The 56816-nt window shown below is 70.6% G+C and carries 49 protein-coding genes, 1 pseudogene and 2 CRISPR repeat arrays; of the genes and pseudogenes, 22 read left to right on the top strand and 28 right to left on the bottom strand.

The window, feature by feature from the left end; all coding sequences use genetic code 11:
• Positions 1–369 precede the first annotated feature (369 nt).
• The 13 genes from ACFYV1_RS02240 to ACFYV1_RS02180 all read left to right on the top strand — a co-directional run bounded on the left by ACFYV1_RS02240 (position 370) and on the right by ACFYV1_RS02180 (position 12139).
• A complete protein-coding gene (locus tag ACFYV1_RS02240; protein WP_389394546.1) occupies positions 370–1650 on the top strand; it encodes a GAF domain-containing protein in 1281 nt (426 codons plus the stop codon).
• A 13-nt stretch (positions 1651–1663) separates the two neighbouring features.
• Positions 1664–2233 (top strand): GNAT family N-acetyltransferase, encoded by a 570-nt coding sequence (locus tag ACFYV1_RS02235; protein WP_389393435.1) that lies wholly within the window; start codon positions 1664–1666, stop codon positions 2231–2233.
• A 411-nt stretch (positions 2234–2644) separates the two neighbouring features.
• The gene (locus tag ACFYV1_RS02230; protein ID WP_310650533.1) at positions 2645–2728 is read left to right on the top strand and encodes a putative leader peptide; all 84 of its coding nucleotides are present in this window, start codon (positions 2645–2647) and stop codon (positions 2726–2728) included.
• Positions 2729–2841: 113 nt separating this feature from the next.
• Positions 2842–4539 (top strand): nitrite/sulfite reductase, encoded by a 1698-nt coding sequence (locus ACFYV1_RS02225; RefSeq protein ID WP_389393434.1) that lies wholly within the window; start codon positions 2842–2844, stop codon positions 4537–4539.
• Positions 4536–4715 (top strand): hypothetical protein, encoded by a 180-nt coding sequence (locus tag ACFYV1_RS02220; protein ID WP_389393433.1) that lies wholly within the window; start codon positions 4536–4538, stop codon positions 4713–4715. The genes ACFYV1_RS02225 and ACFYV1_RS02220 overlap by 4 nt, the downstream gene beginning before the upstream one ends.
• Positions 4712–5413 (top strand): phosphoadenylyl-sulfate reductase, encoded by a 702-nt coding sequence (locus ACFYV1_RS02215; protein ID WP_389393432.1) that lies wholly within the window; start codon positions 4712–4714, stop codon positions 5411–5413. Before ACFYV1_RS02220 ends, ACFYV1_RS02215 begins: the two co-directional genes overlap by 4 nt.
• Entirely contained in the window at positions 5413–5979 is a 567-nt protein-coding gene (gene cysC / locus ACFYV1_RS02210) for an adenylyl-sulfate kinase (protein ID WP_389393431.1), read from the top strand. Before ACFYV1_RS02215 ends, cysC begins: the two co-directional genes overlap by 1 nt.
• Positions 5976–6911: a sulfate adenylyltransferase subunit CysD gene (cysD, locus tag ACFYV1_RS02205; RefSeq protein ID WP_389393430.1), complete on the top strand. Its 936-nt coding sequence runs from the start codon at positions 5976–5978 to the stop codon at positions 6909–6911. Before cysC ends, cysD begins: the two co-directional genes overlap by 4 nt.
• A gap of 2 nt (positions 6912–6913) precedes the next feature.
• Entirely contained in the window at positions 6914–8260 is a 1347-nt protein-coding gene (locus ACFYV1_RS02200; RefSeq protein ID WP_389393429.1) for a sulfate adenylyltransferase subunit 1, read from the top strand.
• Positions 8261–8501: 241 nt separating this feature from the next.
• A complete protein-coding gene (locus ACFYV1_RS02195) occupies positions 8502–9611 on the top strand; it encodes an aliphatic sulfonate ABC transporter substrate-binding protein (protein WP_389393428.1) in 1110 nt (369 codons plus the stop codon).
• A 34-nt stretch (positions 9612–9645) separates the two neighbouring features.
• Positions 9646–10440, top strand: coding sequence for an ABC transporter ATP-binding protein (locus ACFYV1_RS02190; protein WP_389393427.1), 795 nt, complete (start codon positions 9646–9648; stop codon positions 10438–10440).
• Positions 10427–11395, top strand: a complete 969-nt coding sequence (locus tag ACFYV1_RS02185; protein ID WP_389393426.1) for an ABC transporter permease — start codon at positions 10427–10429, stop codon at positions 11393–11395. The genes ACFYV1_RS02190 and ACFYV1_RS02185 overlap by 14 nt, the downstream gene beginning before the upstream one ends.
• A 6-nt stretch (positions 11396–11401) precedes the next feature.
• A complete protein-coding gene (locus tag ACFYV1_RS02180; protein ID WP_389393425.1) occupies positions 11402–12139 on the top strand; it encodes a sirohydrochlorin chelatase in 738 nt (245 codons plus the stop codon).
• Between the two features lie 7 nt (positions 12140–12146).
• On the opposite strand, the gene ACFYV1_RS02175 is transcribed toward ACFYV1_RS02180, so the two are convergent.
• The 8 genes from ACFYV1_RS02175 to ACFYV1_RS02140 form a co-directional block, all read right to left on the bottom strand.
• On the bottom strand, positions 12147–12743 hold the full coding sequence (locus ACFYV1_RS02175; RefSeq protein ID WP_389393424.1) for a TIGR03086 family metal-binding protein: 597 nt from the start codon (positions 12741–12743) through the stop codon (positions 12147–12149).
• Positions 12744–12872: 129 nt separating this feature from the next.
• Entirely contained in the window at positions 12873–13505 is a 633-nt protein-coding gene (locus tag ACFYV1_RS02170; RefSeq protein WP_389393423.1) for a DsbA family protein, read from the bottom strand.
• A 130-nt stretch (positions 13506–13635) separates the two neighbouring features.
• The gene (locus tag ACFYV1_RS02165; RefSeq protein ID WP_389393422.1) at positions 13636–14184 is read right to left on the bottom strand and encodes a DUF1697 domain-containing protein; all 549 of its coding nucleotides are present in this window, start codon (positions 14182–14184) and stop codon (positions 13636–13638) included.
• A gap of 77 nt (positions 14185–14261) precedes the next feature.
• Positions 14262–15461, bottom strand: a complete 1200-nt coding sequence (locus ACFYV1_RS02160) for a S8 family peptidase (RefSeq protein WP_389393421.1) — start codon at positions 15459–15461, stop codon at positions 14262–14264.
• A gap of 601 nt (positions 15462–16062) precedes the next feature.
• Positions 16063–17271 (bottom strand): macrolide-inactivating glycosyltransferase, encoded by a 1209-nt coding sequence (mgt, locus tag ACFYV1_RS02155; RefSeq protein WP_389393420.1) that lies wholly within the window; start codon positions 17269–17271, stop codon positions 16063–16065.
• 394 nt (positions 17272–17665) lie between these two features.
• A complete protein-coding gene (locus ACFYV1_RS02150; RefSeq protein WP_389393419.1) occupies positions 17666–18976 on the bottom strand; it encodes an ABC transporter substrate-binding protein in 1311 nt (436 codons plus the stop codon).
• Positions 18976–19818, bottom strand: a complete 843-nt coding sequence (locus ACFYV1_RS02145; protein WP_389393418.1) for a carbohydrate ABC transporter permease — start codon at positions 19816–19818, stop codon at positions 18976–18978. The genes ACFYV1_RS02150 and ACFYV1_RS02145 overlap by 1 nt, the downstream gene beginning before the upstream one ends.
• Entirely contained in the window at positions 19815–20747 is a 933-nt protein-coding gene (locus tag ACFYV1_RS02140; protein ID WP_389393417.1) for a carbohydrate ABC transporter permease, read from the bottom strand. Before ACFYV1_RS02140 ends, ACFYV1_RS02145 begins: the two co-directional genes overlap by 4 nt.
• A 150-nt stretch (positions 20748–20897) precedes the next feature.
• Between ACFYV1_RS02140 and ACFYV1_RS02135 the strand changes: the two genes are divergently transcribed.
• Entirely contained in the window at positions 20898–21749 is an 852-nt protein-coding gene (locus tag ACFYV1_RS02135) for a phosphotransferase enzyme family protein (protein WP_389393416.1), read from the top strand.
• Between the two features lie 194 nt (positions 21750–21943).
• On the opposite strand, the gene ACFYV1_RS02130 is transcribed toward ACFYV1_RS02135, so the two are convergent.
• Positions 21944–22567 carry a DUF6000 family protein gene (locus tag ACFYV1_RS02130; protein ID WP_389393415.1) on the bottom strand — a complete coding sequence of 208 codons (624 nt, stop codon included), beginning with the start codon at positions 22565–22567 and terminating at the stop codon, positions 21944–21946.
• A gap of 97 nt (positions 22568–22664) precedes the next feature.
• On the opposite strand from ACFYV1_RS02130, the gene ACFYV1_RS02125 reads away from it, so the two are divergent.
• Positions 22665–23648: a tetratricopeptide repeat protein gene (locus ACFYV1_RS02125; RefSeq protein WP_389393414.1), complete on the top strand. Its 984-nt coding sequence runs from the start codon at positions 22665–22667 to the stop codon at positions 23646–23648.
• A gap of 309 nt (positions 23649–23957) precedes the next feature.
• On the opposite strand, the gene ACFYV1_RS02120 is transcribed toward ACFYV1_RS02125, so the two are convergent.
• Positions 23958–24335, bottom strand: a complete 378-nt coding sequence (locus ACFYV1_RS02120) for a MerR family transcriptional regulator (protein WP_389393413.1) — start codon at positions 24333–24335, stop codon at positions 23958–23960.
• Positions 24336–24361: 26 nt separating this feature from the next.
• On the opposite strand from ACFYV1_RS02120, the gene ACFYV1_RS02115 reads away from it, so the two are divergent.
• From ACFYV1_RS02115 to ACFYV1_RS02105, 3 genes are all read left to right on the top strand, one after another.
• Positions 24362–25165, top strand: coding sequence for an aminotransferase class IV family protein (locus tag ACFYV1_RS02115; protein ID WP_389393412.1), 804 nt, complete (start codon positions 24362–24364; stop codon positions 25163–25165).
• A gap of 237 nt (positions 25166–25402) precedes the next feature.
• Entirely contained in the window at positions 25403–25990 is a 588-nt protein-coding gene (locus ACFYV1_RS02110) for a hypothetical protein (protein ID WP_389393411.1), read from the top strand.
• A 114-nt stretch (positions 25991–26104) separates the two neighbouring features.
• Positions 26105–26578, top strand: a complete 474-nt coding sequence (locus ACFYV1_RS02105) for a nuclear transport factor 2 family protein (RefSeq protein ID WP_389393410.1) — start codon at positions 26105–26107, stop codon at positions 26576–26578.
• A gap of 493 nt (positions 26579–27071) precedes the next feature.
• Here ACFYV1_RS02105 and ACFYV1_RS02100 read toward each other — a convergent pair whose 3' ends face one another.
• From ACFYV1_RS02100 to ACFYV1_RS02035, 14 genes and pseudogenes are all read right to left on the bottom strand, one after another.
• Complete coding sequence (locus ACFYV1_RS02100) at positions 27072–27623, bottom strand: YceI family protein (RefSeq protein WP_389393409.1); 552 nt, start codon at positions 27621–27623, stop codon at positions 27072–27074.
• A gap of 518 nt (positions 27624–28141) precedes the next feature.
• A CRISPR array of direct repeats spans positions 28142–29324; the repeat unit is 29 nt; unit sequence GGGACCATCCCCGCGGGTGCGGGGAGCAC.
• 90 nt (positions 29325–29414) lie between these two features.
• Entirely contained in the window at positions 29415–29768 is a 354-nt protein-coding gene (gene cas2e / locus ACFYV1_RS02095; protein WP_389393408.1) for a type I-E CRISPR-associated endoribonuclease Cas2e, read from the bottom strand.
• A complete protein-coding gene (cas1e, locus tag ACFYV1_RS02090) occupies positions 29765–30742 on the bottom strand; it encodes a type I-E CRISPR-associated endonuclease Cas1e (protein WP_389393407.1) in 978 nt (325 codons plus the stop codon). The genes cas2e and cas1e overlap by 4 nt, the downstream gene beginning before the upstream one ends.
• A gap of 6 nt (positions 30743–30748) precedes the next feature.
• Positions 30749–31531 (bottom strand): type I-E CRISPR-associated protein Cas6/Cse3/CasE, encoded by a 783-nt coding sequence (cas6e, locus tag ACFYV1_RS02085; protein WP_389393406.1) that lies wholly within the window; start codon positions 31529–31531, stop codon positions 30749–30751.
• Positions 31531–32253 carry a type I-E CRISPR-associated protein Cas5/CasD gene (cas5e, locus tag ACFYV1_RS02080; RefSeq protein ID WP_389393405.1) on the bottom strand — a complete coding sequence of 241 codons (723 nt, stop codon included), beginning with the start codon at positions 32251–32253 and terminating at the stop codon, positions 31531–31533. The genes cas6e and cas5e overlap by 1 nt, the downstream gene beginning before the upstream one ends.
• Positions 32250–33443 (bottom strand): type I-E CRISPR-associated protein Cas7/Cse4/CasC, encoded by a 1194-nt coding sequence (gene cas7e, locus ACFYV1_RS02075; protein WP_389393404.1) that lies wholly within the window; start codon positions 33441–33443, stop codon positions 32250–32252. The genes cas5e and cas7e overlap by 4 nt, the downstream gene beginning before the upstream one ends.
• Positions 33440–34141 carry a type I-E CRISPR-associated protein Cse2/CasB gene (casB, locus tag ACFYV1_RS02070; RefSeq protein WP_389393403.1) on the bottom strand — a complete coding sequence of 234 codons (702 nt, stop codon included), beginning with the start codon at positions 34139–34141 and terminating at the stop codon, positions 33440–33442. The genes cas7e and casB overlap by 4 nt, the downstream gene beginning before the upstream one ends.
• Entirely contained in the window at positions 34138–35832 is a 1695-nt protein-coding gene (casA, locus tag ACFYV1_RS02065; RefSeq protein WP_389393402.1) for a type I-E CRISPR-associated protein Cse1/CasA, read from the bottom strand. Before casA ends, casB begins: the two co-directional genes overlap by 4 nt.
• Entirely contained in the window at positions 35825–38758 is a 2934-nt protein-coding gene (cas3, locus tag ACFYV1_RS02060; protein WP_389393401.1) for a CRISPR-associated helicase Cas3', read from the bottom strand. The genes casA and cas3 overlap by 8 nt, the downstream gene beginning before the upstream one ends.
• A 240-nt stretch (positions 38759–38998) precedes the next feature.
• Positions 38999–41656: a CRISPR direct-repeat array (repeat unit 29 nt; unit sequence CTGCTCCCCGCACCCGCGGGGATGGTCCC).
• Positions 41657–41671: 15 nt separating this feature from the next.
• Positions 41672–42673, bottom strand: a complete 1002-nt coding sequence (locus tag ACFYV1_RS02055) for a CU044_5270 family protein (RefSeq protein ID WP_389393400.1) — start codon at positions 42671–42673, stop codon at positions 41672–41674.
• Entirely contained in the window at positions 42670–43314 is a 645-nt protein-coding gene (locus ACFYV1_RS02050; RefSeq protein ID WP_389394545.1) for an RNA polymerase sigma factor, read from the bottom strand. Before ACFYV1_RS02050 ends, ACFYV1_RS02055 begins: the two co-directional genes overlap by 4 nt.
• A gap of 284 nt (positions 43315–43598) precedes the next feature.
• Positions 43599–44311, bottom strand: a pseudogene (locus ACFYV1_RS02045) (3'-5' exonuclease).
• A gap of 228 nt (positions 44312–44539) precedes the next feature.
• On the bottom strand, positions 44540–45775 hold the full coding sequence (locus ACFYV1_RS02040) for an SAV2148 family HEPN domain-containing protein (RefSeq protein ID WP_389393399.1): 1236 nt from the start codon (positions 45773–45775) through the stop codon (positions 44540–44542).
• Between the two features lie 161 nt (positions 45776–45936).
• Positions 45937–46776: a transporter substrate-binding domain-containing protein gene (locus tag ACFYV1_RS02035; protein ID WP_389393398.1), complete on the bottom strand. Its 840-nt coding sequence runs from the start codon at positions 46774–46776 to the stop codon at positions 45937–45939.
• 163 nt (positions 46777–46939) lie between these two features.
• Between ACFYV1_RS02035 and glgX the strand changes: the two genes are divergently transcribed.
• Both glgX and treY read left to right on the top strand, forming a co-directional pair.
• A complete protein-coding gene (gene glgX, locus ACFYV1_RS02030; RefSeq protein WP_389393397.1) occupies positions 46940–49060 on the top strand; it encodes a glycogen debranching protein GlgX in 2121 nt (706 codons plus the stop codon).
• Between the two features lie 381 nt (positions 49061–49441).
• Positions 49442–51793, top strand: coding sequence for a malto-oligosyltrehalose synthase (treY, locus tag ACFYV1_RS02025; RefSeq protein ID WP_389393396.1), 2352 nt, complete (start codon positions 49442–49444; stop codon positions 51791–51793).
• On the opposite strand, the gene ACFYV1_RS02020 is transcribed toward treY, so the two are convergent.
• From ACFYV1_RS02020 to ACFYV1_RS02010, 3 genes are all read right to left on the bottom strand, one after another.
• A complete protein-coding gene (locus tag ACFYV1_RS02020; RefSeq protein ID WP_389393395.1) occupies positions 51784–52113 on the bottom strand; it encodes an alkylmercury lyase in 330 nt (109 codons plus the stop codon). The genes treY and ACFYV1_RS02020 overlap by 10 nt on opposite strands.
• Before the next feature lie 228 nt (positions 52114–52341).
• Positions 52342–52791, bottom strand: coding sequence for an SRPBCC family protein (locus ACFYV1_RS02015; protein WP_389393394.1), 450 nt, complete (start codon positions 52789–52791; stop codon positions 52342–52344).
• Between the two features lie 100 nt (positions 52792–52891).
• Entirely contained in the window at positions 52892–53812 is a 921-nt protein-coding gene (locus ACFYV1_RS02010; RefSeq protein WP_389393393.1) for a LysR family transcriptional regulator, read from the bottom strand.
• Positions 53813–53899: 87 nt separating this feature from the next.
• Between ACFYV1_RS02010 and lpdA the strand changes: the two genes are divergently transcribed.
• Both lpdA and ACFYV1_RS02000 read left to right on the top strand, forming a co-directional pair.
• Entirely contained in the window at positions 53900–55330 is a 1431-nt protein-coding gene (gene lpdA / locus ACFYV1_RS02005) for a dihydrolipoyl dehydrogenase (RefSeq protein WP_389393392.1), read from the top strand.
• A gap of 190 nt (positions 55331–55520) precedes the next feature.
• Positions 55521–56024: a MarR family winged helix-turn-helix transcriptional regulator gene (locus ACFYV1_RS02000; RefSeq protein ID WP_389393391.1), complete on the top strand. Its 504-nt coding sequence runs from the start codon at positions 55521–55523 to the stop codon at positions 56022–56024.
• A 144-nt stretch (positions 56025–56168) separates the two neighbouring features.
• Here ACFYV1_RS02000 and ACFYV1_RS01995 read toward each other — a convergent pair whose 3' ends face one another.
• A complete protein-coding gene (locus ACFYV1_RS01995; RefSeq protein WP_389393390.1) occupies positions 56169–56717 on the bottom strand; it encodes an FHA domain-containing protein in 549 nt (182 codons plus the stop codon).
• Positions 56718–56816: the final 99 nt, after the last annotated feature.

The following is a 56816-nucleotide window of genomic DNA, read 5'->3' as shown; positions in this document are numbered from 1 at the left end:
GGGTCCGCAGGGTCCGGCTCGAAGTCCGCAGCGGGGCTTCGGCGCGGGCCCACAGCGCGCGGGCGGCGTCAGCCGCCCCCGTGGGCAACGCAGAACGGGCGTGAGCCGCAGTGCAACGCGGCTCACGCCCGTGACGTTTGCGGGTGGTGCTGCGCCGACACGGCACCACCCCCACCGGCGAACCGGTGATACGTCACCTTCGTACACGCGCACGCCCCTTCGCGACGGTTGCAAAGGGTTGCATCCTTGTGTGGCACAACACGGCGCGCGACGGCCACGCGGGAGGGAGTATGGGGTCGGCCACCCCCGCACTCCGGACGCCGGCGTCGCCGAGGAGGACCCGTGAAGCCCACCAAGCCCGAGAAGCCCATGAAGAACACATCGCTCGATCTGGCCAGGCTCGCCGCCATGGACACCGCAGAGGCCCTGCGGCTTCTGCAGGGTGTGCGGGACGCCGCCCTCTCCGGCCGCCGGCCGGAGGTCGGGCCGCGCGCGGACATCGACGAGTCGTGGCAGCGGATGCTGGACCGGGGTGTGGATCCGGACCGGGACCGCAGGGCCGGGTTGCTCCCGCCGGCGGAGCTCGAACGCCGCAGGCGCGCCTCGCCGCTGCTGGAGGTGCTGCCGGTGCTGCGTGAGGGCCTGGTCTCGATGGCGGAGGCCGGCCGGCACATCATGGTCGTCGCGGACGCGGAGGGCCGGCTGCTGTGGCGGGAGGGCAGCGCGGCGGTCCTGCGCAAGGGCGACTCGCACGGCTTTGTGCCGGGCGCCGACTGGAACGAGGAACTGGTCGGCACGAACGGCGTCGGCACTCCCCTGGTGTCCAGGCGTCCCGTACAGGTGCACTCGGCCGAGCACTTCGTCTCCACACATCACACGTGGACGTGCGCGGGAGCGCCGATAACCGACCCGCGGGACGGCCGTCTGGTCGGTGTGGTCGACATCAGCGGTCCGCTGTCGACCATGCATCCGGCGACGCTGGCGCTGGTCACCTCGGTCACCCGGCTCGCGGAGGCCGAGCTGCGCAACCGCCATCACCAGACGCTCGACCGGCTGCGCAGCGTCGCGTCGCCGCTGCTGGCGCGGCTGGGCGGCCGGGCACTGGCGGTCGACGCGAACGGCTGGCCGGCCGCCGTGGTGGGGATGGCGCCGACGGGCCGCCTGGCACTGCCGAAAGCGGTCAGGGCGGGCCGACTGTGGCTGCCGTCGCTCGGCATGAGCACGATCGAGCCGCTGCCGGGCGGCTGGCTGGTGCGGCCGGACGACGCCGGTCCCGGCGCGTCGGCTCCCGGCCGCGTGGTGCTGGACCTCAGCACGCCGCGGCGGCCCTCCGTCACCGTCTCGGGCGGTTCGGGGAGCTGGTCGCACGAGCTCAGTCCGCGCCACGCGGAGCTGCTGTACGTGCTGGCGAGGCACCGTGACGGAAGGACGGCGGCGCAGCTCGCGCAGGACATATTCGCGGATCCGACGCGGACGGTGACCGTGCGGGCGGAGATGTCCCGGCTGCGGCGGCACCTGGCGCAGGTCCTGGCCCACCGGCCGTACCGGTTCGCCGAGGAGGTCGAGGTGGAACTCGTCGTACCGGACCTCCCCGCGGACCTGCTGCCGCACTCGACCGCCCCGGCCGTGCGGCAGGGACGTCGGTCGTGATTCCCTGGCGCGCATGAGCACCATCACCGTGACCACCTGGTCCCTGGAACAGACCTCGCCCGCGGACCTGCGGCCGGCGGCCGACCCCGGCGACGGCATACGCATCGCGCGGGCCGAGGTGCCCTCGCCTGAGTTCAGCCGGTTCCTCTACGCGTCGGTCGGGGGCGACATCCGCTGGACCGACCGGCTCGGCATGACGTACGCCGAGTGGCAGAAGTGGCTTGACCGGCCGGGGGTCGAGACCTGGGTCGCGTACGACAGGGGGACACCGGCCGGGTACGTCGAGTTCGAGGCGCAGGCCGGCGGGACGGTGGAGATCCACTACTTCGGGCTGATCCCGGCGTTCCGTGGCCGCCGGATCGGCGGTCATCTGCTGTCGGTCGGCGTGGCCCGCGCCTGGGACCTTGCCGACCGGTGGCCAGGGCTGCCGCCGACGGAGCGGGTGTGGCTGCACACCTGTTCCAAGGACGGACCGCACGCGATGGACAACTACCTGCGCCGCGGGTTCCGCCTGTTCGACACCAAGGTCAAGGAGGAGGCCGAGACGGAGACCCCCGGCCCCTGGCCCGGCGCCGCGCTCTGAACGGCCCTCGTACCGAACCATCAGTGACCCACACCACCCACGGCCCGAGCACCCGAGCAGCCTGAGCACCCGAGCGGCCGGCCGGCAAGCCGTCAAGCCGGCCGTTGAGCCGGCTGCCGGGGCAGCCTCAGGCTCGGTTGCCGCCCCACGGGCGGCGTACCGCGCGCGCTTCGCCCGGCGGGGCGCTTCCCCTACGGCCTGGCGGCCGTGGGTGGGAGCACCTCCCCCACCGCCGGACACGGGGAAGCGCCCCCGTCGGGCCGGATCCCGCTCCGCGGTGAACCGTCCCGTCGGCGCGACGGCGTACGTTCTCCGGTGACCCATGACACACTGTCTCGTGATGCGAGACAGTCTTGTCCACATCCTGGATGAAGGTGGACTGGGTCCAAAGTCCCATGACACGCTTCCGTCATGTCCAGCACTGGAATTGCCTTGGTGAGTCGGCGGCACGTCGACCTCGGCCGCATGTCCAGCGCCATCTGTCCGGCCTGCTGACAGCCCAGCACCGCCGCACTCAAGACTCTCTTCACCCCGCCCTGCGCACCGTCGCGCTTCTCGCGAGTGTGCAGCTCAGAGCCGCCCTCCTGCAGTCTCGAAGGACTATCACCATGGCCGCCAGCCCTGAAAAGCCCTCTTCAGTCACGCCTCGCCGCAAGGCCGGACGCCACCGTGGCGAGGGCCAGTGGGCCATGGGGCACCACACGCCCCTCAACGGCAACGAGCAGACCAAGAAGGACGACGACGGTCTCAACGTGCGGACACGTATTGAGACGGTCTACGCGCACCGGGGTTTCGACTCGATCGACGGCGCCGACCTTCGTGGCCGGATGCGCTGGTGGGGCCTGTACACCCAGCGCAAGCCCGGAATCGACGGCGGCAAGACCGCGATCCTGGAGCCGGAGGAGCTGGACGACGAGTACTTCATGCTCCGGGTGCGCATCGACGGTGGCCGGCTGACCACCGAGCAGCTCCGGATCATCGGTGAGATCTCGCAGGAGTTCGCCCGCGGCACCGCGGACCTCACCGACCGGCAGAACGTCCAGTTCCACTGGATCCGCATCGAGGACGTCCCCGAGATCTGGCGGCGCCTGGAGGCGGTGGGCCTGTCGACGACCGAGGCCTGCGGGGACACTCCCCGCACCATCCTCGGCTCTCCGGTCGCCGGCATCGCCGCCGACGAGATCGTCGACGGCAGCCCCGCCATCGACGAGATCCACCGCCGCTACATCGGCGACAAGGAGTTCTCCAACCTGCCGCGGAAGTTCAAGACCGCGGTCTCCGGCTCGCCGCTGCTCGACGTCGCGCACGAGATCAACGACGTGGCCTTCGTCGGCGTGAACCACCCCGAGCACGGGCCCGGTTTCGACCTCTGGGTCGGCGGCGGCCTGTCCACCAACCCCAAGCTCGGCGTCCGGCTCGGCGCCTGGGTACCGGTGGAGGAGGTGCCGGACGCGTGGGTCGGCGTGATCTCGATCTTCCGCGACTACGGCTACCGCCGGCTGCGCAACCGCGCCCGCCTGAAGTTCCTGGTCGCCGACTGGGGCCCCGAGAAGTTCCGCCAGGTCCTCGAGGACGAGTACCTGAAGCGCAAGCTCGTCGACGGCCCCGCGCCCGAGCAGCCCGCGCAGCAGTGGCGCGACCACGTCGGCGTCCACGCCCAGAACGACGGGCGTTTCTACGTCGGCTTCGCGCCGCGCGTCGGCCGGGTCGACGGAGCGACCCTCAGCAAGATCGCCGAGCTGGCGGAGACCCACGGCTCCGGCCGGGTGCGCACCACCGCCGAGCAGAAGATGATCGTTCTCGACGTGACGCAGGACCAGGTCGACTCGCTGGTCTCCGGCCTGGAGGCGCTGGACCTGCGGGTCACGCCGTCGCCGTTCCGGCGGGGCACGATGGCCTGCACCGGCATCGAGTTCTGCAAGCTGGCCATCGTCGAGACCAAGGGGCGCGGCTCCGCCCTGATCGACGAACTCGAGCGCCGGCTGCCGGAGTTCGACGAGCCGCTCACGATCAACATCAACGGCTGCCCCAACGCCTGCGCCCGTATCCAGACCGCGGACATCGGTCTCAAGGGCCAGCTCATGCTGGACGACGAGGGCAACCAGGTCGAGGGCTACCAGGTGCACCTCGGCGGTGCGCTGGGTCTCGACCCGGCGTTCGGCCGCAAGGTGCGCGGTCTGAAGGTCACCTCGGCCGAGCTGCCCGACTACGTCGAGCGGGTCCTCGGGCGCTTCGCGGCGGAGCGCGAGGACGGCGAGCGCTTCGCGACGTGGGCGGCGCGCGCCTCGGAAGAGGCCCTCTCATGAGCGAGCGGGCCGCGCCGTTCTACTGCCCGTACTGCGGCGACGAGGATCTGCGTCCCAGCGAAGAGGGCCACGGCGCCTGGGAATGCACGGCGTGCAATCGGGCCTTCCAGTTGAAGTTCCTCGGTCTGCTGACCCGGGGTCTTCAGCGCAATGACGGTGGAGGGGAAGAGACATGACGACGGTTCAGGCCGAGCGGGATCTCAAGTCGCTGGCCGAGCAGGCGGGACGGGACCTCGAGGAGGCGTCCGCCCTGGAGATCCTCGAGTGGGCCACCGAGACCTTCGGTCCGCGTTTCTGCGTCACCTCCTCGATGGAGGACGCGGTGGTCGCCCACCTGGCCTCCCGCGCCATGCCCGGTGTGGACGTCGTCTTCCTCGACACCGGCTACCACTTCGAGGAGACCATCGGCACCCGCGACGCGGTGGACGCGGTGATGGACGTCAACGTCATCACGCTCACCCCCCGGCAGACGGTCGCCGAGCAGGACGCGGAGTACGGCCCGAGGCTGCACGACCGCGACCCCGACCTGTGCTGCGCCCTGCGCAAGGTCAAGCCGCTCGAGGAGGGCCTGACCGGATACGACGCGTGGGCGACCGGCCTGCGCCGCGACGAGTCCCCGACCCGGGCGAACACCCCGGTCGTCGGCTGGGACGAGAAGCGGCGGAAGGTCAAGGTCTCCCCGATCGCCCGCTGGACGCAGGACGACGTGGACGCCTACGCAGCCGAGCACGGCGTGCTCACCAACCCGCTGCTGATGGACGGCTACGCCTCCGTCGGCTGTGCGCCCTGCACCCGCCGGGTGCTGGAGGGCGAGGACGCCCGCGCCGGCCGCTGGGCCGGGCGCGGCAAGACCGAGTGCGGGCTGCACGGCTGATGACGACCGATCAGATTTCTTTGGAGAACGACGTGACCGGAGCCACGATCTGGCTCACGGGTCTGCCGAGCGCCGGCAAGACCACCATCGCGTACGAGCTGGCCGGCCGGCTGCGCGCCGAGGGCCACCGCATCGAGCTGCTCGACGGCGACGAGATCCGCGAGTTCCTCTCGGCAGGTTTGGGCTTCAGCCGCGAGGACCGGCACACCAATGTGCAGCGGATCGGCTTTGTCGCCGAACTGCTCGCGTCCAACGGCGTGAAGGTGCTGGTGCCGGTCATCGCCCCGTACGCGGACAGCCGTGAGGCGGTGCGGGGGCGCCACCAGCGGGAGGGCACGCCGTACGTGGAGGTGCACGTCGCCACTCCGGTCGAGGTGTGCTCCGAGCGCGACGTGAAGGGCCTCTACGCGAAGCAGGCCGCCGGCGAGATCAGCGGGCTGACCGGCGTCGACGACCCGTACGAGGAGCCCGAGACGCCCGATCTGCGGATCGAGTCCCAGAACCAGACCGTGCAGGAGTCAGCGGCAGCCGTCCATGCGCTGCTCACCGAGAGGGGCCTGGCATGACGACCGTCGCCACTGTCCAAGAGGGCACGGACAGCCCGTACGCGCTGTCCCACCTGGACGCGCTCGAGTCCGAAGCGGTGCACATCTTCCGCGAGGTGGCGGGGGAGTTCGAGCGGCCGGTGATCCTCTTCTCCGGCGGCAAGGACTCGATCGTCATGCTGCATCTGGCGCTGAAGGCGTTCGCCCCGGCGGCTGTGCCGTTCACCCTGCTGCACGTGGACACCGGGCACAACTTCCCCGAGGTCCTCGAGTACCGCGACCGCACGGTGGCGCGGCACGGGCTGCGGCTCCATGTCGCCTCCGTGCAGGAGTACATCGACGCCGGGAAGCTGCGCGAGCGCCCCGACGGGACGCGCAACCCGCTGCAGACGGTGCCGCTGACCGAGGCGATCCAGCAGCACCGTTTCGACGCGGTGTTCGGCGGCGGCCGGCGCGACGAGGAGAAGGCCCGCGCCAAGGAGCGGGTGTTCAGCCTCCGCGACGAGTTCTCCCAGTGGGACCCGCGCCGTCAGCGCCCCGAGCTGTGGCAGCTCTACAACGGCCGCCACGCCCCCGGTGAGCACGTGCGGGTCTTCCCGCTGTCGAACTGGACCGAGCTCGACGTCTGGCAGTACATCCAGCGCGAGAAGATCGAGCTGCCCCAGATCTACTTCGCGCACGAGCGTGACGTGTTCAAGCGCTCCGGCATGTGGCTGACCGCCGGCGAGTGGGGCGGCGCGAAGGACGACGAGACGGTCGAGAAGCGGCTGGTCCGCTACCGCACGGTCGGCGACATGTCCTGCACCGGCGCCGTCGACTCCGACGCCACCACACTCGACGCCGTGATCGCCGAGATCGCCGCCTCCCGCCTCACCGAGCGGGGCGCCACCCGCGCCGACGACAAGCTGTCAGAGGCCGCGATGGAAGACCGCAAGCGCGAAGGGTACTTCTAAAGATGAGCACCTCGACCGAGCAACTCGGCGACCTGTCGGCCACCACCCTGCTGCGTTTCGCGACCGCGGGATCCGTCGACGACGGCAAGTCCACCCTGGTGGGACGGCTGCTGCACGACTCCAAGTCGGTCCTCGCCGACCAGCTGGAGGCCGTGGAGCACGCCTCCCGCAGCCGCGGCCAGGAAGCCCCGGACCTGGCGCTGCTCACCGACGGCCTGCGGGCCGAGCGCGAGCAGGGCATCACCATCGACGTGGCCTACCGCTACTTCGCGACGCCTCGGCGGCGGTTCATCCTCGCCGACACCCCCGGGCATGTGCAGTACACCCGGAACATGGTGACCGGCGCCTCGACCGCCGAGCTCGCCGTCGTCCTGGTCGACGCCCGCAACGGTGTCGTCGAGCAGACCCGCCGGCACGCCGCGGTCGCCGCGCTGCTGCGCGTCCCGCACGTGGTCCTGGCCGTGAACAAGATGGACCTCGTCGACTACGCGGAGCCCGTCTTCGCGAAGATTGCCGAGGAGTTCACCGCGTACGCCTCCGAGCTGGGCGTCCCGGAGATCACGGCGATCCCGATCTCGGCGCTCGCCGGTGACAACGTGGTGGACCCGTCCGCCAACATGGACTGGTACGGCGGTCCCACGGTCCTCGAGCACCTCGAGACCGTGCCCGTCAGCCACGACCTGGCCACCTGCCACGCCCGGCTTCCCGTGCAGTACGTGATCCGTCCGCAGACTGCGGAGCACCCCGACTACCGCGGTTACGCCGGCCAGATCGCCGCCGGCGCCTTCCGTGTCGGCGAGTCGGTCACCGTGCTGCCCTCGGGCCGCACCTCCAAGGTCTCGGGCATCGACCTGCTGGGCGAGTCCGTGGACGTCGCATGGACGCCGCAGTCGGTCACCCTGCTGCTCGAGGACGACATCGACGTCTCCCGCGGCGACATCATCGTGCCGACCGGTGACGCCCCGCCGACCACGCAGGACGTCGAGGCGACCGTCTGCCACGTCGCGGACCGGCCGCTCGCCGTCGGCCAGCGGGTGCTGCTCAAGCACACCACCCGCACGGTGAAGGCGATCGTCAAGGAGATCCCGTCCAGGCTGACCCTCGACGACCTCTCCCAGCACCCGTCCCCGGGGCAGCTCGTCGCCAACGACATCGGCCGTGTGAAGGTGCGCACCGCCGAGCCGCTCGCGCTCGACTCGTACGCGCACTCCCGCCGCACCGGTTCGTTCCTGCTGATCGACCCTGCCGACGGCACGACCCTCGCGGCCGGCATGGCGGGCGACGCCTTCGCCGCCGAGACCGCGGCGCCCGTGGCGGACGTGGCGGACGAGGACGGCTGGGACTTCTGATGACCGACGTCCACTCGACCTTCGCCAAGGAGGGCGGCCGCGTGGGTTGGGGGTCCCCCCGGACGAAGTCCGGGGGAGGCGTCCTCGGCGCGGGCACGGGCGGGGTGGCGCGATGTGCGTGACGACGTACGCGCACCGCACGCGCGCCCTCCGCTTCCCGCACCGAAGACCCGTTTGTCCACCGACGCCCCGGCCACGTCCGACATGACGTAGGACCGGGCCTACGAGAGGAAACCCTCCCGTGCAAGCCACTCGCACCTTCCTGGGACGCGGCCTCGCCGCCGCGGCCGTGCTGCCGCTCCTGGCCGTGGTCCTGACGGCCTGCGGCTACGGCTCCCAGGCCAGGGACGACTCGGTGGTGCACGCCGCCGAGGGCGAGAAGACCGACGGTCTCGACACCGTCAGGATCGGCTACTTCCCCAATCTCACCCATGCGACCGCGCTGGTGGGTGACCGGGAGGGCTTCCTCCAGAAGGAACTGGGCGGGACCCGGGTCGCGACGGCGAGCTTCAACGCCGGCCCCTCCGAGATCGAGGCGCTGAACGCCGGTTCGATCGACATCGGCTTCATCGGCCCCTCCCCCGCGATCAACGGCTACGTCAGGTCGGGCGGCAGCAACCTGCGGATCATCGGCGGTGCCGCCTCCGGCGGTGTGAAGCTCGTCGTGAACCCGAAGAAGATCAAGTCCCTGGCAGACGTCAAGGGCAAGAGGATCGCCACCCCTCAGCTCGGCAACACGCAGGACGTGGCGTTCCTCAACTGGATCGCCGAGCAGGGCTGGAAGGTCGACTCCCAGACCGGCAAGGGCGACGTCTCCGTGGTCCGCACGGAGAACAAGGTCACTCCGAACGCCTATCTGTCCGGCTCCGTCGACGGTGCCTGGGTGCCGGAGCCGACCGCGTCGAAGCTGGTGAGCGACGGCGCGAAGGTACTGCTCGACGAGTCGGACCTGTGGCCCGGCGGAAAGTTCGTGATCACGAACATCGTCGTGTCGCAGAAGTTCCTCGACAAGCACCCGGCGGTCGTCGAGGCGGTGCTGCGCGGCACGGTGAAGACCAACCGGTGGATCAACGCCGATCCCCGGAGGGCGAAGGCGTCGGCCAACGCCAAGCTCGGTGAACTGACCGGCAAGCAGCTGCCGCCCGAGGTGATCGACCCGGCGTGGAAGTCGCTGCGGTTCACCGACGACCCGCTGGCCGCGACGCTCGAGGCACAGGCGGACCACGCGGTGCGGGCCGGGCTGCTGGAGCGGCCCGACCTCGCCGGGATCTACGACCTGAAGCCGCTGAACAAGGTCCTCGCAGCCCAGGGCGGGCCCGCGTTCGCCGACGCCGGGCTCGGCGTCAAGTAACCCGTAACAGCCGAGTTCCCAGGAGGTGACGACCATGGCCACAGCGATCGCCGAGGCCGAGGACCGCGTGAGCACCGAGCAGTCGTACGCGGCTCGTATCGGGCATGTCTCCAAGTCCTTCAACGGGCCCGCCGGGCCGCAGCTGGTGCTGGACGACATCACGCTCGATGTCGCGCCGGGCGAGTTCGTCACCCTCCTGGGGGCGTCCGGCTGCGGCAAGTCGACGCTGCTGAACCTGGTCGCGGGGCTCGACCGGCCGACCGCGGGGTCCATCGAGACCCCCAATGGACGGCCCGCGCTGATGTTCCAGGAGCACGCGCTGTTCCCGTGGCTGACCGCGGGCAAGAACATCGAGCTCGCGCTCAGGCTGCGCGGCGTGCCCAAGTCGCAGCGCCGGGGCGAGGCCGAGCGGCTGCTGGAGCTGGTGCGGCTCGGCGGCGCGTACCGCAAGCGGGTGCACGAGCTGTCCGGCGGTATGCGGCAGCGGGTCGCCATGGCCCGCGCGCTGGCGCAGGACAGCCAACTGCTGCTGATGGACGAACCGTTCGCGGCGCTCGACGCCATCACCCGCGATGTGCTGCACGACGAGCTGACCCGGATCTGGCGGGAGACGAACGTCTCCGTCCTGTTCGTCACGCACAACGTCCGTGAGGCGGTGCGGCTCGCGCAGCGGGTGGTGCTGCTGTCGTCGCGGCCGGGACGGGTGGCGCGCGAGTGGACCGTGGACATCGAGCAGCCGCGACGTATCGAGGACACCGCGGTGGCGGAGCTGTCCGTCGAGATCACCGAAGAACTGCGTGGGGAGATCCGCCGACATGGCCAGCACTGACACGACCTCGACCTCTGCCTCTGGCTCTGGCTCTGGCTCTGCCTCTGGCTCTGGCTCTGGCTCTGGCGCGGCCGCCGCCGGGAAGGGCGCGGGCAAGGCCGACGACCTGGCAGGTCTGGAGGCCGGGCTCGACGCGCTGGACGCGGTGCAGGTGAACCGCACGCCGGTGCGCGAGGTGCTGCTGAAGAAGGTGCTGCCGCCGCTCACGGCCGTGGCACTGGTCGTCGTCGCCTGGCAACTGCTGGTGCTGACGGAGGTCACCGAGGACTACAAGCTGCCGTCGCCGTCCGCGGTGTGGGACAGCGTGTCCGACATGTGGTTGCAGGGCACACTGTTCGAGGTCATCTGGACCAGCGTCTCCCGCGGTCTGCTGGGCTTCCTGCTGGCTCTCGCGATCGGCACCCCGCTCGGACTGCTGGTCGCCCGGGTCAGGTTCGTCCGTGCCGCCATCGGGCCGATCCTCTCGGGTCTGCAGTCGCTGCCGTCCGTGGCCTGGGTGCCGCCTGCGGTGATCTGGCTCGGCCTCAACGACAAGATGATGTTCGCCGTGATCCTGCTGGGCGCCGTCCCCTCGATCGCGAACGGACTGGTGTCCGGCGTCGACCAGGTGCCGCCGCTGTTCCTGCGGGCCGGCCGCACGCTCGGCGCGACCGGGCTGAGGGGCGCCTGGCACATCGTGATGCCGGCGGCGCTGCCCGGCTACGTGGCGGGTCTGAAGCAGGGCTGGGCGTTCTCCTGGCGTTCGCTGATGGCCGCGGAGATCATCGCCTCCTCGCCCGACCTCGGCCTCGGGCTCGGCCAGTTGCTGGAGAACGGCCGCAACAACGCCGACATGCCGGGCGTGTTCCTCGCCATCATCCTCATCCTGATCGTCGGCATCGCGATCGACCTGCTGATCTTCAGTCCGCTGGAGCGGTGGGTGCTGCGCAGCCGCGGTCTTCTCGTCAGGAGCTGAGCGGCGATGCACCCTCCTGTCCTCCTCGTCGTCGCGCACGGCAGCCGCGAACCGCGGCACGCCGCGACCGTCCACGCCCTGACCCGGCTGGTGCGGGAGCTGCGGCCGGGGCTGCGCGTCGAGACGGCGTTCCTCGAGTTCAACGCCCCCTCGGTGCCACAGGTCCTCGGGCTGCTGGCGGCCGATGGAGTACGGGACGTGGTGGCGCAGCCACTGCTGCTGACACGCGCCTTCCACGCCAAGTCGGACATCCCCGCCGTGCTGCGGCAGGCGCCTTCGACGCTGCGGATCCGGCAGGCCGAGGTCCTCGGCCCGTCGCCGCTGCTGCTCGCCGCGGTCGAGCGGCGGCTGTACGAGGCGGGCCTCACGCCCGCCGACAAGAGCTCGACGGGCCTGGTACTGGCCGCGGCGGGCTCCACCGACCCGGAGGCGATCGCAGTGATCGCCGAAACAGCGCGGGAGCTGCGGCACACCGGTTGGTGCGCCGTGCGGCCTGCGTTCGCCTCCGCATCCCTTCCTCGCACGGAGGACGCCGTCCGCGCCCTCCGCGCGGACGGTTTCGCGCGCGTCGCCGTGGCCCCGTACGTGATCGCCCCGGGCCGGCTCCCCGACCGCATCGCGGCCGGCGCCGGTGAGGCGGACCTCGTGGCGGACGTGCTGGGGCCTTCGCCGGAGCTGGCGCGGCTGCTGCTGGACCGCTACGAAGAGGCGCGGGCCGGGCACCTGCTGGCGGTCACCGCGTAGCGGCGGATCACCGGGTGACGGGGGCGCTCCAGCGCGGGTCGCGTCCGGAGTCGGCGAGCGCCCGTTCGAAGGACGTCGCCGCGTCGGACACCGCGACAGGCTCGGCGAATCCGTCGTACTGGCGGTACACCTCGGCGTGCGCGGCGACCACGGACAGGACCAGCTCTCCGGTCGTCCCGGTGGTGCGGAACTCCTGTCCGGTGGCGCGGGCGAGGTCCCAGCCGTGGACGGCGAGCTCCTTGGTGATCAGCGAGGCGATCTCGGGCGCCGGCATGGCGGTGAACCCGAGGTCGATCTCCCCGTCCCAGACGGCCGGGTCCTGCCATGCCTCGAGTGCCCGGTCGATCTGGTCCGCGTAGCCCTGCGCCCAGCCGGCGTCGGCGGTGAAGTCCCGCGTGGTCAGCTCCTCTGGCAGCGGCTTGCGCAGAGCCCGGTGTTCGAGGCCGTGGGAGGTGTAGAGGACGAGGTGGTTGACGAGGGCCCTGACGTCCCAGTCGCCGCAGGGTGTCGGGCGGTCGAGCTCTGCGGCACCGACGCCGCGGACGACGCGCACCGCTTCCGCGGCGCATTCGGTCAGGGCGGGCAGCACGGTCTGCTTGTTCATGGCCGCGACGGTACGGCGGGCACCGGGGCCGGGTATTGAACAAACGCGACAGCCCCGGCCGGGACGGCGAGCGGCCCGGTCGGGTCCCTGCGGTGCCGGCTGCGTCGTCCACCCCGCCCGCTGATCGGACTACCGGTCGAGGACCAGGCTGCCGGTGCGGGCGCGCTTCAGCTCGAAGAGGCCGGAGTGGTTGGCCATGACCCGGAAGCTGTCGAAGAGCCGCACCGCCTCCTCGCCCCGCGGGATCGAGTTGAGCACCGGCCCGAACCAGACGGTGCCGTCGACGTGGATCGTCGGCGTGCCGACGTAGCCCTCGGCGCCCGGGTCCTTCCCGGCGTCGTGGCTTCGGCGGACGGCGTCGTCGTACGCGGGGTCGTGGGCCGCGTCGGCCAGTTCGGCGGGAAGGCCGAGCGCGGCGAGGGACTCCACGACGACCTCGTCGAAGTCCTCGTTCCGCTCCTGGTGGATGCGGGTGCCGAAGGCGGAGTACAGGTCGCGCAGCACGTCTTCGCCGTGTTGTTCGGCCGCGGCGGCGGCCACCCGCACCGGGCCGATCGACTTGTCGACCAGGTCCCGGTACCAGGCGGGGAGTTCGTTGCCGATGTTGTGGAGGTACAGGCTCATCACCCGGAAGCGGAGGTCGAGCGCACGCTCTCGTTCGACCTCCAGCATCCAGCGTGAGGTGATCCAGGCGAAGGGGCAGGCGGGATCGAAGTAGAAGTCGACGGCGGTGCTGCCGGCGGAGGTCCGCATGGTGGTCATGTCGCCGACCCTAGCCAGCAGGTGGCTCGCTCTCCTGGGCCACTCCGGCGCTGTTCGGCCGGGCCACTTGATCCCCGGACGAATGATCCGGTGGACCGGGAACAGCCGGGCGCCGGGCGGCCGCTGGGCGTCATTCGCGGGTCATCTCGACCAGCTCGACGACGGTGTTCCAGTTGCGGCTGGTGGCCGTCAGCCCCTTGAGCAGGCGGGGCCGGGAGAGCGCGGCGGCGAGCTTCGAGCGGCCGAGGCCGTCCGGTGCGTACAGATACAGGGCCCGGTCGCCGAGCCGGAACTCCTCCGGGACATAGGCCGCGGCGTCCACGGACGAGAAGCGCTCCGGGGCGACCGGCTCGGAGAAGTACGTGACGTGCAGTTGTCTGCCCTCGAGCGAGGCCGCGGGGAAGGGGCAGGCGTCGGCGACCGCGCGCAGGTATTCGGCGCTGCGGACCAAGGTGTCGACGCGGAAGCCGAAGGCCTTCTCGAGGGCCTGCTCCAGACCGGCGGCGAGCGCCTCCTCGTCGGTCTCCTCACTGCTGAAGACGGCGTTGCCGCTCTGCAGATAGGTGGCGACGCCTTCGTGCCCGAGACCGGTCAGCACAGCACGGAGTTCGGGCATGGGGACCCTTCTGCCGCCGCCCACGTTGATCCCGCGAAGAAGTGCCGCATACCTCGTCGTCATGCCTGAACGATAAAGCGGCCGCCGTGCCCCGTGGGGGAGGGCACGGCGACCGCCGGTTCAGCGGCGTGGGCCGTCGGTCACTCCACGACCTTCAGCAGCTTGTTGGGCGTACCCGCGCTCGGGTTGGTGATCTTGTCGGCCGACGCGCCCTCGGTGAGGGCCGTGGCGACCTGCTCCGGGGTGGCGTCCTGGTGGCCGGCGAGGTAGACCGCTGCGGCACCGATGACGTGGGGGGTCGCCATCGACGTGCCGGAGATGGTCTTGGTGCCCTCGTCGCTGTCGTTCCACGCCGAGGTGATGTCGGAGCCGGGGGCGTAGATGTCCACCACTTCACCGAAGTTGGAGAAGTCCGACTGGGCGTCGTCCTTGGTGGAGGAGGCGACCGTGATGGCCTCCTTCACGCGGGACGGGGAGCCCTGACCCGCGTCGGAGGACTCGTTGCCCGCCGCGACGCCGAAGGTGACACCGGCGGCGATGGCCTTGCGGACGGCCTCGTCGAGGGCCTCGTCGGCACTGCCGCCGAGGCTCATGTTGGCGACCGACGGGCCCTGGTGGTTCTGGGTGACCCAGTCGATGCCGGCGACGACCTGCTCGGTGGTGCCGGAGCCGTTGTCGTCGAGCACACGGACGGCGACGATCTTCGCCTTCTTCGCGACACCGTGCGCGGCACCGGCGATGGTGCCCGCGACGTGGGTGCCGTGGCCGTTGCCGTCGTCGGCGGAGTCGTCGTTGTCCACGGCGTCGAAGCCGTGGGTGGCGCGGCCCTCGAAGTCCTTGTGGGAGATGCGGACCCCGGTGTCGATGACGTACGCGGTCACGCCTTCACCGGCGGTGTCCGGGTAGTTGTACTTGCTGTCACCGGCCGTGTCGGCCTGGTCGATCCGGTCGAGACCCCAGGACGGGGGGTTGTCCTGCGTCGCGTTGATCGTGAACTTCTTGTTCTGGACGACCTTGGCGACGGCCGGGTCGGCGGCGAGGCGCTTGGCCTCCGTCTCGGTCAGACCGCTGGCGGAGAAGCCGTTGATCGCGGAGCTGTAGTTGCGCTGCAGCTTGCCGCCGTACTCCTTGGCCAGGCCCTTCTTGTCGGCCTTCTCGTCCAGCATGACGATGTAGCTGCCGGCGACGGCGCCCTCGGCGTTCGCACCGTAGATCTTGCCCTCGGCGGGAGCGGCCGCTCCGGCGAAGGACGTGTTGAGAAGCGTGACGCCTGCTGCGGCGGCCACGGCGGTTATGGCGGCGGTGAGCTTCATCCTGCTCGCGCGCTTGTGAGTTGCCATGAAGAGGGGTCTCCTCGTCATCATTTTTGTGGGGGGATCGCCCCGCGGACGGAAGATCTCCGGGGGCTGGTTCGAAACCCTGACCGATTGACGCGCCCAGATCAAGACCTTCAAGAAGCTGTGACTTACACAACAAGGTTTCGTAATAAGGAATCGGCCACCGCGCCCCAAGTCGGACCTGACCCTCAATGCCCTTTAGTCGCAAGGGGCTTCGATCCCTCTTGTCGGGTATGCGCACCGTCCGCCAGGACGAGACACCGTCGTTCTCAAGTCACCGTGCGGCGGGACGAGACGTCCGGAAGACGCCCATGGCCCCGAAGCGGGCGGAAGGGCCGTGTGCAGAGGCCGCGCACACGCACCCCACGTACGAACCACGTATATGCGCATTCGTGCACGCAACGCACACACGCCCGCACAGTTTTCGGGACCGGGACCACACAACAGCGCGCACCGGCGCACAGCACGAGGGGACTCGCCTGTCATGCGGAGAGCAGGAAGGGGCCCGCGCGGTATCGCCACGCGGCCCGTGCGGCTGGAGCGTGGCGGACCCGCCCGCTTTCACTCCGCCCGACCCCTCCCTGCCCGGCTCCACCCCGCTCGACTACACCTCGCCCAGCTCCGCCTCGATCAGGTCCGCCGCCGCCTTGGTGCCCCCCTCGCCGGCCATGTCCGCCCGGATGGACGCGAGCCGTGCCGCGACCTCCGGGTCGGACGCGACGGAGAGCACCGCATCCCGCAGCACCTCCGCCGGCGCGTCCGTGTCGACGCGCCGCGCCACCCCGAGACCCACCAGCATGTCCGCGTTGCCGAACTGGTCGACCGCCTGTGGAACCGCGACCATCGGGGTGCCGGTCGCCAGTCCCTCCTGGCTGCCGCCCGCGCCCGCATGGGTGATGAACACGTCGGCCTGCTCGAGGATCGCCAACTGCGGCACCCAAGACCTCACTTCGATGTTGGAGGGCACCGGGCCGAGTTCGGACTCGTCCACGTACCGACCGATCTGCAGGACCACGTGCCACCCCGGCAGATCCCCGAACGCCTTGACGCACTCACGGTAGAAATCGGGCTGCTTGGTGAAGGTGGAGCCCAGTGACACGAGCAGCACCTTCTCGGCGTCCGCCGGTCGCCGCCACTCCCCCTGGCCCGCCCGGTCGCCCTGGCAGGCGCCGACGAACGAGTACACGGACTCGTTCACCCGGTCGGCGTTGGGCTGGAGAGCCCGGGGGATGAGGACGATGCTGCGGCGCGGCCGTCCGACGAACGGGTCGGGGTGCGTGGTGATCCCGTTCTCCGCGAGCCAGTCGACGAAGCGCGCGTAGTACGCCTTTCCGCGCTCGGACGCCCGCAGTTGCGCCGTCATGGGCTCCGCGACCTCCTCCTCGTACCCCTCCCAGGCGACGAGGTTCGGGGAGAGGGACACGGCGGGAACGCCCCATCGATGGGCGAGGACGATCGCGGGGTAGGACGTGATGTCGTGGATGACGAGGTCCGGCTCGTCCCCCTCGAACGCGTCGGCGAGCTGCGGCAGCGCCTGGATCGCGTCGTTCAGGAAGGGTTCGATGTTGTCGATCAGTTCCGTGCCCCAGGCCTCCGGCTCGTCCTCGGTGGGCAGGGTCGACTTGTAGATGACAGGCTTCGCGCCGGTTTCGGCGATCCGGTCGGCGAACGACGCCGGGATCGCGTAGCTGACACGGTGTCCGCGCGCGACGAGCTCGCGGATCACTTCCAGGCTCGGGTTCACGTGCCCGGGGGCGGCGATGGAGAACATGGCGATGTGGACGCGCTGCGGCTCGGTCATGTCGGCGAGCATAACGAGACGAGACGTATCGTTCAAGCTCCTTTCTCACCACCAGCCTTCCGAAACTTTCGAACCATGGACAGCCGAGCGAAGCCCGGCCGGTCAATTCAGCCCCGAGGCCAACGGCATCGTCGCAGCGGGGAGTTCCACCAGCTTCGGCTTCACCGTCATGGCGAACGGCGACTGGAGCGCGCCGCGCATCGGCTCCTGCACCGCCTCCTGACCGGCCTGACCGCTTCCGGCCTCGGTCCGATCCTCGTCGAGCCTCCGTCCGGCCTCCGCTTGACCTCGGCCCGAGCCTCGACCTTGACCTACGCCTGAGCCCCGGTCCGGCCTCCGCCTGACCTCCTGACGGCGGTGTCCCCCCGTCCCGTGCGGCGCGACGGCCTCTCCGGTCGTCGCGCCGTCAGCGCTGGTAGCGGGCCAGCACCAGATTGCCGTCCTCGACGAGCCGCTTCTCCAGTTCCTCCGCGTCGATCGCACCGCTGTAGTACTCCTGGTACGCGGGCGTCGCCACCTTGTCCTTCCACTCCGGATAGCCGCGCACCGACTGCGCCGGCGCCGAGCGCAGATGCCGGGCGAGCGCGGCACCGGTCGCCCAGCCGTCCTTGTCGGTGTGCAGCGCGGGGTCCTTCAGGGCTTCGGTGCCCGTCGGCAGCATCCAGTCGCCCTTCGCGAGCCGCACCATGTTCGGGGGCTGCAGCATGAAGTCGATGAACCGGGCCGCTTCCCGCTTGTGCTCGCTGTCCTCGGAGACCGAGAGGGTCTGCGGGCTCACCCCTTGGACCGGTCCGCCGGGTCCCGCGGGTGCGGGAAGAACCGTCCACTCGAAGCCTTCCGGTGCCTGCTGGGCGATCTGCTGGCGGTACGAGAAGCCCAGCGGCACCATCGCGTATTTGCCGCCGAAGAAGCCGGGCAGAGCATCCGATCCGCCCGCGCCGAGCGTGCTGCGCGACGCGCTCCCGTCCACGTTGACCTGGTCGTGGATGGTGCGGGGCACCACGGCGTCGCCGTCGGTGAAGTCGACGGTGACCTTGCCGTCGGCGCCCCGGTGGAACAGCCGGCCGCCCGCGGAGAGGCCGAGGTTGAGGGAGACGGACACCGGCTCCTTGAGCGGCCAGGCGACGCCGTACCTGCCGTCCCCCATCTTCTCCGTCAGATCCTTGGTGACCTGACGGAACTCCTCCCAGCTCCACGGATTCCCGGCCGTCGGCACCCGGACCCCCGACGACTCGAGGATCTCGGTGTTGGCGATCAGCACCCGCGGTTCCTGGAGGAACGGGACACCGTAGACGCCGTCGCCGAAGGTCGTCGTCTCCCAACTCTGCTCCGGGATGTCGGACTTCAGGCGCTCGGGCAGCAGTTCGCTCAGGTCCGCGAGGTAGCCGCCGTACGCGAAGTCCGCGAGGTCGTCGGAGGCGTCATGGATGATGTCCGGCGCCTCGCCGCCCTCGAACGAGGTCAGCAACTGGTCGTGCACGCTGTCCCAGCTGCCCTGGACGTACTCGACACGGATGTCGGGGTGGGCGGCGTTCCACTCCTTCACCAGCTCCTTGTTGGCGTCGACGGACTCCTTCTGCCACGCCAGGGACTGGAAGCGGAGCCGGATCGTGCCGTCGTCCGGCGCCGAGTCCCCCGAGCAGCCCGTCAGAAGCAGCGCCAGCGCGGCGGCGGCCGCCGTGAGCAGTCGCCCGGTTCGTCGTTCCAGTGCGCGCATCAGCTCTTCACCGCCCCGGCCAGCATGCCGCCCGTGATCCGTTTCTGGATGATCGCGAAGATGACGAGCGAGGGAATCGTCGCGAGGAACGCGGCCGCGGCGAGCGGCCCGAGGTCGGCGACGCCCTCCGCGCCGAGGAAGTGGGTGAGGACGACCGGCAGGGTCTGCTTCTCCGGGGTCTTGAGCAGGACGAGAGCGAAGAAGAACTCGTTCCACGCGGTGATGAACGCGAACAGCGCGGTGGCGACGATGCCCGGTGCGAGCAGCGGTGCCGTGACCGACAGGAGCGTACGCAGCCGGCCGGCGCCGTCGACCGCCGCGGCCTCCTCCAACTCCCGTGGCACCGCCCGTACATAGCCGACGAGCATCCACAGGGCGAACGGGAGCGACCAGACGACGTACACCATGATCAGGCCGAACAGGGTGTTGATCAGATGGAGGTTCTTCAGGATCAGGAACAACGGAATGATCACCAGTACGAACGGGAACGCCTGGCTGACGATCACCCACCCGGTCGCCGCCGTGGTGAGCCTGCCGCGGTTGCGGGCCATCGTGTACGCCATCGGGGTCGCGATCACCACCGCGATCAGTGCGGCGGCGACCGCCGCGACCAGGCTGTTCCCCGCGGCCTGGAGCAGCGGCTGCTCGTCGAAGGCCTGCCGGAAGTTCGCCAGGGTCGGGTTCTCCGGGATCCAGGTGGGGTGCAGCGATCCGAGTTCGCGCGGCGGCTTGAACGCGGTCGAGATCAGCCACAGAAACGGGAACGCGAGGAAGACCAGGTAGGCGAGGAGCGCGAGATACTGACCGGCGCGCCCCGCCCTGCCGGTCCCAAGAGCCGTCATGCGTCCTCGCCTCCCTTGATCCGTCCCACGAGGTAGAAGGCGAGCATCACCGAGATCACGGCGACCATGACGCACCCCATCGCCGCGGCATAGCCGAACTGGCCGTACCTGAACGCCTCTTCGTAGGCGAACAGCATCGGCAGCCGGGTCCTGCCGCCCGGCCCGCCGTTGGTGAGCACGTACACCAGGGCGAAGGAATTGAAGTTCCAGATGAAATTGAGAGCCGTGATCGCGAGGGCCACGGGTCTGAGCACCGGCCAGGTGACCGTACGGAACCGGCGCCACGCACCCGCGCCGTCGAGGGCGGCGGCCTCGTGCAGTTCGTGCGGGGTGTTCTGCAGTCCGGCGAGCAACGCGACCGTGGTCTGCGGCATGCCGGCCCAGATCCCGACGATTATCACCGCAGGCAGTGCGGTGGCGAGCCCGGTGAGCCAGTCCCTGCCGTCCCCCAGGCCGAGATTCCGGACGGTCTCGTTGAGGATGCCCGCGTCCGGGTTGTAGACGAGCCGCCACATGATGCCGACGACGACCTCCGGCATGGCCCACGGGACGATCGCCAGCGCCCTGGCCAGCCAGCGCAGCCGCAGCTGCTGGTTGAGCAGCAGCGCGAGACCCAGTGCGAGCAGGAACTGCGGGACGGTCACGCCGACCGCCCACAGCAGGCCGATCCTGAACGAGTCCCAGAAGAGGGTGTCGTGGAGCAAATCGCGGAAGTTGAGGGTGCCGATCCACTCGGTGGGCTCGGTGCGCCCGGCCTGCGAGTCGGTGAAGGCGAGCGCGATGCCGTAGAGGAGGGGGCCCACGCTCAGGATCAGGATCGGAATCAGCGCCGGCAGGACGAGGAACCAGGCTCCGTGATCCGCCGCCATTCCCCGGGCACCAGGAGCCGCCTTCTTCCGAGCCCGCGTCGTCGCGGTCGCCGATGTCACGTATTCGACTCCTTCGGGCGGCTCGAAACAGTCTCTGTCCAGCCGCCCCGGCGGCCCCCGTCATCGTGCGCAGGGCCGGTCGGTTCGTCAAGGCGACCTGCACGGATGCGAGACTTTGTCGGATTCACGACGGTGCTGGGAGAGGGACCGATGGACGAGACACGGGCACGCGAGGTGCTGGCGGCGGCCGGGCACCCTGCCGACGCGACGCTGCTGGCGCTCGGTGAGAACGCCGTGTTCGCGGCGGACCGGCTGGTGGTGAAGGTGGGCAGGGACGCCGACCTGCTGGCGCGCGCGGAGCGCGAACTGGCGGTCGCCGCCTGGCTGGAGACGGCCGGCGTGCCCGCCGTACGGGCGGCCGAACCTGCCCCGGCGCTGGTCGACGGCCACCCGGTGACGGTGTGGCACCGGCTGCCCGACGCCGTACGCCCCGCGCGGCCCGCCGACCTGGCACGGCTGCTGCTCCTCGTCCACGCGCTGCCCTCCCCAGCCTTCGAGCTGCCCCGCCGGGAACTGCTCGGCGGCGTCGAACGCTGGCTGCGGCTGGCGGAAGACGCGATCGACCCGGCCGACGCCGCCTATCTGCGGGCGCGCCGCGACGGCTTCGCGGCCGCCGCGGCGTCGCTCACCCCCCACGTCCCGCCGGGCCCGATCCACGGCGACGCGCTCCCCCGCAACGTCCATGTGGGCCCGGACGGCCCCGTCCTGGTCGACCTCGAGACCGTCTCGTCGGATCTGCGCGAGCACGACCTGGTGGTCATGGCCCTGTCCCGCGACCGGTACGGCCTCGACCCGCAGGCATACGACTCGTTCACCGACGCCTACGGCTGGGACGTGCGCGAGTGGGACGGCTGCGCCGTCCTGCGCGGCGCCCGCGAGACGGCCAGCTGCGCCTGGGTCGCCCAGCACGCCCCGTCGAACCCGAAAGCCCTGGCCGAATTCCGCCGCAGGGTCGCGTCGCTGCGCGACGAGGACCCCGAAGTCCGCTGGCACCCCTTCTGACACCGACGCGGCTCCCGGCGGGTGCGGCCCGTGACGCAGGCGCGCTCGCCCCGGTCGCCGACCGGCTCCGCGCGACGTTCGCCCACGGGCAGAGCCGGGCTGCGTCCGCGTTACGGGGTCGACGCCGCGACGCGGAGCCGGACAACGGGCGCGCCGTCGCGTGCAGTCGTCGTCCAACGGTCGGGGCGGGCGGCTCAGTGTCTGCCCTCCATGTCCGCGAAGGCTTCAGCACACTCGGCGGCGAAGGAACAGAGCTGGTCCACAACCAGCTGGTACTCCCGCGGATCCCGCACCGGATTCGACGTGGCCTCGGTCCACTGCTGCCACAGGCCGCCGTCGGCAAGGTACGGGGATGCTCGCTCGGTCCCCAGGACGGCATCGAGGTGGAGCAGTGTGCTGAGAGCAAACGTCTGGTCCCAGACAATGTCGGTCCGAGGCAAGTAGTGATCAAGGTATCCGCAGACCAGATCGGCGTCCGCGCTGGTACCGAAGGTGGCAAGAGTGACGCAGTAGGACCCGCCGTACAGGCCTTCACTGGTCAGCAGGAGTTCGCCGATGCGGCCGCGGAACTCGGTCCTGCCGGCCACGGCAACCAGCCATGAGGCAGTCCTGCGCTCGCGCCAACCGCCCTCGAAGAGGATGCCGAGCTCAGCGGGAGTGATCTCCCCGGCAGCCTCGACCAGCTCCCTCACGAACAGGTCGCGCTCAGGCCCGCTCAACCGCAGCAAGCTTCCACCCAGCCGCATGTACCGCCGCCCGGGCGCGACGAATCGTCGGATCAGGTCTCTGAGCTCGGAGTCGGTGCTGGGATGGCGCATGGCTGCATCCTTGCCCCGCGAGGCCCCGGCTGCCGGCGGTTTACTCGCGGCAGCGATCGCAGGCTCCGGAGCCTTCGGCCACGGTTATTCTCTGGCAATGTCGAATCACTCCGTGGCGGCGGGCGTCGGTCTCGCTGCGGTGATGGCGCACTGCGGTGGAAACCCGGCGGGCGCCGTGAAGCTTCTGGTGGGGGCAATAGCCTCGGCACCGGCGGCTCCTGAACCTTATGCGTCCCTCGCCGAGTTGTGGCAGGACCAACGCCCGGAACTGAAGAGGAGCCTCGAAGAGGACGGCTCCTTGAGCGCTGTGCTGGCACAGGCGTACTTCCTGTTCCTCGAAGGGAACATGGACGACGCGGTGATGGCTCTGGGCTCGGTCACGGGTGTGCGGCCCGACGTGGCATGGGGCGCCGCACCCTGGTTCGGCGACGCGCGCTTTCTCGACGCGGTGAGTGCCGAGGCGCTGGCCGAAGCGTGCCTGCGGACGTTGGACTACGGTCACGACCTGGACTCCGACGCGATGCGCGACCGGTTCGCGCCCTGGTTCCATGCGCTCGACGTGGTGTCCGTCCGGAATCCCGTCCCGGAATCGCTGGCCGCCATGGCCCGGCTGCCCCGCTCCTGCGGCCGGTACGAGCTGGCCTTCGCCCTGTGCGACCGCGCCGATGCCGTCGATCGGGTCATGTGGACCGCGGTCGCACGAGCGGCCACCTGGCGGGTGATGGGCGACCTGGACCGGGCTGCCGCGGCCTACGAGCGCGCCCTGTCCCTGGACTCCACCAACTGGTCCCTCCACCTGGACCTGGCAGATGTGCGTGCCGAACAGGGCGACTTCACCGCGGCCGTGAGCCTCGCCGAACAGGGCCTGCGGTTCGAACCGCACGAAGTCTCCCTGCGGGCGGCAGCCGCCGCCTACCGCACGCGTCTTTCCGGCTCGTCCGACGATCTGAAGGCCCTGATCAGCCTGGCACCGCAACTCGCGAACACCACCTACCGGAACCTGCTGATCGCCTACGCCTGCGCAGGACCGAAGCTGCCTCGCGATCTCGTGGCCCAGGCCCACGACATCAGGGAGAACTGATCAGACCATTGACTTCGCGAAGCCCCGCTCTCAGAGGCTGAACGACAGGCCCTCGGAACGAGTCGCAACTGCCGCTCCGGGGCCGTACGAACGGGTCGTCCCCGAGACGCCTTCCTGCGAGGCCGCAGTCCCTGGACGAGCGGGAGGTTGCGCCAGCAGGTACTTGAGCGCGAAGTCGGCGGTGATGCTCTCAGGTTCCTTCTCGCTCGCCATTACTCAGGTATCGGCGGCGCGCCGTGCGCCAATACGTGCAACCGCATCGTGTCGGCGATGCCTCAAACCGCCGCCGGAGACGCAGATGGTCGACCGTCACCCCATGGACGCGTCGATGAGCCCCTGCAGCGCGTCCCTCGTCGTCGTGAGCTCGGCGATGCGGCCGTCGTACGCTTGGAGGTGCTCCACGAGCAAGGGCACCGCGCAGGGTTCGAGCCGATCGGTGTCGTGGATGCAGTCGAGGAGCTCGCGGATGGCCTCCACAGGGAGTCCTGCGCCGAGCAGCCGCCGGATGGAGCGGACCTGCCCGACTACGGACGGGTCGAACAGACGCTGACCGGTGGACGAGCGCTCCGCCGCGATGAGCCCCTCGTTCTCGTAGTGGCGCAGCATCCGCGGCGTCGCCGAGGTGAGCGCCGCCAGATCACCGATCCGCAGAGCTCTCCCGACGGTCCCCCGGCTTGCCCCTGACACTGGTGTCAACTCCTACGGTCGCCGTCATGACCACTTCGATCACGCAGTTCAATGGTAGGCCTGCCCAAGCGGCGGACCTTGCGCCGCTGGCCTTCGCCGGATTCGCCCACTTCACCGCGATGCAGGTCCGCGACCGCCGCGTGCGGGGCCTGGACCTGCACCTGACCCGGCTCCGCGAAGCCGGCAACGAACTCTTCGGCCGGCACCTGGCCGACGAGACGATTCTCGATCGGATCCGCGGCGCTGTGGCGGACGCTCCCCCGGATGTGTCACTGACCTGTTTCGTCTCCTCCCGGCCGGGCGAGTTCGCCCGTACCGACGGCGAGGTCGACCTCGATGTGTTGATCAGGATCACCGATGCGGCAACGCCGCCCGCCGGGCCCCTCTCGCTCGACGTCGTCGAGCACGAGCGGCATCTCCCCCGCGTCAAGCACGTCGGCGAGGTGTCCAAGACACTCCTGCTCCGGCGAGCGAATGCCCGCGGTTTCGACGACGCCGCGTTTACCGACCGATCGGGTCGGCTGAGCGAGGCCACCATCTGGAACTTGGCCTTCTGGGACGGGGAGTCGGTGATCTGGCCGAGAGCCGAGGTCCTACCGGGTGTCACGATGCAGATCCTGGCCCGTCGGCTCGATGCGCTCGGAGTCTCGCAACGCATGGATGAAGTCCGTGCCGGCGAACTCGACGGGAGTCTCGCGGCCGCGGTGATGAACTCGTGGTCACTGGGCATCCCGGTCGTCCGGATCGGGGACCGACCGCTTCGCCACGACCCGGAGTTCCTGCGCGTCCTGCACGCCGCATATGCCGAGGAGCCCTGGGACGCCGTGTGAGCGCTGCGGAGTGTCCGACCGTCGGTCTGGCGCAACCGCTGAGTCCGCAGTCGCTTCGAGCGCGTCCCTCGTCCATCACGCCAGGCGCTGTCATCCAACCGAGTCGGAGGATGCCGTCCGATGGCAGCACTGCGACGGCGCCCCGATCGACGGCTTCGATACGAACACGATGCCGGTCGCTGCGAATGTCCGTGGCGGGACGTACGGTACGCAGGCACAAGCACTGGAGGGGAAATCATGGGCGACTGGTTCCAGACGATCGTCGACACCGAGGCCACGCCGGGGGAGGCGCAGGGGCTCGCGGCGAACATACTCGATTGGCTGATCGCAGACGGCTTCATCTCAGCGGAACGCACCGACTGTGTTCTCGGCGCTGACGCCGGACACGCGCCAGGGACACGTTACGGCGAAGCCGTCGAGGACCTCGATCCCGAACTGGTCAAAGTCTGGAGCAACGGCCTGCGCGTCACCGTGGAGCGTACGGTCTTCGATGCCGGGCAGGGCGAACCCTCGGCCGTCACCTGCCCGCACTGCGCAACGGAGATACCCCTCGTCGACAAGTACTGGTCGCCGATCGAGGAGAACTGGGACCGGTTCAAGGACGCGGTGGGCACCTGGGCCGAGGGGCACGATGCGCCCGTCGCGTGCCCGTCCTGCGGCCGGACAGCTCCCGTGCACACCTGGCTCTGGGCCAACGACTACTTCGCGTTCGGTCATCTCGGCTTCACGTTCTGGAACTGGCCCACATTGCGCCCCGAGTTCGTCGTGGAATTCTCACGCCGTCTCGGTGGCCACCGCACCGTACTGCTCGAAGGCAAGCTCTGACGGGGCATGAAGAGCGAGGGCCTCGTTCGAGGGCTCTGGAGAACATGCGCCGAGAACCGGGGACCAGTCCGAGTGAAGCTGCCTCAACCAGGGGGCGGATGATACGAGTTGATCATGAAGGCTGAATCTGTTGACCCGATGGAACGCCTGCTCGCAGAACGGGCTTGTGAGCGGCTGGTCATCGAGTTCGTCCACCGGCTGGACCTCGGGGACCCGGCCTCGGTGGCGGACCTCTTCACCCAGGACGGCACCTGGGAATGGCCCGCCGGCGACCGCCGCATCGCGGGTCGCGACGCCCTGCGCAGCTACTTCGGCAACCGGCCCGCAGACCGACTGTCACGCCGTATATGCACCAACATCCTGGTCACCGTGAGCTCTGCGGCCACCGCAGCCGCCACCACCTACTTCACCACCTACCGTGTCGACGGCTACAGCGAGGGCCTCGTACCGCCGCGGCCCCCGGTTCAAGTGGGGCACTACGAGGACACGTTCCGCAAGGTGGACGACGTCTGGCTGCTCACCACGCGGACTCTCTTCCTCTCCTTCGCCGGTCCCACGGAACGCCTTGACGGACCCGGCCAGTCATAGCAACGGTTCCCAGCCGACCGGCCGTCAAGGGCCACGCGCCACGGGGAGTGGCACTCCAGAGAACCTGAGCCAGAGTCCAAGCCCGGGTTCCGACAGCAGATGCTCAGCGGTTCCACCAGCGCCCGGCTCTCAACGGCTGCGAACGGGCGGGCCTGGCGTCTTCTCCGTCCCGCACCAGCACGACGTCTCCTGTGCGGGTGCGGGACGGCATTGCCCCCTGCCGCCGAAGTCCGTGCCCCACGGTCACTTCCCGGTGCGGCGGAGCCTCCGGCAGAGCACGCCGACCGGTCGGGCGCTGCTAGGGCCTCTCGTTCGGATCTTGCCGGGCTCGCGTGCCCTGGCACCGCACCTCGCTGCGTTGTCGTCAGTCGCCGACTCCCCCGTAGCCCTCCGGGCACGGGAGGTGCCCCCTCCGCGTGGGCTCCTTCCTCCGCCTTGCGATGCACGGCACCAGACCCCGCTCACTGATCCGGCCTGATCCAAACGAAAGACCCTAGCCCTGCTTGATCGCGGAGATGTCGAATTCCAGCACGACCTTGTCGCCGACCAGCACGCCGCCGCCCTCCAGTGCCGCATTCCAGGTCACGCCGAACTCCTTGCGGGAGATGGTCACCGATCCCTCCAGGCCGACGCGCAGGTTGCCGGAGGGGTCGACAGCATTGCCGGTGTACTCGAAGTCGATGGTGACCGGGCGGGTGGTGTCCTTGATGGTCAGGTCACCGGTGACGCGGTACTCGGCGTCGGAACGCGGCTCGACCGAGGTGCTTCGGAAGGTGATGTCGGGGAAGTTGGGAGCATCCAGGAAGTCGTTGGTCCGCAGGTGCTGGTCGCGCTGTTCGACACCGGTGTCGATGCTCTCAGCCTTGATCACCACCTGGCCGGTGGAGCGAGCCGGATCAGCACCGTCCAGGTGGGCCTTGCCCTCGAATTGGTGGAACGCTCCGCGGACCTTGGTCACCATGGCGTGACGGGCGACGAAGCCGATCCGGGTGTGGGCGGGGTCGAGGACGTAGTCTCCTGTGAGCTCGGGCATTTTGTCGTTCATGGTCGAGTTCCTCCGTAAGTCGGGAAATCCAGGGCGATACGCCCGGATTGTTTCGGCTCACGCTAGGGCGCGACCGGGTCCACTCCCCGCCGGACGCACGGGGTGGCGGCAGAGTGCACCCTGTCCAGCGACCTCGGGCCGCCGGCCTGCCCCTGCCGGCCTCTCTTGCAAGAGATCCTCCGGAGCGACTCCCCGCCCGGCCGCGGTCCCGATGCTGCGGCGACCGGCCGGGCAATGGTCGGCTGTGCGTCGGAATGCGCGCGGGTCGACATCAGCACTGACACCAGCAGGTGACACCCCACCATGAACCGACGAGACGTCTCCTTCGCGTCGGCGCCCTCGCCGTCGCACGATCCTCGGCAGCCGGTGCTCGTCCGCGCCCGGATGCGCCGTCGCTGCTTGGCTGCAGCCAGTGGACAATCTTCTCCTCCTGACCGTCCGCGAGCACATACCCCGCCACCAGGCCCCACCCGCCACCGTCCCGGCCACGTCAAGACACGACAGACGCCTGCCTCGAAGGGACCGCCCCCGCGGGTGCGGGGAGCACTTGCAGCCCGTCTCGTCCTCGACGGTGAGATAGGGACCATCCCCGCGGGTGCGGGGAGCACTTGGCCTGGGGATCGGCCGGGGCCGGGGGACCATCCCCGCGGGTGCGGGGAGCACACGGTGCGGCCGGTGCGCGGTGCGTGCAGGACGGGACCATCCCCGCGGGTGCGGGGAGCACTCGATGGTTTCTGGCGGCAGCCACTCGGGCGGGGGACCATCCCCGCGGGCGCGGGGAGCACTCCGGCGACCTCTCCAGCCGTCGAGCGTGCGGGGGACCATCCCCGCCGGCGCGGGGAGCACACCGGTGCCGGCGCGACCGGCGGCTCCTTCCGGGGACCATCCCCGCGGGTGCGGGGAGCACCCGTCCCCGTCGACCGCGGCCGCGTACGCCGTGGGACCACCCCCGCAGGTGCGGGGAGCACACACTGTCCCCGATGTGCAGCGGCGCGGTGGCGGGACCATCCCCGCGGGTGCGGGGAGCACGCGGTGAAGTTCTTCGGCGCGTTGAACCGGGGGGACCATCCCCGCGGGTGCGGGGAGCACAAGGGCGCACTGAACAACGACCTGCTGCCCATGGGACCATCCCCGCGGGTGCGGGGAGCACGAACGCGCCGGTGCACGCAAGGCCCTCGAGGAGGGACCATCCCCGCGGGTGCGGGGAGCACGTGAAAGTTCGTGCCGGAGTACAACCTTCCGCGGGACCATCCCCGCGGGTGCGGGGAGCACCTCAAGGACGACCAGGGCACGAACTACTGGCCGGGACCATCCCCGCGGGTGCGGGGAGCACGGGGTCTGGGTCGGTGTCTGGTCGGTGCGCACGGGACCATCCCCGCGGGTGCGGGGAGCACGGCCCGTCGCGGTGCCAGATCCGGATCACGTCGGGACCATCCCCGCGGGTGCGGGGAGCACGTGTTCGTCGTCGCGCCGCGGGACTGCCACACGGGACCATCCCCGCGGGTGCGGGGAGCACATATTTGCGGATGCTGCCGATAGCTGCCCATCGGGACCATCCCCGCGGGTGCGGGGAGCACACCGTCCCGCCCGGGGTGAATCGCCCGTCGTTGGGACCATCCCCGCGGGTGCGGGGAGCACGGCGTCGCGGACCAACCATTCGCTGAGCGACCGGGACCATCCCCGCGGGTGCGGGGAGCACACTTCTTGACCTGCGGCTTTATCAGAGGGCCAGGCCGTTTCGCATGAGTTCCGCCGATTCCGACGAACCGTAAATAGAGGACATACCTACCATCACCGCCTACCGTAGCGCCGTCGCTTGGCCGCGTTGCTCCAGCCCTTCTTGGGGGAGGTCTCGGCGCTCGACGCGCTTTGGGCGTTCGGACGGCGGATCAGGGTCAGGCCTTCGTGGTCGACGGGGTGCCAGGCGTGGTCGTGGGTGCGGAAGGTGAAACCCTGTTCGTTGTTCGTGGTGTGGGCAAGGAGGGCGCGGCCCTGGCCGGCGTATTGCTGGACTTCTTCCCAGAGCAGGTCGCGGATCCGGGCGGACGGATTGCCGATGAAGACACCGGCGGAGATTTCCAGGAGCCATCGGGTGAGGAACCCCCGAAGCCCGGGCGGGCAGTTGGTGAGGACGATGACGGTCACCAGGTGAGCTCCGCATCGTCGTGGTCGTCGGTCCCGGCGCCGTAGTTGCGGCCCGCGGCAACGGTCTGGGCACCGTCGCTCAGGAGCGTGACGACGTCACGGTCGTCGTTCGTCGCTCCGACTGGGGCGGTCTCCGGCAGCAGGAGCCGCTTGATGTCGTTGACGCAGCGGTCCAGCAGTGACGTCTCGTTGATGCGGTCCCGAAGAGCCCGGCGGGTGCGCGGGCCGACGTCCTCCTCGTCCTCGGCGGCGACATCGAAGGCGAGCGGGATTCCGATCTCCGTCTTGTACAGGTCGGCGATGTCCAGGACGAAGGACAGCTCGTGACCGGAGTGGACGAATCCAAGTGCCGGGCTGCAGCCCAGGGACGCGACGACTGCGTGGGCGATGCCGTACATGCACTGGGCGGCGGCGGTGACGGCCTGGTTGACCGGGTCGCCGCTGGTGAAGTCGCCGGGGATGTAGCGGCGGCCGCGCCAGGGGACTCCGGTACGAGCGGACTGCGCCCGGTAGCAGTCCTTGACGCGGCTGCCTTCTCGGCCGAGCAGTTCCTGGCGGGTGAGGCCGGCCGGGTCCTCCTGGGGGAAGCGCAGCCGGTACATGGCGCGCGCGACGGCCAGCCGGCTGCGGATGTTGGCCCACTGGACGGCCTGTGCCTCGGCGAGCGCGGAGGATCGAGTCAGGGCACGGCCGCCCGCGTAGTAGCGCACGCCCTGCTCCCCCACCCAGCACACGGCGGCGCCGGTTTCACCGAGGACGCTCATTGCCTGGTGCGTGATGCGGGTGCCGGGTCCAAGGAGCAGGGTGCCGATGGTCGCCGACGGGATGTGGGTGGTGCCGTCCGCGTCCTCGGCGGTGATGGCGTTGGCGTCCCGGTGCACGGTGCAGCGCTCGAGGTAGACGAAGGAGAGCCGTTCGCCGGTGCGGGTGAGCTGGCGTGGGGTCAGCGCGGTGCGCCGGGAGACGGTGGTCACTGTCTCTCACCCCGTCTTGCCGAGCGGTGCCAGGGTGAGCAGGCCGCAGCCGTAAGCCTTGGCCTTGCCGATCCCGTGGGTCAGGCTTTTGCGCAGCAGTTGCGGATCGGTGACCTCGATGCGTCCGTCGAAGGTGACGGTGACCAGACTTACTGGTGCCCGGCGGCTGCCTGAGGTGCCACCGCCGCGGGACTTGTCGAAGGCGAGGGCGCGTTTGTCTCGGACGGTCAGTTCGTATCTGTCGCCGTGGTGGGGCTGCTTGGTGTAGGTGGTGCCGCCGGGCAGGAGGCGCTCGCCGTCCGGCTTCTCCAGGACGCGGAAGCCGCACGCCTCCTGTCTCTTGAGGAGCCACCCCATCTGGTGCGCCGGGGTGAGGTGCGCGGTGCGCTTGGTCGGCTCGTCGTCCTTGCGGCGGGCGTGGTGGACCGGGTTGGCGGTGAGCCGGAACGCCCACTTGTCGCCGGTGGTGAGCCGGTCGAGGAGCGGGCCGTAGGGACGGCTCTGCCAGCCGGGTTCGGCCGGGTCGGCGGCGGCCGCCGCGGGCCAGCCCGCCTGTTCGACGAGGTGGGTCAGGTCGGGCCGACCTGGGCTGACGACGTACAGCACGACCTCGGCCCGGGCGGTCTGGTCGAGTCGCCACAACACGCGGGGGGTCTCGGGCGCGGGTGCGTCCGAAGGCAGCAGTCCGGGGAAGGACGACATGACGGCGGCGTGCAGTGCCTGCGGCGAGGAGAGGAGGCGCCGGGCTCCGGGGCGCGCGGTGTTCACGCGGAAGCGGGTGAGGAACATCAGGCGCTCTCTTCGTCCAGGGCATCGAACGGGTCGTGCCGCGGCACCTGCCGGGCAAGCGGGTTGGGGAGGCGCACACCCTCGCTGAGCTGGGTACGCAGGGCGTGGCGGCGGTGTGCGGCGGCGAAGCTGAGCGGTTGGTCGCGCAGGATGTCGGCGGCCTGCTGCTCGTCGTTCCCTGCCTCGCGCAGCACGGTCAGCTCGATGTCGTCGCGGTCGCGGAACTGCCTGCGGTACCAGGCGGACGCCTGCCACGGGATCTCGCGCAGCACGTCCATCAGATCGCCGTCGTCGCGCAGGCCGAGTTCGACGGGCTGGGCGGGCGGGCAGGAACGGCGGCCGAGGAACGGCGCGTACACGGGGGCGCGCAGCGCGGCGTGCATCTCGGCCAGGAGCGTGCGGTCGCCTTCGAGGGCGGCGACGAAGACGGCGTCGGCGAGGTAGTAGCGCTCGGACAGCGGCATGGACTTGCCGGTGACGTCATGGTGGGCGGTGTGGAAGTCGCGTATCCGGGTGCCGGGTTGGTCGATCCGTACGCCGAACCTGAGCGCGGCCAGTGGTGCCAGCCTGTCGTCGTCTCCGCGCTCGATACCGGCGGCGGCGGCGAGCATGCCGACGACGCCGCTTTTGGTCGGCGCGGACTCGGTGGTGCGGCGGGTGAAACGGGCCGACGCCCCCCAGGACTGCAGGGGGCCGGCGAGCCGAAGGGTGAGCACGCTCATGCGGGCTTCTCCAGGCGTTCGGCGACGGCCTGGCCGACGGCGGCGACGAGTTCGCCGATGTTCTGCGACTCGCTGCCGATCCCGGCGAGCTTCTGCGTGTTCGGACCGACGCGCAGCACCCAGGTGATGGTGGAGTCCTCATCGCCGTAGGCGCGTTCGATGTCGGGGATGTACTCCGCCAGACGCTCGGACGCTTCGCGGACGTGGCCGCCCGTCTCGCTGCGGACAGGGTCCTCGAAGGCGGCGACGAAGCTGACGGGCCGGGTGGTGCGCAGCTTGACGATCACGGCGTCGGGCAGGGTGTGGTGGCCGAACGTGTTGATCTTGCCGGTGGGCAGGGAGGCGACGAAGCCGTGGACGAAGGCCTCTACGGCACGGCGCACCGGGTCGGTGCGCGGCTCGTCCTCCCTCAGGCCCTGTCCCAGGTTGGCGGCGAGCTGGTGGACGCCGAGCGCTGCGTATCGGTAGAGCGTCGCGGAGTTGAAGTCGACGGTGCCGATCATGCCGGCACCGGTCTCGGCGTCGGTGTTCTCGTCGTCGACTGCGGTGTAGTAGTCGGACTCGTTCTCGACACGGTGCACGCTGATGGCGTGGGCGACCTGGACGGCGGCGTCGACGTTGATGTCGGGGGCGTCGGCGACCATCCGGCCGAAGAGCGCGATGTCGACGGAGTGCCGGCTGTCGGCGATCTCTTTGGCCCGGTCCTTGTTCTTCTTGTCCTTCAGGTACGCGGTGATGTCGGCGGCGCCGTCGACGGCGAGGCGGGCCAGGCCGTCGAGCTGGCGGGCGCTGAGGAACACCAGGTACTTCGCCTCGGGCGCCGGGACCGGCTCGTCCTCCTTGGCTGCGCCGGCCTTGCGCTTGGGGACCTCGGTCTTCAGTCCGGTGGCTTTGACCGTCTCGTCCGCGATGCGCAGGACGGCCTCCGCTGTGAGCGAGGGGTCGAGGGCGGCGATCCGGTCGGCGACCGCCTCCACGATCTTCTTGCTGCGTACGCCGAGTTCGCTCGCGTCCAGCAGGTGCTCGTCCTTGAAGTAGGTGCGGGTGGCGCGCTTCCATGCCTGGCTGGAGACACGGGCGCGCGGCACTCCCCCGTAGACCGCGGTCTTCGGCGCACCGGTGTCGTCGCGGTTGAGGTTGCTGGGCGGCACGGTCTGCAGGGCGTGCACGTCGAGGAAGATGCGGTTCACGAGGCGTCCTTGTCGGTGTCCGTGGAGCTGGTGGTGTCGGTGACGGTGGCCGGGTCGGCGGCGGAGGGCTCAGCGACGTCCTTGGGCTTGTCGTGCCAGGCGTGGAAGGAACGGCCCCATTCCCTGCGGACGGTGTCCGCGCCGCCGGGCCGCTGCCAGGTGTAGAGCTGTCCGGCGAGCAGCGCGTAGTCGAGTTCGACACCCTCGCGACGCAGCAGGACGACGATGTCGCGCAGCCGCTGGGCGAGGTTGGCGAGGTCGGGGGCGGTGCCGGCGCGGACCAGGCGCTTGTGCACGGGCTCGTCGATCTCGCCGGGGTTCATCATCCGGCGCACCGCGGCTCCGACGCCCCGGCGGCGGCCAGGCCGGTCGGTCTGGTGCATGCCGGTCGAGCGGGACTGCTGGTGCAGCGCGTAGAGGGTGAGTGCGACGTGCAGGGCGTCCTCGGCGCGGACCAGCTCGCTCTCGCTCATCGGCCGGGCTCCGTCAGGATTCTCGTGCAGGGGGCCGGTGTCGATGAGGCTCCACAGGTCGGGCAGCTGCCCGGCCTCGCGCCCGGCGCCGCGTCGGAGCCGGGCGAGGGCTCCGACGGCTTGGGACTGATCGGCGAGGTAGCCCCGCTGCAGGTCGGCGATGCGGGCGGCGGCAAGCCGGGCGACCCGTTCGCGTGGGGTGGCAGGTGCGGTGACGGTGGTCATGCGGGTGCCTTCACGGTGGTCTCGGGAGCCGGTGCTGTGTCCGCGTCCGGCGGTGTTTCGGTGGAGTCGTGGCGCCCCAGGGCCTTGTGCAGAGCGGAGCGGAACCACTTGTCGGCGAGGGCGGAGTTGAGCCACTCGCTGCCGCGCTTGAGTTCGACGGTCCGGCCCTGCCAGGCCGCGTCGCCCGCCGCGCTCATGAGCCGGTCGCCGAGTCGGCCGACGATGTCGTGGACCTGCAGCTGCCAGTCGGCGCGTTGTGCATAGGGGTCCTCGGCGTCGGCCAGGCGGACGAGCCAGGTCCGGTAGGGCGCCTCGAGCAGCCCGAAGGCGAGGTTGCGCGCACCGGCGCGGGGGCCTTCCGTCTCGGTGCCGGCCGCCCGGGCCAGGTTGGTTGCGAGGTCACCGAGCGCGTTGACGGCCTTGTCGGCGTCCCCGACGGCGTCGACGGCCTGTTGGGCGTAGTGCCGGTCGCCGTGGTGGAGGAGGACGACGCCCATGGAGATGTGGTCGTCGACGATCTCGTCGATGACGGACTGCTGGGTGCCGTAGCGCGCGCCGACGATCCGGGCGCGGACGAGGAAACCCCGTTCCAACTCGCCTCCCGTGACCAGACGGGCGACCCACTCCAGGATCCCCGGCCGCAGATAGGGCACGGCCTCCGGTCCCTGGGTGTTGCCGGCCTCGTTCGCGATCAGGGAGCCGATCCCGCGCCAGGCGGAGCGCTCGGGGTCGTGTTCGCGCGGCAGGTAGACCACGGCCTCGCGCAGCTTCTTCTCCTGGGCAGGGCTGCGCCGCCAGGCCGTCATCGGTTCGCGGTTGTGCCGGTTGCGCGCGGTGAGGGGATCGCCGTAGCCGAGGACGATTCCGTGCACCCCGTCCGCGTCGAAATGGAGTCGCAGACGCCGTGTCTGCCAGGTGTAGAGGTCCCTTACGCCGGTGGGGGCGCGCTCGGCGCCGCCGGGGCCGCAGGGCTCGCGCCGCCACGCAGGAGCGTCGCCGTCGCCGAACTCCAGGCCCCCGGTGTCGGCAGCCACCAGATTCAGCAGCAGGGTCTGCCGCAGGTCGGCGCCTTCGACGAAGACACCGCCGAGATTGCCTGCCCATCCGACGCCGAGCGGGTACACCTTGCCGCCCTTGACGCGCTCGTCGCCCTCCACCCCGGTCTTGATGCCGGAGGTGTCGTAGGCATGGGTGTGGACGACCCAGCGGGCGGCCTCGGCGAAGGTCAGCCGGTCGACGGTGGGCATGCGGGCTGTGAAGAAGGGCTCCCCGTTGGGGACATCGGCCACGATGCGGTTGAGAGAGAACACGTCGTCGTTCGCCGTCCGCAGCCCGGCGGTCTGGAGGAACGGCGCGTGGGCGTCCAGCAGGTCGAACCGGCCGCGGTGTGCGTCGAGGTATGCCTCCACAGGTTCGAAGCACCGCTCGTCGGACCACAGGTCCGACCACGCCTCGATGTCCCGCGGTCCCTCGAGTGCGTCGTGGGCGACGGCAAGCAGCAGGCGCACCAGGGCGAACTCCTGCGTGGGCAGGTCCCCGACGATCCGCCGCAGACCGGCTGCCTGCGCGAACACCTCGCGCAGTGACAGCTCGTCCTGGGAGCCGTCACGTCTGAGAACCGGGATCCACGGACGGGTGGTCAGGTCGAACGACAGGATGCCGTCACCGGCCCCTTCGCTGGATTCAGGCACGGGTCACCTCGAGGCCGTCGCTCTTGCTGTATCGGAGGGAGAAGCCTGCCAGGTGGGTCCGACAGTCCTCGTCGAGCGGGAGAATCAGCTGGTCCGCGAGCCAGTGGCTGTCCTTCACCTGCCAGGCGGGTACGTGGAGTTCCTCGAGCTCGTCGATCGCCTTGTCCATGACGTCGGCGTAGCTGAACTGGATCGGCAGCCGCAGCCCGCAGGTCGCCGCGGTGCGGGCGGCAAGGGCCGTCGGCACCTGGTCGGTGGGCAGTGCGAGTCCCGCGAGCGCGCGGTCCCTGCGGTCGGGTTCGAGCCACGGCACCGTGGCCAGCGTCCCGTCGGCCCGCCGCTGCACGACGACGACCTCCAGGCTCTCCCGGCTGTCGCGTACCTGGGCCTTGCCGGCCCGGGTGTCGTCCGCGTCGCCGACGCCCGCCGCGACCCATCCGAACAGGGGCCTTCCGGGTCTGGCTGCGGCGTCGAGCCGAAAGGCCGCGGCCCGTTCGGCCTGGTCCGCGCGGTGCTCCTCGTGCCGCGTGCGTGCCGCCTCCAGCGCCTCGGCCCAGCGGGGCGGGCCGTCGTGGTCGGCGGCGTACGCCTGCTGCACAAGCGGGCTGATGTCGGCCGGCAGTCGTACGGGACGCTGCGGACCCCCGTCGAGGTGCGGCAGCAGGGCGGCCGCGGAACGCAGCAGCGCGTGCGCCCCGTACACGGCGACCGAACCCCTCACCGGTTCGGGAACCTCCTGCGTCCAGTCGACTCCGGTGACCAGGCAGCGCGCCGTGCGCAGCCGCGCAGGACGGTCGGTCTGATCCTCGCCGCCCCGCACATGGCGGTGCAGGCGCCCTGTTCGCTGGAGCAGGAGGTCGACCGGTGCGAGGTCGGTGACCAGCAGGTCGAAGTCGACGTCGAGAGACTGCTCGGCGACCTGGCTGGCGACGACGATATGCGCTTCCTCGGGCCGTCCGTCGGCCTTGCCCGGAGGGCCGAACCGCCTCAGCAGGTCTGCGTCCTTGGCGGCGCGGTCGACATCGATGAAGCAGGAGTGGGCGACGGTCACGGCCGCGTCTCCGAACCGCTGCCGCAGTGCACTCGCCGCCTCGAGAACGCGGCGGACGGTGTTGCGGACGACGAGGACGCAGCCTCCGTCCGCGAGTTCCTCCTCGAGCCGGTCGGCGAGCACTTCGAGGTCGTCCTCGATGCGCTCCAACTCGACGTCGGTTGTGCGGGCGGAGGCCGTCGGACGGCGCATGACGGGCGTGCCGCCGGGGGTGACGGCCGTCAGGAGCGGGTAGTCGCCGGCCTCGGCGACAGCGTCGAACGCTGCCGCTGCCTCGTCTGTCGCCGTGCCCGCGTACGCCTCGGCGAGCTCGCGCCGCCTGCCTGCGGGCAGCGTCGCGGACAGCACCACCACAGGGACGCGGTAGGCACCGAGCCACGACAGCACCCGGTCGAGGTAGACGCTCATGTACGTGTCGTAGGCGTGCGCCTCGTCGATGACCACGACCTTCCCGGCGACCGCGAGGTGACGCATCGCCAAGTGGCGGCTCTTGAGCCCGGCGAACAGCAGTTGATCGATCGTGCCGGCGACGAACGACGACAGCATGGCCTTCTTGCGACCGCGCAGCCAGGCGTGCGCGACGAGCTCTGCGGGAGCTTTGCGGCTCGGGCGCGAGAGCCGCTGCCGGTCCTGCTCCTCGGGCGCGTCCAGGTCGACCGCGACGATCCGCCGACTCTGCCCCATCAGATCGGCGAAGTCCTCGTTGAGCGCGGCCTTGGAGTGGGCGAGGAGTACCGAGTAGCTGGTGCCCTGCTCGGCGGGCAGCCGGTCGAGCCAGTCCAGCAGCCGGGGGAACATCGCGTTGCCTGTGGCCATCGTGGGCAGTGCGAAGAAGACGCCGCCCGCCCCGGAGCGTGCCGCAAGGATCTCGGTGGCTGCCAGGGCGGCCTCCGTCTTCCCCTCCCCCATCGGCGCCTCGATGACCATCAGTCCCGGCTCGTCCATCGTCCGGGCCAGCTCGACGGCTGCCTCCTGCACGGGCCGCACCTTCGCACCCGTCGGCAGGGCGAAGCGTGCCGCGAACAGCTCTTGGGCATCCTGGGTCGGCTCCTCAGGACACCATGGGCCGGGCAGGTTCAGCCCGCGCCAGGCGGCGGCCAGACGTTCGGCACCGCTGCGGGGAACCTCCAACGGGTAGTACGGGAACAGGTCCTGATTGCTCGCGATCCAGTCGGAGACGATGACCAGCGCCGTCAGCAGCACCTGCACCGGCTGCGGCAGCTTCACCGTCCGCCAGGCGCCCAGACGCTCGTCCGCGCCGAACTCCCGCGCGCACGCCTCGAGCAGCTCCTCCTGCACTCGGTGCCACGCGTCGCGGCTCTTGCCCGGTGTTCGCAGCAGTTGGGGGTGATTGTCGAGCGCGTTGATCTGGCCGTGCTCGGGCGGCACCCCGTGGTGCCCGCCCACCGTCACGGTGAACTGGCCGGTCTGCTTGACCGTCCAGCCGTGCCGCTCCTCCAGCCACTCCCCCAGCAGCACCTGCCCGGCCAGCCCGTGCGGCGCGAGCCGCCGGTCCGGGCCCATCGCCGACTGGGATCGCATCTCCAGACCGCCGTGCCGCATGCGCTGCGCCAACGACTCGACTTGGCAGGCGAAGGCCGGCGTCGCCTTCCCGATGTCGTGCACACCGGCGAGCCACACGGCGAGCCGCCGGGCGTCGGCCTCTCCGTCGGGCAGAGCGTCGGCGATCAACTTCCGTACGCTCCCGGGCATCCACTCGTCCCACAGCCGCCCGGCGACGGCGGCACTGTCCTCCATGTGCCGCCACAGCGGCAGCCATCTCTCGGTGTCCCGGTCGTGCTTGGCCCATACGGTCAGCACCGGCCCGTCCAGCCTGGCGCGCAGGCCCTTACGGCAGGCCCCCTCGTCTGTCATGCCAGATGAATACAGGCAAACCATGAGTCGTGAAAGTCACATGAGGAAAATACGGAGAACTTGTCTCCGATTGTGCCGATCTCCTCACAACTACCGGGCGTGGCCCGTAGTGTTGATCTCTTCGACCCAGCCGCCGGGCGGAGCAGAGCAAGAAGGAATCAACAAATGCCCCATTTGCCGGTTTCTTTGAAAGTGAGTGAAACCACGGCCACGCGGCGGTAAACCTGCAGGTCGCGCAGTCTGCTCCCCGCACCCGCGGGGATGGTCCCTGCGCCACACGGTCTGCCACAACTGCGAGCACCTGCTCCCCGCACCCGCGGGGATGGTCCCGCCTGGCCACCAAGGCGGACGACGTGTCCGTCCTGCTCCCCGCACCCGCGGGGATGGTCCCACCTCGTGCGTGTTGCCCTGCCAGCCGTCGGCCTGCTCCCCGCACCCGCGGGGATGGTCCCAGCTCGCCGAACTCGACGAGCCGTACGGCAAGCTGCTCCCCGCACCCGCGGGGATGGTCCCCCCGCGTACGCCGCGGTACGGGCAGCGATGAACTGCTCCCCGCACCCGCGGGGATGGTCCCCACACCCGGAACCACACCCGGAACCACCCGGACTGCTCCCCGCACCCGCGGGGATGGTCCCTCGTCGAGCGCGCGCTGCGACGCCTGCCGGCGGCTGCTCCCCGCACCCGCGGGGATGGTCCCTGGCAGTCGGGCTGGTCGCACAGGAGGAGCAGCTGCTCCCCGCACCCGCGGGGATGGTCCCTTGTCGACGGAGTTGCTCTGGAGCTGGAGGAGCTGCTCCCCGCACCCGCGGGGATGGTCCCGAAGCAAGAACGGTGCTGGCGGGACTTCCCAACTGCTCCCCGCACCCGCGGGGATGGTCCCGTGTCCTTCCGCCTCCTCCTCGAACACGAACGCTGCTCCCCGCACCCGCGGGGATGGTCCCCTCACCACCCTCGCCGAAGCCCTACGCACACCCTGCTCCCCGCACCCGCGGGGATGGTCCCTTCCCGCGGTACGCCCAAAGGTCGATCGGCTCCTGCTCCCCGCACCCGCGGGGATGGTCCCGGTGATGGACTCGTGAACATCTGACGTTCAACCTGCTCCCCGCACCCGCGGGGATGGTCCCTCACCGCAGCCGGCTGGCACATCGTCCCCGCCCTGCTCCCCGCACCCGCGGGGATGGTCCCGACCAGTGGCAGCGGATCACCGTCTCCTGGACCTGCTCCCCGCACCCGCGGGGATGGTCCCCGGGCGGCGCTGGGCGGGATGATCGGCTTCAACTGCTCCCCGCACCCGCGGGGATGGTCCCGATTGCATGGACGGCGGAAAACCCGAATCAGGCTGCTCCCCGCACCCGCGGGGATGGTCCCCAAACGGCACGTTTTGCCGAGGGGTCGTTTGCCTGCTCCCCGCACCCGCGGGGATGGTCCCTGGTCGGACACAACTATCCGCATCCTCGGGTACTGCTCCCCGCACCCGCGGGGATGGTCCCTGATCACTGCTGGACTCGTCATCGTGGCCTACCTGCTGCCCGCACCCGCGGGGATGGTCCCGATCGCCTGGCATTCCGGCGACGCACTCATTTCCTGCTCCCCGCACCCGCGGGGATGGTCCCGTCGCCGCTCAGGGGCCAGCCCGAGGACGTTCCTGCTCCCCGCACCCGCGGGGATGGTCCCCCTGTACGCCACGCCACACAGGAAGCTTTCCTCTGCTCCCCGCACCCGCGGGGATGGTCCCACCCGCCCCTACGAGCGGGCATTGCGGCGTGTCTGCTCCCCGCACCCGCGGGGATGGTCCCACGTGGTTTCGTCGGTCTCCGTGCCCCTTCGGCTGCTCCCCGCACCCGCGGGGATGGTCCCTCACAGGTTGGGTGCCCTAGACGCACGGGGGCCCTGCTCCCCGCACCCGCGGGGATGGTCCCGCGAACGGCTCCGCCGCGCGCAGGGACTGACGCTGCTCCCCGCACCCGCGGGGATGGTCCCTACAACCGCAACCCCCAACGCACCACCGTTCTCTGCTCCCCGCACCCGCGGGGATGGTCCCCCCGTGGTGCCCTTCGCGAGGGCCTCCTCCAGCTGCTCCCCGCACCCGCGGGGATGGTCCCTGCGTGGGCCTGTGGCAGATCAACGTTCCCGTCTGCTCCCCGCACCCGCGGGGATGGTCCCATCGGCGGCCGCCCCGTCCGTTCCCGCGGTGACTGCTCCCCGCACCCGCGGGGATGGTCCCCGCATGAGCAGCATCCGGGTCGGTGTCCGCCTCTGCTCCCCGCACCCGCGGGGATGGTCCGCCTCGGCCGCACAGCAGTCGTTGAACGGGCCGCTGCTCCCCGCACCCGCGGGGATGGTCCCCTGTCGCTGCGGCGGCCGGGCCAGTCCGAGGACTGCTCCCCGCACCCGCGGGGATGGTCCCCCAGGGCCGCCGCCGTACGCGGCTGGAGGGTCTCTGCTCCCCGCACCCGCGGGGATGGTCCCGACCCCATCGGCACACCTCAACACACAGGAATCTGCTCCCCGCACCCGCGGGGATGGTCCCCCGACTCGGGCAGATCACCACCAGCCTGCCCGCTGCTCCCCGCACCCGCGGGGATGGTCCCGCCCGTGACTTCCTGGCCGCGATCGACCCGGCCTGCTCCCCGCACCCGCGGGGATGGTCCCGCTCCGGGGTCCGGCCAGTCGCGAAGGGACTGGCTGCTCCCCGCACCCGCGGGGATGGTCCCGCTCCGGGGTCCGGCCAGTCGCGAAGGGACTGGCTGCTCCCCGCACCCGCGGGGATGGTCCCCGGCGGCGGCGGATACGTCAACGTCCGCTTCCCTGCTCCCCGCACCCGCGGGGATGGTCCCAGGCCACGCCAGCCACCGTTGTACGACTCGGCCTGCTCCCCGCACCCGCGGGGACGGCCCTGGTTGAGGACAAGCCCTACAGGGGCTGTCCGGCCCGGTCGACGATGCCACTGTTGATGAGGGCTACGGAAGTCACAACGGTGCCGGCCTTGCCCCAGGCGTTGTCCTTCAACAGAACCGTGCGCTCGCCCAGGAGACGTGCCGTGCCCTTGTCGAAGATCCACTCGGTGCGTTCACCGTCGTGCTCCCTGGCGACCGCCACCCCGTGGCGCCCGGCGGCGTCCACCGCGTCAGGGACGACAACGACCCCGGGGATGAGGGCACCTGCGCGGTACAGAGCCGCGGCGGTCGCAGGGGGTGTGACCGAGTTGCGCAGCAGATCGCCGATCGTGACGAAGGCCTCCTGGTCCGGGCCGGTCGTGGAGTCCGAGCCAGCCCCGTGGTTCCTCTCCGCGTCTGCGTAGATCCGCTTGAGCAGGGCGTAGGGATCTGTCGGCAGGGTGGCGAGAAAGGTGTACGTGGGTGAGTTCAGGTTCCCCTGGCCCGGGATGCCCGGCAACAAGTCGTCCTCGTCGCCCTTGCGCTGCAGCGTGCGCTTGCTGCCGTCCACCGATGTCCACTGCTCCATGCCCTCGTCTTCGCGCAGGAGCTCCATCCGACCGTCCTTGTTCTCGGACAGGACCGACGTATGACCAACCGTCTTGACGTACGTGTACTGCTCGGCGCGCGGCGGCTTCTGGGGCTTCGCCTCGGCGGCCAGGGCCGCCCTCTCCAGCAGTTGCACAGACGCCGCGGACGCCGGCGGCAGGTTCTGTGGAGTGGGGGTTTTCCCGAAGCCGAGGCTGAGGACGGTGACGGTCGCGCCGACGGCCACTGCCGTACCCAGGGAGTAAGCCATGCGCCGTCGCAAGCGCGGCGCATGGCGGGGAGCGGCCTCCCGCGTCTGCCTGTCGATTTCGTTCAGGAAGTGCTCACGGCGGGCGTGCATTCGGTCGGGCGCTGGCTCCGGCCAGGGAACGGGTGGCAGGAGCCGGCTCTCCTGCTCACGCTCGTACCGTTCCCGCTGCTCCGGATTCATCGTTTGCTCCTCCCGTGGGACGCACGGGCTGCGACCACCCGACTGTCCGACATGTGTCCGCTGCCGGTTCGCGGTTCCCTGGCCTGCGCATCGGGATCAAGCTCCTCGTCGACGAACCGACGCAGCTTCTCCCTCGCCCGCGACAGGCGGGAGCGTACGGTCCCCACGGGGATGCCCAGGGCTTCGGCCGCCGCGTACCCGAGGTCGGCCCAGACGACCAGGGTGAAGACCTCACGTTCGCTGCGCTTCAGGCGGTGGAGCGCTCTGGCCGCCGCGGCCAGGCGCTGTGCGTCGACCAACTGCCCGACCACCTCGTTCGAAAAGTCGGGGAGCACTTCGGGGGGTGGCAGACGCGACACCGCTGCCCTGTGCCGACGTGCTGCCCGGGCGGTGTTCCGCATCACGTTGGTTGCGATGCCCAACAACCACGCGCGAACGCTCCTGACTTCCTCGCGCAGCTTGTCACGTAACCGCCAAGCCTCCAGAAACGTGAGCGACATGACGTCCTCGGCGAGGGCCCAGTCGCCCGTCGTCCGGACGGCATGGGCGTAGACCACGCGCGCATGCTGGTCGAAGATCTCGGCGAACGCAGCCCGATCGCCAGAGCGGACCCGTTCATTCAATGAGGGCTCCACACCCACAAGTGTCCGCACAGCCGAATCGGTTCCACCTCACCTCCGCCGAAGGCTGCCGTGCCTGACGACGGCCGGACGCGTTGTTGTCGACGCATCAAGGCGTCACCAACAGAAGCCCGGCCGGTCCTGGCGGTGCGCTGCATCGCCGTCACGTCGACCGGCAGCACCGTCACGCCGGCCATCGACGGGGAGAGAGGCCGGCTCGTCCAGCCGGAGCAGCGCTTCTTCCACCAGCCGTTCTTCCAGCAGCCGTCCCTCGGCTGTGGACGTCGAGCGCGGTGGCGCGGCGTTCAGTCTCGGTACGGCACCACAGGCCACGCCCGCTCGACTGTCGCCTCGGGGTCGGAGGTGCGTCGGAGGTAGTTCTGCAGCGACGCCGCCTGTTCCGCCGCCGCCCGGACCTGGAGGTCGTGAAGGTCCGCCAGCGCGATGGACCCTATGGCCGAGTGCCGGGCCCCCATCCGCCGTGCCGCGCGTGCTGCCGCGAGGGCGTCCGCGACCGCGTTGTGGGCCTCGTCGAGTGTGACGCCGTAGTGCTCGCAGAGGGCTTGGAGGGTTCTCCTGCCCTTGCGGTACCGGTCGGCGTGCTTGTCCAGGACCAAGGGGTCGATGACTGGTGCCGGCCTTCCGCTCAACCGCTTGACCAGTGGTTCGATCCCGTACCGCCGGCATTCACGGTCCAGCAGCGACAGGTCGTACCGCGCGTTCATCACCACGAGCGGCGTTCCCGAGCACAAGGCTTCCGCGAGCGTTTGCGTGATCTCTTCGACGGCGGGGCCGGCGGGCGCGCCGTGCGCGCGGGCATGGTCCGTCGAGATGCCGTGGATCGCGGCGGCCTGGGCCGGGATGACGTCCCCGGGTCGAGGAGCCATGTCCGCTCCTGCGACACCCGCCCGTCCGGCTCCGTCGTCACGACCGCGGCGGTGACGATCCGGTCGGTTTCGATGTCGGTGCCGGTGGTCTCGAGGTCGAAGGCCACCATCGGCCCGCTGATCCAGCTCACCGCAGGGCCCCGCTCGTCCGTACGCGGTGAGGCCCCTGTCGCGTGGCCGGGCCGCGGACGGCCTCGGTCACTGTGCGGGCGTCGCTCGGTGCGGTCGTCGCCGGATCGAAGCCGACGGGCAGGTCGCGGTGCCAGGACATGGTGCCCCCTTCTCGGTGGTGCGGTGGTGCTTCCCCCAGTTGACGACCACTCTCGCACGCGCCACTGACAGCGGGTTCGGGCCGGGCTTCAGGACACCGGGCGCGAGTCGGACCAGACGGACTCGAACTCCTCGCGGTATGTCTGGAAAAGTCCGGTCTCCGCTTCCTGCTCGGCGCGCACCACCGAGCGTCCCCCGCCCCTGAGCACCAGCACCGGCGCTTCCATGCCGCGGGCCCGCCGAAGGTAGGACTGGACGACGGCGAGGCCGTCGGGGCCGTCGCCGTCGACGAGGTACGCGGTGAAGCGAGGGGTCTCGTCGAAGACCTGGATCTCGAAGGCCCCCGGGTCACGCAGGCGGGAGCGGACGCGTCGCACATGGAGGATGTTCATCTCCACCGTGCGGCTCAGCTCGCCCTTGCGTATGCCCAGTTCACGTTCTCGGCGTTTGACGGCGCTGCTGGCGGGGTTCAGGAAGAGCAGCCTGATCCGGCAGCCCGACTCGGCGAGGTGGACGAGTCTGCGGCCTGAGAAGTTCTGCACCAGCAGGTTCAGGCCTATCCCGATCGCGTCGAGGCGGCGCGCGCCGCCGAAGAGGTCCTCCGCGGGCAGCTGGCGCTGGAGTCGGACGCGGTCGGGGTGGACGGAGACGACGTCCGCGTACCGGTCGCCGACCAGGTCCTCGACCGCGTCGACACGGAGCCGGTCCGCGGACGGTACGCCGGCGCCGTTGCCGAGTATTTCCAGGAGCCGTGACGAGGCCCGCTCGGCCTGGGCGAGCACCGCCTCGTTGAGGGCGCGGTTGCGGGACACGACGTTGCGGGCGACCTCGAGTTCGTCGAGCGCCAGCTCGACGTCGCGCCGGTCGTCGAAGTACGGCTCGAAGCACGGCCAGTGCTGGACCATGAGCTCGCGCAGCTGCGGGAGGGTGAGGAAGGACAGCACGTTGTCGTCCGCCGGATCGAGCAGATAGCCCTTGCGGCGGGACACCTCCCGTACGGCCACCGCCCGCTGCACCCACTCCTGACCGGCCGGACCGGCCGCGGCGACCACCCAGTCGTCGCCGTGCACGGGCTCGTAGATGGGGCGCAGCACGGCGGCCACGACCGCACGCAGCCGCTGCTCGACCAGATTCAGCCAGATGTAGGCGCGGCCGGCCCGCTGGGCACGGGTGCGCACCTCGCTCCAGGCGTCCGCGCCCCAGTCCAGCTCGGCACCGATCTCCATCGGCCGCGCGAGCGACACCGCTCCTGGCGGGGCCTCGGCGGAGTCTCCCCCCTCATGACCCGTGTCACCGGGGGGTAGCTCCAGCCCTCCCGAGCTCACCCGCGCACCGCCTTCTGCCTTTGAACACGCTCGTCTTCAACGATCAAGGAAGCCTACTCCGGGAGCGGGAGGCGGTGCAGCAGGATCCGTGGGGAGTTTGGCCAACTCGCGTAAAGATGGGCCTTGTTCTCGGTTTCACGAGCTTCCCGGAGTGAGGGGATTCATAGCATTGACGACGCCTCGGACTCTTCGGACGCCGAATCGGGCACGTCGCGGGCGGAGGGGGCGGGCACCTCGCGCGCAGAGGAGGCGGGCAGGGCGCGGGCCGGTGGCGCGGGCGGAGCGACCAGGGCGTCGGAGCGGCCGGCACGCCGCAGGGCGTCCGCGACGAATCCGTCGGCCTTCAGTTCCTCCACAAGCTCCCGGAGGAAGCGGACGGTCTCCGGCCGCCGGGTCCTGGTCGTGCCGACCGCCTGCCCGATCTCCATGAACCGGCCCTCGACCAGCCGGTATTCGGGGTGTTCCGCGACGAACTCGGCCATGGGCTGCCTGATCCCCGCGGCCGCCTCCAGCCCTTGGGCGCGGAACGCGTCGACTCCGTCGTCCCCGTCAGCCCCGCGCACGACGTCCGCGTACTGAAGGGTGCGGGAGAGGAAGAGGTCGTACGCCGAGCCCCGCTTCACGCCGATGCGCACGCCCGCCCGGTCGACTTCGGCGGCGGTCGTGAAGGGCGATTCGACGGGTACGGCGTAAACGCCCTCGATGACGACGTACGGCGCGGTGAACGCGACCGCGGCCTCGCGCGCGGGCTCCACGGCGAGAAAGCAGACGTCGGCGCGGCCGGCGGCCATCGCCTCGTACGACTTGCGTGCCGCGTCGAAGCAGTGGAGTTCCACCGGAAGGTCCAGCCGAGCGCCGATCTCCCGTGCGATGTCGACGGTGACACCGAACGGCGCTTCCGGCGTGCCCTGGGCGAGTACCGGGTTTCCGAGATTGATCGAGGCCCGGAGTACCCCGTTCGGCGCCAGATCCCCGGCGGTGCCTGCTGTCGTCGCCCTCATGGCGGTGGAGTCTATGCGCACCGCCGCGCGCGCGTCCCGTGAACGGTCTGTGGCGGACTCACCCGGTAGGACCGCCCGAAGTCCTAGGAGCTTGCCCCAGTTTGGGGGAGGATCTTGTCCGAGTACCTCCCATTACCCGGATCAGAATGGAAGAGTCGAATCTATGCAGGTCTGGCCGGGACAGGCGTACCCCCTCGGCGCCACGTACGACGGCGCCGGCACCAACTTCGCGGTGCACTCGGAGGCGGCGCACCGGATCGAGTTGTGTCTGCTGCACGACGACGGCTCGGAGACGGCTGTCGAACTGCGCGAGACCGACGCGTTCGTACGGCACGCGTACCTGCCGGGCATCATGCCTGGTCAGCGCTACGGCTTCCGGGTCCACGGCCCGTACGAGCCGGCGCGTGGGCAGCGCTGCAACTCCGCGAAATTACTGCTTGATCCGTACGCGCGTGCGATCAGTGGTTCGATCGAGTGGAACGAGTCCGTCTACGGCTACCACTTCGGCCGGCCGGACTCCCGCAACGACCTCGACTCCGCGCCGCACACCATGACGTCGGTGGTCGTCAACCCGTACTTCGACTGGGGCGACGACCGGCTGCCGCGCACCGACTACCACCGCACGGTGATCTACGAGGCCCATGTGAAGGGCCTGACGATGCTGCACCCGGAGCTCCCACCAGAGCTGCGCGGCACCTACGCCGGGCTCGCCCATCCCGCCGTCATCTCCCACCTCACGGAACTGGGCGTGACGGCTCTCGAGTTGATGCCCGTCCACCAGTTCGTCAACGACCACCGTCTGGTCGACGCGGGGCTGAACAACTACTGGGGCTACAACACCATCGGCTTCTTCGCCCCGCACAACTCGTACGCCTCCTGGGGCGACCGGGGCGAGCAGGTCCTCGAGTTCAAGCAGGCGGTGCGAGCGCTGCACCAGGCGGGCATCGAAGTCATCCTCGACGTGGTCTACAACCACACCGCGGAGGGCAACCACCTCGGCCCCACGCTCTCCTTCCGCGGCCTGGACAACGAGTCGTACTACCGGCTCACCGAGGACCGCCGCTACTACATGGACACCACCGGCACCGGGAACTCGCTGCTGATGCGCAGTCCCCATGTGCTGCAGCTGATCATGGACTCGCTGCGTTACTGGGTGACGGAGATGCACGTCGACGGCTTCCGCTTCGATCTCGCCGCGACCCTCGCCCGTCAGTTCCACGAGGTGGACCGGCTGTCGTCGTTCTTCGACCTGGTGCAGCAGGACCCGGTGGTCAGCCAGGTGAAACTGATCGCCGAGCCGTGGGACGTGGGCGAGGGCGGCTACCAGGTGGGGAACTTCCCGCCGCTGTGGACCGAGTGGAACGGCAAGTACCGCGACTGCGTACGGGACCTGTGGCGGGGCGAACCGCGCACCCTCGCCGAGTTCGCGTCCAGACTGACCGGCTCCTCCGACCTGTACCAGGACGACGGCCGGCGCCCGCTGGCCTCGATCAACTTCACCACCTGCCACGACGGTTTCACCCTGCACGACCTCGTCTCCTACAACGACAAGCACAACGAGGCCAACGGCGAGAACAACCGTGACGGCGAGAGCCACAACCGCTCGTGGAACTGCGGGGCGGAGGGCGAGACCGACGACGAGGGCGTGCTGGAGCTGCGCGAGCGGCAGATGCGCAACTTCATCGCGACGCTGATGCTGTCGCAGGGCGTGCCGATGCTCAGCCACGGTGACGAGTTCGGGCGTACCCAGGGCGGCAACAACAACGGTTACTGCCAGGACAACGAGATCGCCTGGGTGCACTGGCCGGAACCGGGAGACGACGAGGAGGGCTCGCTGCTCGCCTTCACCAAGACGATGGTGTGGCTGCGGCGCGACCACCCCGTCTTCCGGCGGCGGCGGTTCTTCCACGGCCGGCCCGTGGAGGGCACGCACGACGAGCTGACCGACATCGCCTGGTTCACCCCGCAGGGCGACGAGATGGTCGCCAGGGACTGGCAGGCCGCGCACGCCAAGGCGCTGTCCGTCTTCCTCAACGGCCACGCGATCTCCGAGCCGGGGCCGCGTGGCGAACGGATCTCGGACGACTCGTTCCTGCTGATGTTCAACGCGAGCGCGGAGGAGCTCGACTTCACCGTGCCGGTGAGCCACGGCGAGGAGTGGCAGGTGGTGGTCGACACGGCAAGCAAGGAAGGAGTGCCTCCCGGCCACGGCCCGATGGTGGCGGCCGGCGACGAGCTGCGGCTGGTGGGGCGCAGCATGACGGTGCTGCGGCGTCCCGCGTAGGCGGCGTGCCCGGCGTACGGCATCGGAATACGGTCGTCGGCGTGCGGCATCGGATCACGGTCGCCGAGTCACGGCATCGGACTACGGTCGCAGAGCCACGGCATCGGAATCACGGTCGCCGGGTCACGGTCTCGGGTTACGCGTCGGCCAGGGGCGTCGGGGACCGTGCAACGGCGCAGGGACGCGTGGGCGTCGGCCCACGGACACCGGCGCCCGGATGCCCGGGCCGGCGCTGGACGTCCCGTGCGGTCGGGGCCCTGAGCACATCCGGCCGGATCCGGCCGCGCGACAGGCCCGGACGGGCCCGCGCGTCACCCGATCGGCCCACACCATCCGTGAGGCCGGGCGCAGGAACCCTCCGGGCCGGGTACGTATGTTCGCATGACGCCCACCTCCACGTACCGGCTCCAGCTCCAGCCCGGTTTCCCGTTCCCGGCCGCCGCGGCGGCCGTGCCGCACATAGCCGGGCTCGGCGTCTCCCATCTGCATCTGTCCCCGGTGCTGGAGGCGGTCCCCGGCTCGGTGCACGGCTACGACGTGGTCGACCACGGCCGGGTCCGTGAGGAACTGGGCGGCGAGAGGGGACTGCGTGAGCTGGCCCGTACGGCGCGCGAACACGGCATGGGTCTCGTCCTCGACATCGTCCCTAATCACATGGCCGCCACCCCGCGCCACAACCGCGCCCTGTGGGACGTGCTGCGCGAGGGCCCGCGGTCGCCGTACGCCCGCTGGTTCGACATCGACTGGGAGGCCGGCGACGGGAGGATACTGCTGCCGGTGCTCGCGGGACGCATAGGCGCCGAGATGGAGAAGATGCACGTCGAGGGGGACGTCCTGCACTACGGCGAGCAGCGCTTCCCTCTGAGGGGGTCGACGGCGACGCTGCCGACGGCCGAACTGCTGGACGCCCAGTGGTACCGCCTCTGCTGGTGGCGGCTGGCCCGCACCGAGCTCAACTACCGGCGCTTCTTCACCGTGTCCGAGCTGATGGGGGTGCGCGTCGAGGACCCCGAGGTGTTCGACGCGACCCACGCCAAGATCGTCGAACTGGTGCGGGACGGTGTCGTCGAGGGCCTTCGGGTGGACCACCCCGACGGGGTGGCGGACCCCGAGGGGTATCTGCGCCGGCTCGACGAGGCCACCGGCGGGGACTGCTGGATCGTCGTCGAGAAGATCCTCACCGGGGACGAGCCCCTGCCGGGCGACTGGGCCGTCGCCGGCACCACCGGGTACGACGCGCTGCACCGGATCGACGGCCTGTTCACGGACCCGGCCGGAGCGGCGGAACTCGCCTCGGAGCACCGCCGGTTCACCGAGGCTCCCGAGGAGCTCGGGGGCCGCTGGGAGGCGACCTCGCGGCACGCGGCGTACGAGGTGGTGGACCGTGAGCTGGCCGCCGAGACCGCGGCGCTCGTCCGTCTCGCCGGCAAGGTGTGCGCCGACGAACCCCGGCTGCGGGACCACGCGCCGTGGGCGCTACGGACGGCGCTGCGGGAGCTGCTGGTCCGTGTCCCCGTCTACCGCCCCTACCTGGTCGGCGCGGAGAAGGCCCTTCCCGGGCAGGCCGCCCGGGAGGCGAAGGAGGCGTTCGCCGTCCCCGAGGAGGCCGCGGCGGTGGACGTGGTCCGGGACCTCGCCCTCGGACGCCTCGGCCGGGGACCGGACCACGAGACGTTCCGTGCCCGCTTCGCCCAGACCGCGTCGGCGCTGCGGGCCAAGTCGGTCGAGGACAAGGCCTTCTACCGGTACGGTCCGCTGCTCTCGGCGAACGAGGTCGGCGGCGACCCGGGCGAACCGGCGGTCGGCCTGGGGGCGTTCCACACGTACTGCGCCCGGCTGGCACGCGACTGGCCCGCCACCGGGACCGTGCTGACCACCCATGACACCAAACGCAGCGCGGACGTGCGGGCCCGTGTCGCGGTGCTCTCCGAGTGCCCGGAGCGCTGGGCGGACTTCCTGGCACAGATCGCCGAGGAGGCGGAGAACGTGCCGGGCGGCACGGCCCCCGACCCGCAACTGGCATGGGCGACCTGGCAGACGGCGGTCGGCTTCGGCACCCCGGACGCCGCCCGCCTGGAGACGGCCCTGCTCAAAGCCGTACGGGAGGCGGGACTGCGCACGAGCTGGACGGAGCCGGACGCGGCCTACGAGAAGGCGGTCTCGGCGTTCGTCGACGCGGGGCCGGCGGGACCGCCGCAGCATTCGGTCGCCCGGTTCGTCAGCGAACTGGCGCCGTACTTCAGGGCCAATGTGCTCGGTGCGACGCTGCTCCACCTGACGATGCCGGGGGTGCCGGACGTGTACCAGGGTTCCGAGCGGGAGTTCCTGGCGCTGGTCGACCCGGACAACCGGTCGCCGGTCTCCTTCGCCACGGCCCGGGACGGGCTGGGCGGGGAGAAGGAGTCGCTCACGACCGCGGCGCTGCGGCTGCGCCGGGCGGCACCCGATGTCTTCGGGCCGTCCGGCACGTACGCGGCGCTGCCGGCGCGGGGTCCGGCGGCGGACCACTGCGTCGCCTTCTGCCGCTCCGGCGAGGTCGTCACGGCGGTGACGCGTCTGTCGTTGGGGCTCGAGCGGGAGGGCGGCTGGCGGGACACGGAGCTGACGCTCCCGGAGGGGCGGTGGACGGACGTCCTCACTCCGGGACGGGAGTTCGCCGGGGGCCCCCTGCGCGTCTGCGACCTGTTCGTCCGACGCCCGGTGGCCCTTCTGCGGCGGGCGGACTATGCGTGACCGGTGCCCTTGCCGAAGCCGCCGCCGAGGGCCTCGCGCAGTGGTTCGAGGCCCGGTGCGCCCTCGACGCGCCCGTCGGCGTCGCGGTAGAGCCGGCAGGAGACACCGGTGGCGGCGCCGGGTGAGGCAAAGGGATCACGGCCGTCGACCAGCAGCGTCGGAGAGCCGTGCATGCCCGAGCGAGCGGCTTCGGCCTCATCGACGATCAGCCGCACCGGAACCGTCCCCGGGCCCTGGAACTCGGGGAGGACCTGTGCCAGGCGGTGCAGGAGCAGTGCGACGTTCGGGCAGTCGGGTACGGCGAGCACGGTCAGTTCCACGACGTCCTCTTTCAGTCCGCGGTCGGCGGTCGGCGGTCACCCGTCACCTTGCGCCGGTCATCGGCGGGCGGTCACCCGTCACCTTGCGCCGGTCATCGGCCGGCGGTCGCCCGGCATCGGCGGCCGGCCTCGTGGTGACCACGATAGGCGGGGCGGCCCGGACGGAGGGTGTGCGCGCTCACCTTGGCGCGGTTCCCCGGCCCGCAGCGGCTCGGCCGAGCACGCTCCTCAACGGGACGCGCTCAGTCGCTGCTCCAGGTCTCGCAGGTCCTTGACCAGCGAGGAACGGACCTGGCGGCCCATGAGGGGCGTGGCGAGACGGTAGAAGCCGGCCGCGTCCCCGCGGACCCGGATGCGGGCGAGTGTGCCGTGCGGGTGCGGGGCGAAGGTGTACGTGACGTGCATCGGCATGGGGCCGGCGACCGACACCATGTCCAGCAGCCCCGCCGGGTCGTACTCGGCCACGCGCAGCACGTAGTCGATCCGTTTGCCCAGGAAGTACGCGGTCCGTGTGACCTCCGCACCGACGCCGAACCCGCCTGTGCCGGCCTCCCGTGTCAGCGTCGCCTCACGGATGCCCTGGGTCCACTCGGCGTCGTGGCGCCAGTCCATGGCGTACGCCGCCACCCGCTCGCACGGCAGCGCGATGACCCGCTCCACACTCTCGTCGATCCCCATGCGACTGCCCCGTCCGGACGCCGGACCGTGTGCCGGTCCGTCCCCGATCAGATCACCCCAGTCGGGTACGTCCGGCAACCGCGGCACCGTCCGGCGCCCCTCACCCGTACCCGCACTTCCCGTAGGCCCGTTCCGCCCCCGCACCCGCCCCCATCTCCTGCAGGAGTCCGGCGAACGCGGCAGCCGCTCCCGAGAGCTCCACCCGCGAGAAGACGGTGAGCCCCCGCCGCCACGGCGGATCCGCCGGGAGGACCACGCAGTCCTCGCCGACCGCGCCCCGTACGACGTGCAGCGGCGCGGTCGCGATCCCCACGCCCGCCGCCGCCATCCGCACGGCGGACGACGTGTGTTCCGTCCACACCGCCGTACGGGGCCGGAAGCCGGCCCGGCCGCACGCCCAGTCCAGGAACGGCAGACCCTCCACCACCGGTTCCATCGCGCAGCGCACCCATGTGTGGTCGGAGAGTTCCTCGAGCCGGACGGAGGTGCGGCCGGCGAGACGGTCGTCGAAGGGGACGACGAGGACGATCTCCTCCTCGTCGAACTGGACGACCGGTCCCTGCCAGTGCCGTGGCTGCGGACCGATCGCCAGGTCCGCCGTGCCCCGCTCGATCTGTTCCTCCAGCGCCTCCGTCGTCCCGTACTCGTGCAGTACGAGCGCGACGCCCGGATGTTCGCGCCGCCAGCGCGCGAACACGTCGGGCAGCACGCCCACCGCGACCGCGTGGATGGCCGCGATGTGCAGTTCGCCGCCCTCCGCCCCGGCGGCCGCGCGGGCGGCCCGGCGGGCCTGCGCGGCGCTGCGGACGGCCAGTTCGGCGTGCGGCAGGTAGGCGCGGCCCATCTGGGTCAGGCGCACCCCGCGCGGCAGCCGTTCCAGCAGTTCGCCGCCCACCGACCGCTCGAGCGCCTTGATCTGGTGGGAGAGGGCGGGCTGGCTGACGTGCAGCAGTTCGGCGGCTCGGGTGAACGAGGACTCCTCGACGACGGTGAGGAAGTACTCCATCTGCCGCAGACTCACGGCCGCCCCTCCCATAGACGCTGTGCATCGAAGTCACAAGAACATTGCCTTGGACGCATGGCAAGGTCGAAGCGGAGGGTGGGAGGCATGACACAGACCCGTGAAACCGATGTGATCGTGATCGGCGGCGGCACCGGCGGCTACTCAACCGCCCTGCGCGCGGCGGCCCTCGGCCTGGAGGTCGTGCTCGCGGAGCGCGACAAGGTCGGCGGCACCTGTCTGCACCGCGGCTGCATCCCCAGCAAGGCGATGCTGCACGCGGCGGAACTGGTCGACGGCGTCGGGGAGGCCAGGGAGCGCTGGGGCGTGAAGGCGAGTCTCGAGTCGGTCGACTGGGCCGCTCTGGTGGCGACCAGGGACGACATCGTCTCGCGCAACCACAAGGGCGTCGACGGGCAGTTGGCGCAGGCCGGGGTCGAAGTACTGCACGCAAGCGCACAGTTGACCGGCGCACGGACAGTGCGCGTCGAGGGCCACACAGAGCTGCGGGCCCGTCGCGGCGTCGTGCTGGCGACCGGTTCCCGGCCGCGGACCCTGCCCGGTCTCGCGCCGGACGGACGCCGGGTGGTCACCAGCGACGACGCGCTGTTCGCACCGGGCCTGCCGGCGTCGGTGCTGGTGCTGGGCGGCGGGGCGATCGGGGTCGAGTACGCGTCGTTCCACCGGTCGATGGGCGCCGATGTCGTCCTGGTGGAGGCTGCCGAGCGACTCCTCCCACTGGAGGACGCGGATGTGTCCCGTCATCTGACGCGCGGTCTGAAGAAGCGTGGCATCGACGTGCAGACGGGTGCCCGGCTGCTGGAGACGGCCGTGCTGGAGGACGGCATCCGGGCGACGGTGCGCACGGCACGCGGCGAGATCCGCACCGTCGAGGCGGAACGGCTGCTGGTCGCCGTCGGCCGCAGCCCGGTGACCGACGGCCTCGGCCTGGACCGCGCCGGTCTGACGACCGACGGGCGCGGCCATGTCGCTCCGGCCGACTGGTCGCGTCTGGAGACCGCCGTCGCCGGCATCCACGTGGTGGGCGACCTGTTGCCGCCGCCGTCCCTCGGCCTGGCCCACGCGTCCTTCGCCGAGGGCCTGTTGGTGGCGGAGACACTGGCCGGGCTGCCCACGCGGCCGATCGACCACGCGGCCGTTCCCCGGATCACGTACTCGTCGCCGCAGACCGCGTCCGTCGGGCTGGGCGAGGCGGAGGCCCGCGCCCGTGACCTCGAGATCCAGGTGAACACGATGCCGCTGACGGCGGTCGCGAAGGGCATGGTCCACGGGCAGGGCGGGATGGTGAAGGTCGTCGCCGAGCGGGACGGCCGGGTGCTCGGGGTCCATCTGGTGGGGCCGCACGTCTCGGAGATGATCGCCGAGAGCCAGTTGATCGTCGGCTGGGACGCCGAGCCTTCGGACGTCGCCGCCCACATCCATCCGCATCCGACGCTGTCGGAGGCGGTGGGCGAGGCGTTCCTGACGCTCGCAGGACGCGGGCTGCACCAGCGCCAGTACTCCAGTGCGGTTTCGTGATGTACCCGCTGACCGCGTGAGCGAGCTGTCGGCGGCAGTGGTCGCGTCGGGCCGCGGCATGGCGGCGCGCGAGGCTACGGCGGACCCGAGAACGACGGTGGCCGGCGGTTCCGATGCGCACCCAGGGCGAGTTGCAGTGAATGTCGCATTCCGATTGTTCGGTGCGCCGGGGAAATGTAGCGTCGCGATCATGGAATCACTGCCCGGAACCACCACCGACCAGGCGCCGGCGAACCCGGCCGCCACCGATGACATGCTGGCCACTCAGCCGGTCGGATACTGGTGCGGCCTGACCCATACGACCGTCACCCGGCATCTGCGTGACGCCATGGCCAAGATCGACGTCACGCAGCCCCAGTACTGGGTACTCAACCGTGTGAGCGGCGGTCCCACGGCGCCGAGCCGCGAGGAAGTCGTCGCGCAGCTGGCGCACCTCGCCGACGGGCCGCACGAAATCGCCAGGGTCGTTGACCAGTTGCTCCACCGAGAATGGCTCCGGATCGACGACAGGCGGCACCTCCACCTCACGGATGCCGGGGAGTCCGCCAGAGCGCGGCTCCGTGAGCTGGCGACCGAGGTGCGCGCCGTGGTCCACACGGGCATCAGCGACGAGGAGTACGTGGCCGCGCTCAAGGTACTGCGCAAGATGGTGGCCAACGTCGAGGGCGACGGGGCTCCCGGTAATCCGTCCTGATTTCGCGGTCTTGTGACGAACCCAGCTGGGAACGGGTGCGGCCACCGCGTGATCACTGGAGTACTGGGCGACCCGGCACCGGTCCGCTCCGGTCTCGGCGGACGGCTCGGACCAAGGCAATTGGCCGAGCCGTCGGCCGACGTCTCAGCGTGCGGTGAGGCGGAAGCTCATGCTGCCGAAGCCGACCATGTCCCCGTCGTTGACGACGATCGAGCCGGTCACCCTGCGGCCGTTGACCGTGGTGCCGTTGGTGGAGCCGAGGTCGCGCAGGATCCACTCCTGACCCCGGTGGCTCAGTTCCGCGTGCAGCCTGGAGACCGTGTCGTGGCTCAGCCGCAGGCCGTTGGCCGGGTCCCGGCCGATGCGGAGCGGATGCGGGCCGGGCTCCGGCAGCAGCAGCGGGGGCAGTTTCTCCGCCTGCCAGGCCCTGCGCATCCGGACCGAGAACGCGGAGATCCGGCCGACCGCGCCGTAGAACCGCCGCGACCAGCGGTTCTCCTTGACCAGGTCGACGGTGAGCGCCGCCAGTTCCTCCGAGCGGCGTGCGACCAAAGCCAGTTCCATACGGTGCACGAAGGTCTCGTGCGACAGCTTGCCCTGGGCCGCGCCCTCTCTGAGCACGTCGAGGACACGCTCGCGCTCGGCGTCGGAGAGCCGGGCGGGATACGTGTTGAACTCGTAGGAGGACGTCACGTTCCAGATTGTCGGGCCGAAGGGGCACGGGTGTCCAGACGAGGCGGCTTCGCTGCCCGCGCTGACCTGCGCGGAAGCGTCGACTCCGGTTGACGCTGG

The sequence above is a fragment of the Streptomyces sp. NPDC003023 genome (assembly GCF_042888225.1).
Taxonomy (GTDB): Bacteria; Actinomycetota; Actinomycetes; order Streptomycetales; family Streptomycetaceae; genus Streptomyces.
The sequence above is the reverse complement of the archived record's forward strand: the minus strand, read 5'-3'. Positions and strand labels throughout refer to the sequence as shown.

What these genes read in the sequence shown, in the direction of transcription:
- ACFYV1_RS02240 (WP_389394546.1), top strand. Translation starts at nt 370, where the DNA reads ATGAAGAACACATCGCTCGATCTGGCCAGGCTCGCCGCCATGGACACC.
- ACFYV1_RS02235 (WP_389393435.1), top strand. Translation starts at nt 1,664, where the DNA reads ATGAGCACCATCACCGTGACCACCTGGTCCCTGGAACAGACCTCGCCC.
- ACFYV1_RS02230 (WP_310650533.1), top strand. Translation starts at nt 2,645, where the DNA reads ATGTCCAGCACTGGAATTGCCTTGGTGAGTCGGCGGCACGTCGACCTC.
- ACFYV1_RS02225 (WP_389393434.1), top strand. Translation starts at nt 2,842, where the DNA reads ATGGCCGCCAGCCCTGAAAAGCCCTCTTCAGTCACGCCTCGCCGCAAG.
- ACFYV1_RS02220 (WP_389393433.1), top strand. Translation starts at nt 4,536, where the DNA reads ATGAGCGAGCGGGCCGCGCCGTTCTACTGCCCGTACTGCGGCGACGAG.
- ACFYV1_RS02215 (WP_389393432.1), top strand. Translation starts at nt 4,712, where the DNA reads ATGACGACGGTTCAGGCCGAGCGGGATCTCAAGTCGCTGGCCGAGCAG.
- cysC (WP_389393431.1), top strand. Translation starts at nt 5,413, where the DNA reads ATGACGACCGATCAGATTTCTTTGGAGAACGACGTGACCGGAGCCACG.
- cysD (WP_389393430.1), top strand. Translation starts at nt 5,976, where the DNA reads ATGACGACCGTCGCCACTGTCCAAGAGGGCACGGACAGCCCGTACGCG.
- ACFYV1_RS02200 (WP_389393429.1), top strand. Translation starts at nt 6,914, where the DNA reads ATGAGCACCTCGACCGAGCAACTCGGCGACCTGTCGGCCACCACCCTG.
- ACFYV1_RS02190 (WP_389393427.1), top strand. Translation starts at nt 9,646, where the DNA reads ATGGCCACAGCGATCGCCGAGGCCGAGGACCGCGTGAGCACCGAGCAG.
- ACFYV1_RS02185 (WP_389393426.1), top strand. Translation starts at nt 10,427, where the DNA reads ATGGCCAGCACTGACACGACCTCGACCTCTGCCTCTGGCTCTGGCTCT.
- ACFYV1_RS02180 (WP_389393425.1), top strand. Translation starts at nt 11,402, where the DNA reads ATGCACCCTCCTGTCCTCCTCGTCGTCGCGCACGGCAGCCGCGAACCG.
- ACFYV1_RS02175 (WP_389393424.1), bottom strand. Translation starts at nt 12,743, where the DNA reads ATGAACAAGCAGACCGTGCTGCCCGCCCTGACCGAATGCGCCGCGGAA.
- ACFYV1_RS02170 (WP_389393423.1), bottom strand. Translation starts at nt 13,505, where the DNA reads ATGACCACCATGCGGACCTCCGCCGGCAGCACCGCCGTCGACTTCTAC.
- ACFYV1_RS02165 (WP_389393422.1), bottom strand. Translation starts at nt 14,184, where the DNA reads ATGACGACGAGGTATGCGGCACTTCTTCGCGGGATCAACGTGGGCGGC.
- ACFYV1_RS02160 (WP_389393421.1), bottom strand. Translation starts at nt 15,461, where the DNA reads ATGGCAACTCACAAGCGCGCGAGCAGGATGAAGCTCACCGCCGCCATA.
- mgt (WP_389393420.1), bottom strand. Translation starts at nt 17,271, where the DNA reads ATGCTCGCCGACATGACCGAGCCGCAGCGCGTCCACATCGCCATGTTC.
- ACFYV1_RS02150 (WP_389393419.1), bottom strand. Translation starts at nt 18,976, where the DNA reads ATGCGCGCACTGGAACGACGAACCGGGCGACTGCTCACGGCGGCCGCC.
- ACFYV1_RS02145 (WP_389393418.1), bottom strand. Translation starts at nt 19,818, where the DNA reads ATGACGGCTCTTGGGACCGGCAGGGCGGGGCGCGCCGGTCAGTATCTC.
- ACFYV1_RS02135 (WP_389393416.1), top strand. Translation starts at nt 20,898, where the DNA reads ATGGACGAGACACGGGCACGCGAGGTGCTGGCGGCGGCCGGGCACCCT.
- ACFYV1_RS02130 (WP_389393415.1), bottom strand. Translation starts at nt 22,567, where the DNA reads ATGCGCCATCCCAGCACCGACTCCGAGCTCAGAGACCTGATCCGACGA.
- ACFYV1_RS02125 (WP_389393414.1), top strand. Translation starts at nt 22,665, where the DNA reads ATGTCGAATCACTCCGTGGCGGCGGGCGTCGGTCTCGCTGCGGTGATG.
- ACFYV1_RS02115 (WP_389393412.1), top strand. Translation starts at nt 24,362, where the DNA reads ATGACCACTTCGATCACGCAGTTCAATGGTAGGCCTGCCCAAGCGGCG.
- ACFYV1_RS02110 (WP_389393411.1), top strand. Translation starts at nt 25,403, where the DNA reads ATGGGCGACTGGTTCCAGACGATCGTCGACACCGAGGCCACGCCGGGG.
- ACFYV1_RS02105 (WP_389393410.1), top strand. Translation starts at nt 26,105, where the DNA reads ATGAAGGCTGAATCTGTTGACCCGATGGAACGCCTGCTCGCAGAACGG.
- ACFYV1_RS02100 (WP_389393409.1), bottom strand. Translation starts at nt 27,623, where the DNA reads ATGAACGACAAAATGCCCGAGCTCACAGGAGACTACGTCCTCGACCCC.
- cas6e (WP_389393406.1), bottom strand. Translation starts at nt 31,531, where the DNA reads ATGTTCCTCACCCGCTTCCGCGTGAACACCGCGCGCCCCGGAGCCCGG.
- cas5e (WP_389393405.1), bottom strand. Translation starts at nt 32,253, where the DNA reads ATGAGCGTGCTCACCCTTCGGCTCGCCGGCCCCCTGCAGTCCTGGGGG.
- casB (WP_389393403.1), bottom strand. Translation starts at nt 34,141, where the DNA reads ATGACCACCGTCACCGCACCTGCCACCCCACGCGAACGGGTCGCCCGG.
- cas3 (WP_389393401.1), bottom strand. Translation starts at nt 38,758, where the DNA reads ATGACAGACGAGGGGGCCTGCCGTAAGGGCCTGCGCGCCAGGCTGGAC.
- ACFYV1_RS02055 (WP_389393400.1), bottom strand. Translation starts at nt 42,673, where the DNA reads ATGAATCCGGAGCAGCGGGAACGGTACGAGCGTGAGCAGGAGAGCCGG.
- ACFYV1_RS02035 (WP_389393398.1), bottom strand. Translation starts at nt 46,776, where the DNA reads ATGAGGGCGACGACAGCAGGCACCGCCGGGGATCTGGCGCCGAACGGG.
- glgX (WP_389393397.1), top strand. Translation starts at nt 46,940, where the DNA reads ATGCAGGTCTGGCCGGGACAGGCGTACCCCCTCGGCGCCACGTACGAC.
- treY (WP_389393396.1), top strand. Translation starts at nt 49,442, where the DNA reads ATGACGCCCACCTCCACGTACCGGCTCCAGCTCCAGCCCGGTTTCCCG.
- ACFYV1_RS02015 (WP_389393394.1), bottom strand. Translation starts at nt 52,791, where the DNA reads ATGGGGATCGACGAGAGTGTGGAGCGGGTCATCGCGCTGCCGTGCGAG.
- lpdA (WP_389393392.1), top strand. Translation starts at nt 53,900, where the DNA reads ATGACACAGACCCGTGAAACCGATGTGATCGTGATCGGCGGCGGCACC.
- ACFYV1_RS02000 (WP_389393391.1), top strand. Translation starts at nt 55,521, where the DNA reads ATGGAATCACTGCCCGGAACCACCACCGACCAGGCGCCGGCGAACCCG.